The 57,671-nt window shown below is 53.8% G+C and carries 53 protein-coding genes and 1 pseudogene (2 of these 54 cut by a window edge); 20 read left to right on the top strand and 34 right to left on the bottom strand.

Annotated features, from left to right (window positions below; translation table 11 throughout):
- The 5 genes from JWF83_RS19840 to JWF83_RS19820 all read right to left on the bottom strand — a co-directional run.
- Positions 1 to 545, bottom strand: the 5' portion of a protein-coding gene (locus JWF83_RS19840; protein ID WP_413652132.1) for a Gfo/Idh/MocA family protein. Its footprint begins 421 nt before the window's first position; 545 of the gene's 966 nt are visible here — the first part of the coding sequence; its start codon is at positions 543 to 545; its stop codon lies off the left edge, out of view.
- Positions 546 to 609: 64 nt separating this feature from the next.
- Positions 610 to 2,010 (bottom strand): glycoside hydrolase family 1 protein, encoded by a 1,401-nt coding sequence (locus JWF83_RS19835; RefSeq protein ID WP_413652131.1) that lies wholly within the window; start codon positions 2,008 to 2,010, stop codon positions 610 to 612.
- Positions 2,011 to 2,032: 22 nt separating this feature from the next.
- Positions 2,033 to 2,341: a PTS lactose/cellobiose transporter subunit IIA gene (locus tag JWF83_RS19830; protein ID WP_413652130.1), complete on the bottom strand. Its 309-nt coding sequence runs from the start codon at positions 2,339 to 2,341 to the stop codon at positions 2,033 to 2,035.
- Positions 2,342 to 2,381: 40 nt separating this feature from the next.
- On the bottom strand, positions 2,382 to 3,674 hold the full coding sequence (locus tag JWF83_RS19825) for a PTS sugar transporter subunit IIC (RefSeq protein ID WP_413652129.1): 1,293 nt from the start codon (positions 3,672 to 3,674) through the stop codon (positions 2,382 to 2,384).
- A gap of 17 nt (positions 3,675 to 3,691) precedes the next feature.
- Complete coding sequence (locus JWF83_RS19820) at positions 3,692 to 4,021, bottom strand: PTS sugar transporter subunit IIB (protein ID WP_413652128.1); 330 nt, start codon at positions 4,019 to 4,021, stop codon at positions 3,692 to 3,694.
- A 459-nt stretch (positions 4,022 to 4,480) separates the two neighbouring features.
- Here JWF83_RS19820 and JWF83_RS19815 point away from each other — a divergent pair, with 459 nt between their 5' ends.
- The gene (locus JWF83_RS19815; protein WP_413652127.1) at positions 4,481 to 5,254 is read left to right on the top strand and encodes a DeoR/GlpR family DNA-binding transcription regulator; all 774 of its coding nucleotides are present in this window, start codon (positions 4,481 to 4,483) and stop codon (positions 5,252 to 5,254) included.
- Between the two features lie 231 nt (positions 5,255 to 5,485).
- On the opposite strand, the gene JWF83_RS19810 is transcribed toward JWF83_RS19815, so the two are convergent.
- Positions 5,486 to 5,881 (bottom strand): DUF6434 domain-containing protein, encoded by a 396-nt coding sequence (locus JWF83_RS19810; RefSeq protein ID WP_413652126.1) that lies wholly within the window; start codon positions 5,879 to 5,881, stop codon positions 5,486 to 5,488.
- Between JWF83_RS19810 and nikA the strand changes: the two genes are divergently transcribed.
- Genes nikA through nikR form a run of 6 tightly spaced genes read left to right on the top strand, consistent with a single transcriptional unit; the run spans position 5,791 to position 11,083 of the window.
- Entirely contained in the window at positions 5,791 to 7,362 is a 1,572-nt protein-coding gene (nikA, locus tag JWF83_RS19805; RefSeq protein ID WP_413652125.1) for a nickel ABC transporter substrate-binding protein, read from the top strand. The two genes, JWF83_RS19810 and nikA, sit on opposite strands and share 91 nt — an antisense overlap.
- On the top strand, positions 7,362 to 8,306 hold the full coding sequence (gene nikB / locus JWF83_RS19800; protein ID WP_413652124.1) for a nickel ABC transporter permease subunit NikB: 945 nt from the start codon (positions 7,362 to 7,364) through the stop codon (positions 8,304 to 8,306). Before nikA ends, nikB begins: the two co-directional genes overlap by 1 nt.
- A complete protein-coding gene (gene nikC, locus JWF83_RS19795; protein ID WP_413652123.1) occupies positions 8,303 to 9,136 on the top strand; it encodes a nickel ABC transporter permease subunit NikC in 834 nt (277 codons plus the stop codon). The genes nikB and nikC overlap by 4 nt, the downstream gene beginning before the upstream one ends.
- Positions 9,136 to 9,900 (top strand): nickel import ATP-binding protein NikD, encoded by a 765-nt coding sequence (gene nikD / locus JWF83_RS19790; RefSeq protein WP_413652122.1) that lies wholly within the window; start codon positions 9,136 to 9,138, stop codon positions 9,898 to 9,900. The genes nikC and nikD overlap by 1 nt, the downstream gene beginning before the upstream one ends.
- Positions 9,897 to 10,676: a nickel import ATP-binding protein NikE gene (gene nikE, locus JWF83_RS19785; RefSeq protein WP_413652121.1), complete on the top strand. Its 780-nt coding sequence runs from the start codon at positions 9,897 to 9,899 to the stop codon at positions 10,674 to 10,676. Before nikD ends, nikE begins: the two co-directional genes overlap by 4 nt.
- Positions 10,677 to 10,681: 5 nt before the next feature.
- Positions 10,682 to 11,083, top strand: a complete 402-nt coding sequence (nikR, locus tag JWF83_RS19780) for a nickel-responsive transcriptional regulator NikR (protein WP_413652120.1) — start codon at positions 10,682 to 10,684, stop codon at positions 11,081 to 11,083.
- 168 nt (positions 11,084 to 11,251) lie between these two features.
- Here the strand turns inward: nikR and JWF83_RS19775 are convergent, their stop codons facing one another.
- On the bottom strand, positions 11,252 to 11,644 hold the full coding sequence (locus JWF83_RS19775) for a nuclear transport factor 2 family protein (protein WP_413652119.1): 393 nt from the start codon (positions 11,642 to 11,644) through the stop codon (positions 11,252 to 11,254).
- 98 nt (positions 11,645 to 11,742) lie between these two features.
- Between JWF83_RS19775 and JWF83_RS19770 the strand changes: the two are divergent.
- Together JWF83_RS19770 and JWF83_RS19765 are read left to right on the top strand one after the other, a co-directional pair.
- A pseudogene (locus JWF83_RS19770) lies at positions 11,743 to 11,976 on the top strand (AraC family transcriptional regulator); the annotation flags it as partial.
- An 84-nt stretch (positions 11,977 to 12,060) separates the two neighbouring features.
- Entirely contained in the window at positions 12,061 to 12,513 is a 453-nt protein-coding gene (locus JWF83_RS19765; RefSeq protein ID WP_413652142.1) for a helix-turn-helix domain-containing protein, read from the top strand.
- 69 nt (positions 12,514 to 12,582) lie between these two features.
- Here the strand turns inward: JWF83_RS19765 and JWF83_RS19760 are convergent, their stop codons facing one another.
- Both JWF83_RS19760 and JWF83_RS19755 read right to left on the bottom strand, forming a co-directional pair.
- A complete protein-coding gene (locus tag JWF83_RS19760; protein ID WP_413652118.1) occupies positions 12,583 to 14,169 on the bottom strand; it encodes a carbohydrate porin in 1,587 nt (528 codons plus the stop codon).
- 196 nt (positions 14,170 to 14,365) lie between these two features.
- Positions 14,366 to 16,267: a beta-glucoside-specific PTS transporter subunit IIABC gene (locus JWF83_RS19755; protein ID WP_413652117.1), complete on the bottom strand. Its 1,902-nt coding sequence runs from the start codon at positions 16,265 to 16,267 to the stop codon at positions 14,366 to 14,368.
- Between the two features lie 452 nt (positions 16,268 to 16,719).
- Between JWF83_RS19755 and JWF83_RS19750 the strand changes: the two genes are divergently transcribed.
- Positions 16,720 to 18,129 carry a nucleoside hydrolase-like domain-containing protein gene (locus tag JWF83_RS19750; RefSeq protein WP_413652116.1) on the top strand — a complete coding sequence of 470 codons (1,410 nt, stop codon included), beginning with the start codon at positions 16,720 to 16,722 and terminating at the stop codon, positions 18,127 to 18,129.
- 52 nt (positions 18,130 to 18,181) lie between these two features.
- Here the strand turns inward: JWF83_RS19750 and JWF83_RS19745 are convergent, their stop codons facing one another.
- Both JWF83_RS19745 and licT read right to left on the bottom strand, forming a co-directional pair.
- Positions 18,182 to 19,585 (bottom strand): glycoside hydrolase family 1 protein, encoded by a 1,404-nt coding sequence (locus JWF83_RS19745; RefSeq protein WP_413652115.1) that lies wholly within the window; start codon positions 19,583 to 19,585, stop codon positions 18,182 to 18,184.
- Between the two features lie 157 nt (positions 19,586 to 19,742).
- Entirely contained in the window at positions 19,743 to 20,573 is an 831-nt protein-coding gene (gene licT, locus JWF83_RS19740; protein ID WP_413652114.1) for a BglG family transcription antiterminator LicT, read from the bottom strand.
- Between the two features lie 1,148 nt (positions 20,574 to 21,721).
- Between licT and JWF83_RS19735 the strand changes: the two genes are divergently transcribed.
- From JWF83_RS19735 to JWF83_RS19725, 3 genes are all read left to right on the top strand, one after another.
- Positions 21,722 to 22,015, top strand: a complete 294-nt coding sequence (locus JWF83_RS19735; protein WP_413652113.1) for a hypothetical protein — start codon at positions 21,722 to 21,724, stop codon at positions 22,013 to 22,015.
- A gap of 89 nt (positions 22,016 to 22,104) precedes the next feature.
- Positions 22,105 to 23,508: a sugar porter family MFS transporter gene (locus JWF83_RS19730; RefSeq protein WP_413652112.1), complete on the top strand. Its 1,404-nt coding sequence runs from the start codon at positions 22,105 to 22,107 to the stop codon at positions 23,506 to 23,508.
- A 55-nt stretch (positions 23,509 to 23,563) separates the two neighbouring features.
- Positions 23,564 to 23,995 (top strand): PTS sugar transporter subunit IIA, encoded by a 432-nt coding sequence (locus tag JWF83_RS19725; RefSeq protein ID WP_413652111.1) that lies wholly within the window; start codon positions 23,564 to 23,566, stop codon positions 23,993 to 23,995.
- A 119-nt stretch (positions 23,996 to 24,114) separates the two neighbouring features.
- On the opposite strand, the gene JWF83_RS19720 is transcribed toward JWF83_RS19725, so the two are convergent.
- The 6 genes from JWF83_RS19720 to cecR form a co-directional block, all read right to left on the bottom strand.
- The gene (locus JWF83_RS19720) at positions 24,115 to 25,467 is read right to left on the bottom strand and encodes an EAL domain-containing protein (protein ID WP_413652110.1); all 1,353 of its coding nucleotides are present in this window, start codon (positions 25,465 to 25,467) and stop codon (positions 24,115 to 24,117) included.
- Positions 25,468 to 25,696: 229 nt separating this feature from the next.
- Positions 25,697 to 26,803 (bottom strand): ABC transporter permease, encoded by a 1,107-nt coding sequence (locus JWF83_RS19715; protein ID WP_413652109.1) that lies wholly within the window; start codon positions 26,801 to 26,803, stop codon positions 25,697 to 25,699.
- Positions 26,804 to 26,812: 9 nt separating this feature from the next.
- Complete coding sequence (locus tag JWF83_RS19710) at positions 26,813 to 27,946, bottom strand: ABC transporter permease (protein ID WP_413652108.1); 1,134 nt, start codon at positions 27,944 to 27,946, stop codon at positions 26,813 to 26,815.
- Positions 27,936 to 29,678, bottom strand: a complete 1,743-nt coding sequence (locus tag JWF83_RS19705; RefSeq protein ID WP_413652107.1) for an ATP-binding cassette domain-containing protein — start codon at positions 29,676 to 29,678, stop codon at positions 27,936 to 27,938. Before JWF83_RS19705 ends, JWF83_RS19710 begins: the two co-directional genes overlap by 11 nt.
- Positions 29,671 to 30,666 (bottom strand): secretion protein HlyD, encoded by a 996-nt coding sequence (gene hlyD / locus JWF83_RS19700; protein ID WP_413652106.1) that lies wholly within the window; start codon positions 30,664 to 30,666, stop codon positions 29,671 to 29,673. The genes JWF83_RS19705 and hlyD overlap by 8 nt, the downstream gene beginning before the upstream one ends.
- Entirely contained in the window at positions 30,666 to 31,340 is a 675-nt protein-coding gene (gene cecR / locus JWF83_RS19695; protein WP_413652105.1) for a transcriptional regulator CecR, read from the bottom strand. The genes hlyD and cecR overlap by 1 nt, the downstream gene beginning before the upstream one ends.
- Positions 31,341 to 31,512: 172 nt before the next feature.
- On the opposite strand from cecR, the gene JWF83_RS19690 reads away from it, so the two are divergent.
- The gene (locus tag JWF83_RS19690) at positions 31,513 to 31,713 is read left to right on the top strand and encodes a metallophosphoesterase (RefSeq protein WP_413652104.1); all 201 of its coding nucleotides are present in this window, start codon (positions 31,513 to 31,515) and stop codon (positions 31,711 to 31,713) included.
- 3 nt (positions 31,714 to 31,716) lie between these two features.
- Here the strand turns inward: JWF83_RS19690 and JWF83_RS19685 are convergent, their stop codons facing one another.
- The 8 genes from JWF83_RS19685 to JWF83_RS19650 form a co-directional block, all read right to left on the bottom strand.
- A complete protein-coding gene (locus JWF83_RS19685) occupies positions 31,717 to 33,174 on the bottom strand; it encodes an N-acyl-D-amino-acid deacylase family protein (RefSeq protein ID WP_413652103.1) in 1,458 nt (485 codons plus the stop codon).
- 2 nt (positions 33,175 to 33,176) lie between these two features.
- Positions 33,177 to 34,817, bottom strand: coding sequence for an ABC transporter ATP-binding protein (locus JWF83_RS19680; protein ID WP_413652102.1), 1,641 nt, complete (start codon positions 34,815 to 34,817; stop codon positions 33,177 to 33,179).
- Positions 34,814 to 35,695: an ABC transporter permease gene (locus JWF83_RS19675; protein WP_413652101.1), complete on the bottom strand. Its 882-nt coding sequence runs from the start codon at positions 35,693 to 35,695 to the stop codon at positions 34,814 to 34,816. Before JWF83_RS19675 ends, JWF83_RS19680 begins: the two co-directional genes overlap by 4 nt.
- A 9-nt stretch (positions 35,696 to 35,704) precedes the next feature.
- Complete coding sequence (locus JWF83_RS19670; RefSeq protein ID WP_413652100.1) at positions 35,705 to 36,646, bottom strand: ABC transporter permease; 942 nt, start codon at positions 36,644 to 36,646, stop codon at positions 35,705 to 35,707.
- A 32-nt stretch (positions 36,647 to 36,678) separates the two neighbouring features.
- Positions 36,679 to 38,274: an ABC transporter substrate-binding protein gene (locus JWF83_RS19665; RefSeq protein ID WP_413652099.1), complete on the bottom strand. Its 1,596-nt coding sequence runs from the start codon at positions 38,272 to 38,274 to the stop codon at positions 36,679 to 36,681.
- 98 nt (positions 38,275 to 38,372) lie between these two features.
- The gene (locus tag JWF83_RS19660) at positions 38,373 to 39,227 is read right to left on the bottom strand and encodes a D-amino-acid transaminase (RefSeq protein WP_413652098.1); all 855 of its coding nucleotides are present in this window, start codon (positions 39,225 to 39,227) and stop codon (positions 38,373 to 38,375) included.
- A gap of 17 nt (positions 39,228 to 39,244) precedes the next feature.
- Complete coding sequence (locus JWF83_RS19655; protein ID WP_413652097.1) at positions 39,245 to 40,168, bottom strand: N-carbamoyl-D-amino-acid hydrolase; 924 nt, start codon at positions 40,166 to 40,168, stop codon at positions 39,245 to 39,247.
- A gap of 120 nt (positions 40,169 to 40,288) precedes the next feature.
- Complete coding sequence (locus JWF83_RS19650; RefSeq protein ID WP_413652096.1) at positions 40,289 to 41,209, bottom strand: LysR family transcriptional regulator; 921 nt, start codon at positions 41,207 to 41,209, stop codon at positions 40,289 to 40,291.
- Between the two features lie 175 nt (positions 41,210 to 41,384).
- Here JWF83_RS19650 and JWF83_RS19645 point away from each other — a divergent pair, with 175 nt between their 5' ends.
- Positions 41,385 to 42,284, top strand: coding sequence for an AEC family transporter (locus JWF83_RS19645; RefSeq protein WP_413652095.1), 900 nt, complete (start codon positions 41,385 to 41,387; stop codon positions 42,282 to 42,284).
- A 425-nt stretch (positions 42,285 to 42,709) separates the two neighbouring features.
- Here JWF83_RS19645 and JWF83_RS19640 read toward each other — a convergent pair whose 3' ends face one another.
- The 5 genes from JWF83_RS19640 to JWF83_RS19620 form a co-directional block, all read right to left on the bottom strand.
- Complete coding sequence (locus JWF83_RS19640; protein WP_413652094.1) at positions 42,710 to 43,426, bottom strand: ABC transporter ATP-binding protein; 717 nt, start codon at positions 43,424 to 43,426, stop codon at positions 42,710 to 42,712.
- Positions 43,423 to 44,298, bottom strand: a complete 876-nt coding sequence (locus tag JWF83_RS19635; RefSeq protein WP_413652093.1) for an ABC transporter ATP-binding protein — start codon at positions 44,296 to 44,298, stop codon at positions 43,423 to 43,425. Before JWF83_RS19635 ends, JWF83_RS19640 begins: the two co-directional genes overlap by 4 nt.
- Positions 44,295 to 45,581 (bottom strand): high-affinity branched-chain amino acid ABC transporter permease LivM, encoded by a 1,287-nt coding sequence (livM, locus tag JWF83_RS19630; RefSeq protein ID WP_413652092.1) that lies wholly within the window; start codon positions 45,579 to 45,581, stop codon positions 44,295 to 44,297. The genes JWF83_RS19635 and livM overlap by 4 nt, the downstream gene beginning before the upstream one ends.
- A 10-nt stretch (positions 45,582 to 45,591) precedes the next feature.
- The gene (locus tag JWF83_RS19625) at positions 45,592 to 46,506 is read right to left on the bottom strand and encodes an ABC transporter permease subunit (RefSeq protein ID WP_413652091.1); all 915 of its coding nucleotides are present in this window, start codon (positions 46,504 to 46,506) and stop codon (positions 45,592 to 45,594) included.
- Positions 46,507 to 46,619: 113 nt separating this feature from the next.
- Complete coding sequence (locus JWF83_RS19620) at positions 46,620 to 47,735, bottom strand: branched-chain amino acid ABC transporter substrate-binding protein (protein ID WP_413652090.1); 1,116 nt, start codon at positions 47,733 to 47,735, stop codon at positions 46,620 to 46,622.
- A 515-nt stretch (positions 47,736 to 48,250) separates the two neighbouring features.
- Here JWF83_RS19620 and JWF83_RS19615 point away from each other — a divergent pair.
- Genes JWF83_RS19615 through JWF83_RS19595 form a run of 5 tightly spaced genes read left to right on the top strand, consistent with a single transcriptional unit; the run spans position 48,251 to position 54,826 of the window.
- Positions 48,251 to 50,074, top strand: a complete 1,824-nt coding sequence (locus JWF83_RS19615; RefSeq protein WP_413652089.1) for an ABC transporter permease — start codon at positions 48,251 to 48,253, stop codon at positions 50,072 to 50,074.
- Position 50,075: 1 nt separating this feature from the next.
- Positions 50,076 to 51,158 (top strand): ABC transporter ATP-binding protein, encoded by a 1,083-nt coding sequence (locus JWF83_RS19610; protein WP_413652088.1) that lies wholly within the window; start codon positions 50,076 to 50,078, stop codon positions 51,156 to 51,158.
- Positions 51,155 to 52,312, top strand: a complete 1,158-nt coding sequence (locus tag JWF83_RS19605; RefSeq protein WP_413652087.1) for an ABC transporter substrate-binding protein — start codon at positions 51,155 to 51,157, stop codon at positions 52,310 to 52,312. Before JWF83_RS19610 ends, JWF83_RS19605 begins: the two co-directional genes overlap by 4 nt.
- Before the next feature lie 60 nt (positions 52,313 to 52,372).
- On the top strand, positions 52,373 to 53,812 hold the full coding sequence (locus tag JWF83_RS19600; protein ID WP_413652086.1) for an inositol monophosphatase family protein: 1,440 nt from the start codon (positions 52,373 to 52,375) through the stop codon (positions 53,810 to 53,812).
- A gap of 24 nt (positions 53,813 to 53,836) precedes the next feature.
- The gene (locus JWF83_RS19595; protein ID WP_413652085.1) at positions 53,837 to 54,826 is read left to right on the top strand and encodes a LacI family DNA-binding transcriptional regulator; all 990 of its coding nucleotides are present in this window, start codon (positions 53,837 to 53,839) and stop codon (positions 54,824 to 54,826) included.
- 165 nt (positions 54,827 to 54,991) lie between these two features.
- On the opposite strand, the gene JWF83_RS19590 is transcribed toward JWF83_RS19595, so the two are convergent.
- The 4 genes from JWF83_RS19590 to JWF83_RS19575 form a co-directional block, all read right to left on the bottom strand.
- Complete coding sequence (locus JWF83_RS19590; protein WP_413652084.1) at positions 54,992 to 55,369, bottom strand: hypothetical protein; 378 nt, start codon at positions 55,367 to 55,369, stop codon at positions 54,992 to 54,994.
- Positions 55,360 to 55,602 (bottom strand): hypothetical protein, encoded by a 243-nt coding sequence (locus JWF83_RS19585; RefSeq protein WP_413652083.1) that lies wholly within the window; start codon positions 55,600 to 55,602, stop codon positions 55,360 to 55,362. The genes JWF83_RS19590 and JWF83_RS19585 overlap by 10 nt, the downstream gene beginning before the upstream one ends.
- 2 nt (positions 55,603 to 55,604) lie before the next feature.
- On the bottom strand, positions 55,605 to 56,789 hold the full coding sequence (locus tag JWF83_RS19580) for an AAA family ATPase (protein WP_413652082.1): 1,185 nt from the start codon (positions 56,787 to 56,789) through the stop codon (positions 55,605 to 55,607).
- Between the two features lie 137 nt (positions 56,790 to 56,926).
- Positions 56,927 to 57,671, bottom strand: the 3' portion of a protein-coding gene (locus JWF83_RS19575; RefSeq protein WP_413652081.1) for an LLM class flavin-dependent oxidoreductase. It continues 278 nt past the right edge of the window; the window shows 745 of its 1,023 coding nt (coding positions 279-1,023); its start codon lies off the right edge, out of view; the stop codon is at positions 56,927 to 56,929.

Below are 57,671 nucleotides of genomic sequence, written 5' to 3'. Positions count from 1 at the left end.
TAGACATTAATGTCCATCAGCGCCCCACCGCCTTTTTTGACATCAAAAGCCGGGTGCACAATGCCCGCCATAAAGTCATCATAACGCGATGAGTATTGGCTGTAGTTCAGAGTCACCAGCTTGATTTTTCCAATACGGGACAGCTGCGACTGAAGCGATAAATAGGCCGGAAGGTAATGAATATTCATTGCTTCCAGCATGATAACGTTTTGTCCTGTTGCCAGATTCTTCAGCGTGTTCAGTTCTTCCACGCTGGTGGTAATCGGCTTTTCAATAATAACGTGCTTACCTTTTTGCAGTGCCTGGCTGGCAAACGGGAAATGCAAATGGTTTGGTAATGCCACGTAAATTGTGTCGACGTCGCTGTCCAGCATGGCCTGATAATCAAAATAAATATCATCGATGTGGTAACGGGCTGCCAGCTCGCGCGTTTCCTCTTCCGTTTGTGGCGTGCCTAAAATCGCCAGACCGCTAAAAGGCAGTTTATGAACCGTCGAAAGCAAATCTTTAACGATCATGCCGGTGCCAAGAATGCCTAATTTCATGTTCCACCTCGTCGTGCCACCCGCCGCAATGCAGGTGGCATTGTTTTAAATCACACCTGAATACTTACAGCTCTGCGCCATTGGAATGGATAACGTTCTGATACCAGTAAAACGATTTTTTCTTGTAGCGAGCCAGTGAACCTTTACCATCGTCATTGCGATCGACGTAAATAAACCCGTAGCGTTTAGAAAGTTGCGCGGTGGACGCGCTAACCAGATCGATACAGCCCCAGGTGGTATATCCCATCACCGGCACACCGTCCTTAATGGCTTCATGCACCTGTTCCAGATGTTCACGCAAATACTGGATGCGGTAATCGTCATTGACCGTAGGTTCGCCCACGCCGTCGGTAATTAATACATCTTTCGCGCCCAGACCGTTCTCCACAATAAACAGTGGGAGCTGATAGCGGTCATAGTATTTGTTTAAGATGTAGCGCAACCCCTGTGGGTCAATTTGCCAGCCCCACTCACTGGCGGCTAAATGCGGATTTTTCACCCCCCCCATCAAATTGCCGGTAGCACCATCCACGTTAGTTTGCTCAGTTTCGCAGGTGCTGAAGTAATAACTGAATGAGAGGAAATCGACGGTATGCGTCAACGTCTGCGCATCATCTTCTTCCATCTGCAGGTTAATACCATGCTCGCGGAAATAACGCTGCATATAGCCGGGGTAATAGCCACGTACGTGAACATCGGCAAAGAAATCATTCATATGATCGGCATGCATGCAGGCAATCACGTCATCAGGATTTGGTGTTAACGGGTAAATCGGCAGGCTTAATACCATGCAGCCAAATTTCGCCTGCGGCATGATCTGCCGGCCAATTTTGGTGGCGAGTGCGCTGGCCACCAATTCGTGATGCACCGCCTGATATAAATCCTGCTGACTCAGTTCATTCTTAGGCGTGAAGATGCCGCCGCTCATCAGGGGATGATGCAGCACGGAGTTAATTTCATTAAAAGTGAGCCAGTATTTCACCTTGTGCTGATAACGGGTAAATACCGTCGTGGCATAGCGAGCATAAAAGTCAATCAGTGCCCGGTTTGCCCAGCCGTTATATTCTTTGGTCAAATGCAGCGGCGTTTCGTAATGCGATAGCGTAACCAGTGGCTCAATGCCGTATTTATGACACTCATCAAAGAGGGCGTCATAAAAGGCAAGACCCGCTTCATTCGGGGTTTGTTCGTCGCCATGAGGAAAGATGCGTGACCAGGCAATGGAAGTACGAAAAACCTTAAAACCCATCTCAGCAAAGAGCTTAATATCCTCTTTATAACGGTGATAAAAATCGATCCCTGCAAGCTTCAGGTTATTGTCGGTTGGTTGCGCCGTCATCGGCCCCATTACCCCTTGCGGAGTAACATCCTGAATACTCGGCCCTTTACCGTCTATATTCCAGGCACCTTCGCATTGGTTAGCCGCAACCGCGCCGCCCCACAAAAAATCACGAGGAAATGTCATTATTTACTCCAGTAAAAGAGGGTTAGCGCTGTAGCTGGCGCTGTAAGTCGATGATTTCCGCAATCAATTCGCGGGCCAGCATTGAGGTCATGATGTGGTCCTGCGCGTGCACCAGCACCAGATTGACCTGCACTTTGCCGCAGCCTTCGTCCAGACCGATCAGCATAGTCTGGACATCGTGGGCGCGTTTCGACGCCTCAGTGGAAGCAGCAAGTTTTGCATCAACCAGCTCCCACTCACCGCGTTTGGCGGCACGCAGGGCTTCCATCGCATAGCTGCGCGATTCCCCGGCGTTGATAATCAACTCCATGACCGTTGATTCCATATCCATGTTTTGTCTCCACTCAATAAAAGAAGGCGGAACAGACGGCTTATGCCGTGGCCATTTCCTGCTCACGTTCTTGCTCAAGAAGCTGCTTTTCATAAATTTTGAAGAAAGGCAGGTAGATGAAGATGTCGATAACAATCAGCGCGATAACCAGCAACGTATTGTTCATGGCCCAGCCTGCACCCCATGCGGCGCCAACCGGTGCGGGCGTGGTCCAGGGAACCAGAGAGATGACATTGGCAATCAGACCGCTGGTGGTGGCAAACCAGGCAATGATTGCATTCACCACCGGGGCGATGATGAAAGGAATAAATAGCACCGGGTTCATCACCACCGGGCTACCAAAGATGACCGGCTCGTTGATGTTGAAGCAGACCGGTACCACCGACAGCTTGCCGATGGCTCTGAGGTGTACCGCTTTACTGCGCATGTAGAGGATAACCAGCGCCAGCGTGGCACCCGATCCGCCGAGGTTGATAAAGAAGGCCCAAAACGCCTCCGCAAAGATATGTGGGATGGGCAAACCGTTGGCCAGCGCCGTCTGGTTTAGTCCGAGATTAATCAGGTAGAATGGTTGCAGGATGCCGCCGACAATCGCCCCGCCGTTGATGCCAGAGAACCACAAAACCTGGCAGAGTAAGACCGCAATCAGCACCGCTGGCAGAGAGTCCGCCGCAGAAATCAGCGGGGTAAAGGCGGTCATGATTATTTCAGGTAACAGCATGCCGAACTGGTGTTGTAACACCACGTTCAACGGGTAGATGGTGCAGATAATGACAATCGCCGGGATCAAAAGGTTGAATGAGTGGCGAATTTTATCCGGCACTTGTTCTGGCAGCTTGATACCAATGTTGTATAGCTTCAGAATGCGGACCAACTCAACACAGAAAATCCCCACCAGAATCGCGGTAAAAATACCCGATCCGCCGAGGAAGGCCGCCGGCAGCGAACCCTCTTTGTAGGGCGAAGTGATCAGGAGGAAGGTCATCAGCGACAGCATGGCGCAGGAGAACGCATCCAGCTTGTACGTTTGTGCCAGGTTGTAAGCTATCCCCGCACTGATATAGCAGGCCATAATCCCCATCGTCATATGAAAGGGGGTCATGATTTCGTTGAAATACTGCTGGGAAACGGATAACCAAAGTTTGCCAATAAAGAAGGTGGTATCCGGTGCAAAAGGCGGAAAAGCAAAAATAAGTAAAAAAGAGCCCACGATCATAAAAGGCATCGCGCCAATAAAACCGTCGCGAACCGCCATAATATGACGCTGGGTTCCGGCAACGGCGGCAACGGGCGTAATTTTATTTTCGATAAAATTAAAAAAAGCGTTCGACATGATATTACCCTGTAAAATTATTGCACTGGGTTAGTTTGAGAATCCTGAATCATCTTCAGAGCATCATTAAGGATTTTCTCACCTTTAAGCATGCCGTAATCCATATTACTGATGATGGCTATCGGCTTTCCTTCACGTTGAGCAATCGCCTTAAACTCTTCGAATTTATATTTGATTTGCGGCCCCATCAGACAGCAATCAAAATGCGAGATGGTCGATTCAAACTCTTCCATCGCCACAGCAATAATTTCAGCCTCAATACCTTTGGCACTGGCAGCCTGTTTCATTTTATTCACCACAATGCTGGTTGACATACCGGCAGCGCAGCAGAGAAAAATTTTGTTCATTTTCAGCCCTCTTTATAAAAATAGTGTGTAACTCTGGTCCGGCATTTCATTCGGTCACGTACCATGGACTGGTGGCTATCGTTCGCCTGGTCATTTCGTTCCTGGAATGAAATCTGCCAGAAAGTGTTCTTTTCATTTGACGGGTGCATGCTCTCAGTACTGGTCACAGGATTCCGTGACCCGAATCTCAAAAAGAATCAAATCACTTACAAATCATTATATTTATGTGATATGCATCACTTAATTTTAAGTATATAGATTGCTTTTTATACACAAAATGGATGTTAATGCATTTTAACAAACAATTCAGTAAGTGTTTTTAAGCGATTAAAAGTTAACAATAAGGAGTAAGTTCTCCTTCCATGGGGACGTACCCGGTCGGTCATGAAGCCGTGTACGCAAGCTACGTTTTCAGCTAACATGGCCTGGTTATCCTTACTCAGAAGACTGGAAGACGTAATGACGCAAGAAGAACGCTTGATCGAGTTAGAGGAATTAATAAAAAATCAGGGTAAAGTAACTCTCGATTACATCTGTCAGCAGTATAATATTTCATCGGATTCTGCACGTCGGGATTTAGTCAAACTGACACAACTTCCGCATATATTGCGTATTCGCGGTGGAGCTATTCTGGCAGAAAAGCGTATCGAATTGCCTTATGTTCAGCGTGCACAATACAGTGCGGAAAAAACATTACTTTCTGCCTGTGCGGCGAAAACCATTAATGAAAAAGAGATCCTGTTTATTGATGCCGGTACGACATCTGCCGCCCTCGCCCGCCAGCTTCCGTCACCGGTTAGTGTCATTACCAACTCCATTGAAGTGTTGGGCGAGATCATTGGAAATAAAGGGATTAGTATTTCAGTACTGGGTGGTAATTTTGATGACTATTCGCACGCAATATTAGGTAATACCGCACTGGAGCAAATTAATCGCTATTATGCGGACAAAGCATTTATTGGCGTTAGTGCATTATCGGAAAGTGGTATCACCACAGATACAGAACTCGATGCACTGCAAAAAGTCGCCATGGCGAAACAGTCAAAAAAAGTGATTTGTATTGCAACCTTCGCCAAATTTAATCTACAACTGATGTATCAATCCTGTAGCTGGTCGGATATCGACCATATCATCACGGATAAAACGCCACCAAAAAACATCCTCAAGCTGATCGAAGAGAACGATGTTGAATTGGTAGTAGTGGATACCAAGAGAATAGATGCTGATGCGTAAGGCTGAGATTTTTGGTAGTGAGTCTGCTCGTTGCAGACGTCCGGGCTTATGAGATAGTGCAGTTCGGCGGTAAGCTTCGTCAGCATCCGGGAAAACTGGTTAAGATCAGCTTCGGTTTTAAGGCCTTTAGCCAGTTCTGCCGCATGGGCTTTGAGTGTCTTTTCGTCCATCATTTGCCTGTCTCCATTGCTGGAATGAACATATCAAAAACAGGCAGATACACAATTTAAATTACAGCCTCATTATAGCCTCTGCCAGGTTCGCACTGGCACTGCCAAATTGAAACGTATCGCCGCTCTCCTTCATCATGAAACGACCCACGTTCTGTGTGTTTTTATAGTAAGGGTCAACGACAGTGTAACGGATTAACAACGCGCTGTGCTCAACGGTAAAACCTGGGCTCAGTATGTATTCATTATTTTTCCTCTGGCTATCAGATCTTAATGCTATTTGATCTCCATCAACTGATAAGTATGATGAATTAATAAAATCATCATACTCATTTGGTTGTATCTCTCTTCTATAAGGTCGCTGTTTTGTCCAGACTACGCCGTTCGTTTTGGTTGCTGTTTTCTCTTGCCTCTTTTTTTGCAAATGCCCATCCACTGGATGAAATAACCACCGCATGGCCTGTTAACGTGGGTCCACTCAACCCTCATCTTTACACGCCAAACCAAATGTTCGCCCAGAGCATGGTCTATGAGCCGCTGGTGAAATACCAGGCGGACGGCTCGGTGAAACCCTGGCTGGCGAAAAGCTGGACCCACTCGGCGGATGGCAAAACCTGGACCTTTACCCTGCGCGATGATGTGAAATTTTCCAACGGCGAAGCGTTTGACGCTCATGCCGCGGCAGAGAACTTCCGCGTGGTGCTGGATAATCGCCAGCGCCACGCCTGGCTGGAGCTGGTCAATCAGCTAGTCGATGCCAAAGCGCTCGACCAAAATCAGCTGCAAATCACCCTGAAAAGCGCCTACTACCCGTTCCTGCAAGAGCTGGCGCTGCCGCGTCCTTTCCGCTTTATCGCCCCATCGCAGTTTAAAGACAATGAGACCATGCATGGTATTAAAGCGCCGATTGGCACCGGTCCGTGGATATTAAAAGAATCTAAGCTCAATCAATACGATGTGCTGGTACGTAACGATCACTACTGGGGTGAAAAACCGCAGATTCAAAAGATTACGGTCAAGGTGATCCCGGACGCGACCACCCGCGCCGTCGCTTTTGAAACCGGCGACATCAACCTGCTGTATGGCAATGAAGGGCTGCTGCCGCTCGACACCTTTGCCCGTTTCAGCCACAACCCGGCATACCGTACCCAGCTTTCCCGGCCGATAGAGACGGTAATGCTGGCGCTCAACTCCGCAAAAGCGCCAACCAACGAGTTAGCCGTACGTGAAGCGCTGAACTATGCGGTGAACAAAAAAACGCTTATCGATACTGCCCTGTACGGCACCCAGCAGCTCGCCGATACGTTGTTCGCCCCCACCGTCCCTTACGCCAATATTGGCCTGAAGCCGCGCCAGTATGACCCGCAGCAGGCAAAAACATTGCTGGAAAAGGCAGGCTGGACGCTGCCTGCCGGGAAAGATATCCGTGAGAAAAACGGTCAGCCGCTGCGCATTGAACTGTCGTTTATTGGTACCGACGCGCTGAGCAAATCGATGGCGGAAATCATCCAGGCGGATATGCGTCAGACTGGCGTGGATGTGGCGTTAGTCGGCGAAGAAGAGAGCAGCATTTATGCCCGCCAGCGCGACGGTCGATTTGGCATGATTTTCAACCGCACCTGGGGCGCGCCGTACGATCCGCACGCCTTTATGAGTTCGATGCGCGTCCCGTCGCACGCCGATTTTCAGGCGCAGCAAGGTCTGGCTGACAAACCGTTGATTGATAAAGAAATTGGTGAAGTGCTGGAAACCACTGACGAAACGCAGCGTCAGGCGTTGTACCGCGACATTCTGACGCGACTGCACAATGACGCGGTCTACCTGCCCATCAGCTATGTCTCCATGATGGTGGTTGCCAGACCGGAGCTGGGCGTAATCCCTTACGCGCCAATTGCGTCTGACATTCCGTTTGAACAGATTAAGCCGGTGAAACCCTGATGTTGCGTTACGCGTTGCGGCGCATGGCGCTGCTGGTGCCGATGATTTTCGCCGCCTCGGTGATTATCTTCCTGATGCTGCGCCACGGGACCGGCGACCCGGCGCTCGACTATTTACGCTTGTCGAACCTGCCGCCGACGACGGAGATGGTGGCTTCCACCCGTGTGATGCTGGGGCTGGATCAGCCGCTTGTCATGCAATACGGCACCTGGCTGTGGAAGGCGCTGCATCTGGACTTTGGCATCTCGTTCGCCACCCAGCGCCCGGTGCTGGATGACGTGCTGAACTTCCTGCCCGCCACGCTACTGCTGGCGGGCGCCGCGCTGGTGCTGATCCTGCTCACCTCCGTGCCGCTGGGTATCTGGGCGGCGCGCCATCGCGATCGTCTGCCGGATTTCGCCGTGCGGGTTATCGCCTTCCTCGGCGTGTCGATGCCCAACTTCTGGCTCGCGTTTCTGCTGGTGATGTTTTTCTCGGTCTACCTGCAATGGCTACCTGCGATGGGCTATGGTGGCTGGCAACACATCATTCTGCCCGCAGTGTCGATAGCCTTTATGTCGCTGGCGATTAACGCCCGTCTGCTGCGCGCCAGCATGCTGGACGTTGCCGGGCAACGTCATGTGACCTGGGCGCGACTGCGCGGCCTGAACGAGAAGCAAACCGAACGCCGTCATATTTTACGTAACGCCTCGCTGCCGATGATCACCGCCGTGGGGATGCATATCGGCGAACTGATCGGCGGAACCATGATTATCGAGAATATCTTTGCCTGGCCAGGCGTCGGTCGTTATGCCGTTTCGGCGATATTTAACCGCGATTACCCGGTTATTCAGTGCTTTACCCTGATGATGGTGATTGTTTTTGTGGTCTGTAACCTGATTGTTGACCTGTTAAACGCCGCCCTGGATCCGCGTATTCGCCGCTATGAAGGAGCGCATTCGTGAACTTTTTCCTCTCTTCACGCTGGTCTGTTCGCTTAGCGTTGGTCATCATCGCCCTGCTGGCGGTGATTGCGCTCACCAGCCAGTGGTGGCTGCCGTATGACCCACAGACCATTGATTTACCGTCGCGCCTGCTGGCCCCTGACAGCCAGCACTGGCTGGGCACCGACCATTTGGGCCGCGACATTTTCTCGCGCCTGCTGGCGGCAACCCGCGTTTCGCTTGGTTCGGTGATGGCCTGCCTGCTGCTGGTACTGGCGCTGGGACTCATCGTCGGCGGCAGCGCGGGTCTTATCGGCGGTCGTGTCGATCAGGTCACCATGCGCGTCGCGGATATGTTTATGACCTTTCCGACGTCGATCCTCTCTTTTTTTATGGTCGGCGTATTGGGAACCGGGCTGACTAACGTGATTATCGCCATCGCCCTGTCGCACTGGGCATGGTATGCGCGGATGGTGAGAAGCCTGGTGATCTCCCTGCGCCAGCGCGAGTTTGTGCTTGCCTCCCGGCTTTCCGGCGCGGGTCATATTCGGGTGTTTATCGACCATCTGGCCGGCGCGGCGATCCCGTCGCTGCTGGTGCTGGCGACGCTGGATATTGGTCATATGATGCTGCACGTCGCCGGGATGTCGTTCCTCGGTCTGGGCGTCACCGCGCCAACCGCCGAATGGGGCGTGATGATTAACGACGCGCGCCAATATATCTGGACCCAGCCGCTGCAAATGTTCTGGCCGGGGCTGGCGCTGTTTATCACCGTCATGGCCTTCAATATGGTGGGTGACGCGCTGCGCGATCACCTCGATCCTCATCTGGTCACGGAGCATGCCCACTGATGCCGCAACAGATTGAACTGCAAAACATTGCCCTGCGCGCCGAGCGCCCGTTGGTGCATGGCGTCTCTTTGACGCTTAAACGTGGACGCGTGCTGGCGCTGGTTGGTGGCAGCGGCAGCGGCAAATCGCTGACCTGCGCGGCGGCGCTGGGCATTCTGCCCTCAGGCGTACACCAGACGGCGGGAGCCATTCTTGCGGATGGCAAACCGGTTTCACCGTGCTCTCTGCGCGGCGTGAAAATCGCCACCATCATGCAGAATCCGCGCAGCGCCTTTAATCCGCTGCGGACAATGGCCGATCATGCGCGGGAAACCTGCCGCGCATTAGGTAAACCGTCTGACGACGCCACGCTCATCGCCACGCTCGAAGCCGTTGGACTGGAGCAGGCGCAGCGCGTTTTGCAGCTTTATCCGTTCGAGATGAGCGGTGGCATGCTGCAACGCATGATGATTGCCATGGCATTGCTGTGCGATGCGCCGTTTATCGTCGCCGATGAACCCACCACCGATCTGGACGTGGTGGCCCAGGCGCGGATTCTCGACCTGCTGGAAAATATTATGCAAAACCGTGCGCCGGGAATGCTGCTGGTGACGCACGATATGGGCGTGGTCGCGCGGCTGGCGGATGATGTGGCGGTGATGGTTCACGGTAGCATTGTGGAACAGGGCGACGTCGAAACGTTGTTTCGCGCACCACTGCACACCGTCACCCGTAATCTGGTGGCGGCGCATCTCGCCCTGTACGGTATGGAGCTGGCATCATGACATTACTCAGCGTCTCTGAGATCACCCACCAATATACGGGTTCAGAGGTATTAAAAGCCGTCTCTTTTGTGCTGAAAAGCGGTGAAACCGTCGCCCTGCTGGGACGTAGCGGCTGTGGAAAAAGCACGCTGGCGCGCCTGCTCGTCGGGCTGGAATCGCCAACGGAAGGCAGCGTTTGCTGGCGGGGCGAGCCGCTCTCACGACTGAACCGCGCAAAACGAAAGGCGTTTCGCCGGGATATTCAGATGATGTTTCAGGACTCCATCAGCGCGGTTAACCCGCGTAAAACCGTGCGAGAAATTCTACGCGAGCCGATGCACCATCTGCTGTCGCTGACCAAATCAGAGCAACTGACGCGGGCCAGCGAAATGCTCCATGCCGTGGATCTCGACGACAGCATACTCGACAAGCGCCCGCCACAGTTGAGCGGCGGGCAGCTCCAACGTGTTTGCCTGGCGCGAGCGCTGGCGGTAGAACCGAAACTTCTGATCCTCGATGAAGCGGTCTCAAACCTTGACCTTGTCCTCCAGGCAGGCGTGATCCGTCTGCTCAAAAAACTGCAGCAGCAGTTTGGCACCGCTTGTCTGTTTATCACTCACGATTTACGCCTGGTCGAGCGCTTTTGTCACCGGGTGATGGTCATGGATGAGGGACAGATCGTCGAGACGCAAACCGTGGGCGATACATTAACCTTTTCCTCTGACGCCGGACGTATGTTACAAAATGCGGTACTTCCCGCATTCCCTGTGCGCCGTAGCGCGACAAAAAAGGTTTAAATCAGATGCAACGTGTCACTATCACTCTCGATGACGATTTACTGGAAACGCTGGACAGCCTGAGCCAGCGCCGTGGCTACAATAACCGTTCCGAAGCAATCCGCGATATTCTGCGCGGTGCGCTGGCTCAGGAAACCACGCAGGAACACGGCACTCAGGGCTTTGCGGTGCTCTCGTATGTTTACGAGCATGAGAAACGCGATCTGGCCAGCCGGATCGTCTCCACCCAGCATCATCATCACGATTTATCCGTCGCCACGCTGCACGTACATATCAACCATGACGACTGTCTGGAAATTGCCGTGCTGAAAGGCGATATGGGTAATGTTCAGCATTTTGCCGATAATGTGATTTCCCAGCGCGGCGTGCGCCACGGTCATTTACAGTGTTTGCCTGAAATAAAATGAACATTACATCGCCGCATCATAGCTTCTGTGAATGAACCCGCCACCAACGATATTTTATGTAGAAAGCTGCCAGGACACCTCTCAAAATACTTGCGGTTCATAACGTCCGTTTCGGGCGGTGAGTTCAACCGATGGATGCAACACACTGATTGAACCGCGCGGTATATTTCATTTGGCGCCGCCTAAATCGCGATCGCTCTCTGTACCTTTCAGCATTAGCGTAGTTTCTTCAACGCGCAGGAAGCGTCCGGAATCCTCTATTTCTGCGAACATATACACCTCCATAACAACCTCTGCTCCGTCGCGCTTGCTACACTGAACGCGGTGCCGGGTGGCGTAGAGATTCCCACTGCGCAGTTCGTCGAGCACTTCGATTCTCGCGAAAGTACAGATTTCCCGAAGTTTACGTGCGTGATGAGCAAACCCTTCGCGATCTTCCCAGCAGCCATTGGTGCGCTGCCGATAATTGGGACTAAAGTAGCGATCAAGTGTCTTTTCCAGTGACAGTTCCTGCTGATTGATCACCTCATCCAAAACGATATCGATACTGATGGTTTGCATATGTTGTTCTCACTGAATGAATGTTGTGAGCATTTTACATTCGACTGAATGGCGTCGGTACGGTATAAACGACAATCAATACTCTTTAAACGCCAAATATGATTGACCCCCTGATTCCATTATCGCTGGCCTCCTCTGCTGAAGAACCGGGTTTATTGGTCGTGATACGTCAGTCAGATGTGATACGGGAAACGCCCCGTCATCATCATGCTCGTGGACAGTTGCTCGGAGCCGAACGTGGACTGCTGACGGTCGATGCCGGGAATTGTCGTTGGGTGGTGCCTGCGACACATGCAGTCTGGATACCACCTGCTATACCGCACGGTTTATGTTCGCATGGCCCTTACTCTGGTTGGAGTGTTTATGTCGCCGCCTCAGCCTGCGATGAATTACCCAACAAACCCTGTATTCTCCCGATTACCGGTCTGCTGCGCGAGGCTGTAACCCGAGCGGCAACCTGGAAAGAGGCGCTTCTTACTGCATCGCAGACACGCCTGGCTGGCGTCATCCTCGACGAGATCCGGTCGCTTCCCGAGGCGAACCTCGGCCTGTCAATGCCGCGGGATGACAGACTCCTCAGGATCGCGCGAGCGCTATCAGAACGACCAGACGATGGCCGCAGACTGGAGGCCTGGGCAGCCTGGGTCGGGATATCACCACGCACGCTCACGCGGCGATTCAGTGCTGAAACCGGGTTTAGCTTCACCGAATGGCGACAGCGCGTGCGGTTGCTCAGGGCGCTGGAACTTCTGGCTGCAGGCAAGTCAGTGACGACAATTGCGCTGGATCTGGGTTACGAAAATGTAAGCGCTTTCATTGCCTTATTTCGCCGTGTATTTGGCTCGACGCCGGGACGGTATAAATTTTGAGGCGCGGCAATACGCCGGTGCCTGATAATCTCATCGTCGCTGCTCATTGTGACATTCGCCAGCGGAAAATCAGAACACCACTTCCGCCTGTACGCCGAAGCTAATCTGATAGTCTTTACCATCATTAAAGGTGGTAGTGTCGATCTGGTTTTCCAGCGCTCTCAGATACGTAGTATATAAACGGATTTCCGGACGTGAATTGAGAATGCTGGTATCTACCTTAAATACCTGCGCCAGCGTCACTTTATAACCGGATTCATCAAAGCTGAGATTATTTGCGCGGTTCTGCTGGTTAAAGTAACCCAGTTCCAGCGCGGTCTGCATATTACGGTTCCAGATCCACGACGGGCGGATCGCCGCACGTGCGGTTTCAAAATCGGTGTGCGCGCCAGTATAGGTGGAATAGAGATCGTAGCCACGACCGTACACCAGGGCATGCGCCATAATGATCTTATCGCTCAGGTAAAACTCTCCCTGGCTCACCAACCGCCAGCCGACGCCGCCGCTGTGAATTCCGTAATACGAACTGTTGTAATCGAAGTCCGGATTGGCGCTGGAGATATTCATAAACTGGCTGGCCAGCGAATTATCGGCCACCTGCAGCGTCAGTTCATTGGTCCCGTTGAGCAGCGGATTACGCAAAATCGCCTGGCCCAGCCAGGAGGATTTTACCTGGTAGTAATCGTTATCCGCCTGCGCTTGTTTTTGTTCGTCGGTCTGATTGGCGAAGGCATATTTCGCCCCCAGCTCCAGCGTAACATCGTCAGTTATTGGCAGATTTTTGTAGCGAACCTCGGCGATATTAACGTTGACTTGGGTCGTATCGCTGCAGCCTGAAGAACCAGCCGCGCACACCGTGCTGTAGTTATCAATGTCGTTGCGCGTCAGCGCCATACTCAGTGAGCCCAGCGGCAGCGTCCAGTTTTCTATCCCGATGCCAGCGCCGGAGAGCGTGCGGTTGCTTTTCCAATCCAGCTGCTGAATTTCATACTGCGGCAGCGTGTGTTTACCGATCCACACCGATGCTTCCGGCGCAAATGGCAGCAGGCCGTTGCCTTCCACATACAGTTTGCTGAGTTTCCCCATTCCGCCACCGGACATCCCCTTCTCAAAGGATTCATTACTCTGGGTCAGACCTAAGTCACCTTCAAACTGCACGTTGGCCCAGATTGATTTATCGCCTTCACGCCATGCGCGTTTTTTTAGCGACAAATTATACCAGCCGTCATATTCATTACCGAAACGCCCCAGTGAACCCACCCCCCAGGATTTCGGCCCGCCGTTGGTTGTGCTGGCCCAGCCGGAACGGAAATAGCCGGAATATTTAAACCCGCTATCATCCTGCACATATTTGCTGATTTTTTTCAACGTGTCGGGCGACAGCTCCGGCTGCGCAGCCGGGGCGACAGAGGCAGACAGCGCCGCAGGCGAGGCGGATGCGGTCGGAGCCGCAGCGGCGATAGTTTGCTGCTGCGCCAGCTCTTTATCCTCATAGGCCTGCAGTTTCTGCTGGGTAGCGCGTAGTTGAGCTTCCAGCATTTCCATACGCTGTTCCAGCGTTAACTTTTGCGCCAAAACTTCACCACTGACGGCATAACAAGATAATAATGCCGCCGCGATAATAGTTTTTTTATAATTTTGTTTGTTCGCTTTCATCATTCCTCCTGGATATTGCATCCCCGCAAAAAAAAGACCCGCAGCCAGCGAAATATAACTTTCGCTGGTTGCAGGTCTCGCCTGAATTAAATCAGTCACGTCCTGAAGGGATAGATCAATTAAACTATCAACGTCGTTTTATTTACTGCAACGATAACCACGCTCGCCGCAACTGACTTTATTTATACAGCTTTATTTACAGAGACAGCGCCATCACCGGTTCGCCAAAGCGAGAATGCGGTTTATCGCTGATATGCAGTTCACGCCACGCTTCGCTATTGGTAACAATCACCGGCGTCACCGTGTCATAACCTGCATTCTTAATCTCGTCGAGATCAAACGTTAACAAGAGCTGCCCCTTTTTCACCGCCTCACCCTCTTTCACCTGCATATGGAAATACTGCCCCTCCAGCTGAACGGTATTAATGCCCACGTGGATCAATATTTCCGCACCGCCGGTGGAACTGATGCCGATGGCATGACCGCTGGCGAAGGTGCTGGCGATATGACCATCAACCGGCGCATAAACCCGTCCTTCATCCGGCACAATGGCGAAGCCCTGTCCGACAATTCCCGATGAAAAAACGTTGTCATCTACCGCCGTCAGCGGGATCACCGTGCCGGAAATCGGCGCGACAATCTGCTCGTCCCCCACCTGCGCGGCGTTTGCCGCCGTCGTTTCGCCGGTCAGGGTGCGTTTTTCCCCTGGTGTGGGCGCAGAAGGTGTGGACCGGGGGGCGGACTGCAGCGCGGGGTCATCAAATCCAACCAGCAGCGTCAGTGCCAGACTGGCGACAAATGCCACGATGCAGCCGATAATAAAGCCGATAAAGCCTTCGCCGTAGAAGATAGGCAGGGTCAGCAGCCCCGGCATGCCCATTGAAATCGCCGAACTTTTGGCATAGCCGGCAATGGCCCCGCCAAACCCGGCGGCGATTACCGCACAGATAAACGGTTTTTTCAGTTTCAGCGTCACGCCGTAAACGCCCGGCTCGGTGATGCCGAATAACGAGGCAATAAAGCTACTTCCCGCCAGCGCTTTCAGCTTTTTATCTTTTGTGCGCAGCATCACGGCCAGCAGGGCACCGGACTGAGCAAATACCGACGGACTGGACGCCGCCTTCAGGTAGCTATGGCCCATCACCGAGATGTCGTTGATAAATACCGTCACGAAGCCCCAGTGTACGCCGAAAATCACCAACACCTGCCAGGCTGCAGCCATCAGCGCACTGGCAATAATCGGGTTGACGCTATAAATGGTGACAAACAGCGAAGCAATAAACTCACTGACCGAGACACCAATCGGCCCAATGGTCATTAACGTCAGCGGCACCATCAGCGTTAACAGGAAGAACGGCGTCAGAATATTACGCACGCTTTCGTGAATATGACGGTTAAGGAAGCGTTCAAATATCGACATCAGCCAGACGCTGAAAATAATCGGGATCACCGTACCGGTATATTTCATCATCATCACCGGCAGGCCGAAGAAGGTTACCGGATTACCCGCAGTAAATAACTGCTGAATGCTGGGATAAATCAACGCCCCGGCGACCGAGACCGCGACAAAAATATTGGTTTCAAATTTACGTGCCGAAGTAATTGCCAGCAGCATCGGCAGAAAATAGAACAGACTATCTGATGCCGCATGTAAAATAATATAGGTACTTTCGACGTTGGTCATCCAGCCTGCCGCCAGCACAATTGCCAGCGCGCCTTTTAATACCCCGGCGGCGGCCATCGCCCCCAGCAGCGGGGTGAATATCCCCGCCACCAGATCGATCAGTCGCCCCAGTAGCAAAGCACTGTTTTTCTGCCCGGGCGCCACTTGTTTGGCTTTATTATCGTCCAGCAGCCCGGAAATCGCGCCAATAGCGCGAAAGACGTCCGGCACCCGGTTACCAATCACCACTTGCAGCTGGCCGGAACCTTTGACCACGGTAATAACGCCGTCCAGCGCTTCCAGTTCCGCCTGGTTGACCTTGCTGTTGTCGATAATTTTAAAGCGCAGCCGGGTGGCGCAATGCACCAGTGCGGCAACGTTGTTCTCCCCACCCACCAGCTTAAGAATATTTCCTGCCAGCACTTCAGTATTCATGATGATAATTCCCGTTTTACATACAGCAGTAATTGCCAGTGCATTATGCGATCGTTGCCTGTATCCGCTGGCCAGCAGGAAAAAAAGCAAAAAAAAACCTGGATAAAGCAGTGTGAGAAAACACACTGCTTTATCCAGGTTTCGCCCAGATAATTCTGGTCACGTCCTGACGAACGCCTCTTTTTTAACAATACTGATGGGGAAACGCCACCGAAATATTCATTTTTGTGAAAATCATCACTAAATTTTAATTTCGCAGCGGGAATAAAACCGCTAAATACTGTGCCTGCGTCACATTTATCAAGAATACTGATTGCTCCTGCTCCCCCCTGTTCTTATAACTACCCCCACAGGACGTTACATGATTTATTGGCGAAACCTGCTTTCTGTTGCTACCCGGCAACGGAAAGCAGGTTTTTTTGTTTTTGGCGATCCCCATCAGAGAAAATATTATGGTCCGGTTAAACCCATTACTCAGCGCGCTGCTCGCGTGTACCCTTACCAGCGCCTGCGCCCTCGCCGCCCCGGCACAGCCGGAGCAGGAGAAAACGCGGATTCTGATTTTGTCCGACATTGGCAATGAGCCTGACGACTCGCAGTCGCTGGTACGCTTCCTGGTATACAGCAATGAGTTCAACGTTGAGGGGCTGATTGCCACGACCTCAACCTGGTTGCGGGATCGGGTTAACCCGGAAATGATGCTCAGACGAATTGACGCCTATGAACTGGCGCTCCCCAATCTGCGCCAGCACGCGGCGGGCTACCCGAGTGCCGCCGCGCTAAGGGCGGTAGTGCGGGCCGGCCGCGCCGGTTACGGCATGGATTATGTCGGCGCGGGGAAATCCACCGCCGCCTCGGCGCTGATTATTCAGTCTGTAGATAAACCCGATGCGCGCCCACTGTGGATCGATGTCTGGGGCGGCGCAGTGGACCTGGCGCAGGCGTTATATGACGTGCGCGCCACGCGCAGTGCTGAAGAGGTTGACGCCTTTGTCAGTAAAATCCGCGTCTATGCGATTTCCGATCAGGATAATACCGGCGAGTGGATCCGCGCTCAGTTCCCCACGCTGCGCTATATCACCAGTATTCACGCCTGGAATGACTACTTTATCGCTACCTGGAGCGGTATGTCGTCGCGCTTTGCCGAGGGCGGCGATATGAGCCAGGTAAACAATAGCTGGCTTGATCGGTACATCCGCAATCAGGGCCCGCTGGGCGCGGCTTATCCGGCAATTGAATACACTATGGAAGGCGATACGCCTTCGTTTCTCTATTTGCTGCAGAACGGGCTGAACGCCCCGGAACATCCGGAATATGGCGGCTGGGGCGGGCGCTATGCTGCGGTTACCCCCGACAGCCGCAGCGGGCTACGCACCAGCACTTCCGATACGGTGATGGGAGTTGATGGCAAAAATCACCGCACCGCCAGCGCAACTATCTGGCGCTGGCGCGAAGCTTATCAGAATGATTTTGCCGCGCGCATGCAGTGGAGCGTCACCCCCGACGTAAAGCATACCAATCACAATCCGCAGCTGGTTCTTAACGGACAGCCGGGACGGGGGATCGTCACACTGCAGGTGAAGGCGGGCGAGGTGGTTAAACTGACAGCCCAGGGTTCGCGCGATGTCGACAACAATCACCTTAGCTACCGCTGGTGGCAGTATAAAGAGCCAACGGCCACCGCCATGAATATCCACTTCGCTCCGGAACTGAAACTGGAAAAGAACGACAGCGAGGCACTGAGTTTTACCGCACCGGCGGTGAAAACGCCAACGCCGTTCCATATCATTCTGCAGGTACAGGACGACGGCACGCCGTCACTGTTCTCTTATCGCCGCGCTATTGTCACGGTAACCCCATAGCAGCAACACTGCCCGGGCGCGCATGGTGCCCGGGCGTGCTACCCGGTGGTGATCAGAACGGATCGTTCAGACTGGCGCCGTTGCTGCCAATCACATCGCGATACCAGAAGAAGCTCTTTTTACGGCGGCGCTCCAGCGTGCCGCTCCCCTCATCATCACGGTCAACGTAGATAAAACCATAACGCTTGGACATCTGAGCGGTGCCGGCGCTAACCAGATCGATCGGCCCCCAGCTGGCGTAACCCAGCAGCTCGACGCCATCTTCGATGGCTTCTCTGACCTGTACCAGATGCGCCTGCAGATACTGGATGCGGTAATCATCCTGAATCGAGCCATCTTCCGCCGGAACATCTTTCGCGCCAAGGCCGTTTTCGACAATAAACAGCGGCTTCAGGTAACGATCATGCAGCTCGTTAAGCAGGAAGCGCAGCCCCTGCGGGTCAATCTGCCAGCCCCATTCTGAGCTTTGCAGATGCGGGTTGGGGATCATGCGCATGATATTGGTGCGTGAACTTTGATACAGCTCCGGCTGCGCGGCCGCACAGCCGCTCATATAGTAGCTGAAAGAGATAAAATCCACGGTTTCTTGCAGGTCGGCCGCATCCTGTGCGGTAATATTCAGCGCGATGCCGTTTTCGCGAAAGAAACGCTGGATCCACGCCGGATAGGCGCCACGGGCCTGAACGTCACCAAAGAACAGCCAGTCGCGATTAACGTTCTGCGCCTTCAGTACATCCTCCGGTTTGCAGGTAATGGGATAGCGAATGCCTCCCAGCAACATACTGCCGATTTTGGCATCCGGGATAATCTCATGGCAGGCCTTAACCGCGCGGGCGCTGGCTACCAGCTGATGATGAATCGCCTGGTAAATCTCCTGCTTGCTTCGGTCACCTGCCAGCCCGACGCCGGTGAACGGCGCATGCAGCGCCATATTGATCTCGTTGAACGTCAGCCAGTACTTCACTTTATCGCGATAGCGGGTAAACACCGTACGCGCATAGCGCTCAAACAGCGCAATGACTTCGCGTCCGCCCCAGCCGTCGTATTTTTTTACTAAGCCGTAGGGCATTTCATAGTGGGACAGGGTGATCAGCGGCTGAATACCGTAGCGCGCCATTTCATCGAACAGGCGGTCGTAAAACGCCAGCCCAGCTTCATTCGGCTGGGTTTCATCTCCCTCGGGATAGATACGCGTCCAGGCAATGGAAGTACGCAGCACTTTGAACCCCATTTCGGCAAACAGCTGCACATCTTCCGGATAACGGTGGTAAAAATCGATCGCCACATCTTTCACCCCGCAGCTGACCCCGTCGCGCTCCACGACCTTACCGTGGATGCCCTGCGGCTGCAGATCGGAGGTGGAAATCCCCTTCCCCGCTTCGTTCCACGCGCCCTCTACCTGGTTGGCCGCAACCGAACCTCCCCACAAAAATCCTTCAGGGAATGCCATATTCATCGTTATGTTCTCCTTTATCTTCAATTCACCTGCCCGTTTTCAGAGGGAGGCCTAAAAACAAAAAAACCTGCTCCGCACCGGCAGATTTGAATGCCGGTGCGGAGCAGGTTTCGCCTGATTGGTTCAGTTACGCCCTGGATAGTGACCTGATATAGCATTAACCACCGTTAAGGCGATTGATATGGATAGTCAGAAACATCACCTCATCGGTGGTGAGCTGGCAGCCATAATTTTTATCCACGTAGTGATAGATCTTCTTCGCGCAGGCGTAGGCAACCGGCATCATTTCGGTGATCCCTTGATATATGCTGTCATCGCCGTGCATCACGGTTTTTCGATTCAGCAGGCGCAGGGCGAAAAATTTCAGATGAGTGACAAAACGCTGGTAGTCCAGTGACTCCTCATCATAGGTGATCTTCAGGTCATACTGCAGGATGCTCAGGACATCCTTAATGATGGTCGCGCTGTGCATTGTGCTTTGCATATCACTGTTATTTTTAGCATTAGCCAGATGCAAAGCAATAAATCCGGCTTCATCCTGCGGCAACGTGATATTCAGCGCCTGCTCGATCAGCGTCAGCGCTTCCAGCCCGACAGCAAATTCCTCGGCGTAAAAGCGTTTAATGTCCCACAGCAAAAAGTTCTTTATCACCACCCCGTTGGTTAGGCGCTGAATGGCAAAATTGATATGGTCGCTGAGCGCCAGAAACAGCGTGTCATGTACCGTAATCGCCAGCCGCTGTTGCGCCAGGTTGATGATGCGCTGCGTGACGGCCAGATGCGCCGGAGGGATCTCAGCCAGCAGTTGGGAAAAGACATCAGCCAGACCCGCGGATTTTTTCACAAACTGGCTCTCAATCTCGCTGGCATCCACGCTATCGCCCGGCTTTTTGCCAAAGCCAATACCGCATCCGATCGCCACTACCTCTTCGTGCTTCGCATTGGTGAGCAGGACCGCGTTATTGCTGAGTATTTTATCTACTATCATTGCAGCCATCTTCCTGGGTGACCTTTTTAACAAAATTTATCATCTGAATTACTCATTCAGAGCGCATACCCTTTGCCTGTAATCTGCTATCCGGGTACCGCACCAGTCCCGACTTTCCGGCCCAAGGCATCATAAAAAAGACAAAAAAAAACCTGATTGCGTTGAAGCCATAACGGTTTCAACGCAATCAGGTTTCGCTCAGAGCTATCTGATAACGTCCAGAGCGTTGTTATAACCAATCGCACCGGCAGTCACAAGCTCCCACTCAAGGAACTGTGATGATAATCATGAACTACCGCCTAACCGCTTTACCCGCCGTTTAAAAACTGACACCGAAGCGCATAACCCCGGCAGCGACGCATGCCGCCATGGCGCTCATCCCCTTCCCCGACCTTGCTCTGGCTGGGGGGGGAAACTGGCATCTCCCTGCGCCATCTCCTGTGCAGCAGATGTCTGCGCATGCCACGAACATAAAATTATTATTTCATATTGAAATTTTATAGAAAATTCAATCTTTAAAAGAAATACAAAAAATCCACTACAATGAATGCCTATCAGCATCGTTTTACCATTTCACCAATAGTGCTATTTTTTGCTGCGAAAACATAGATAAAACCCCGCTATGCATAGTTATATTTAATACATACAAATCATATCTCTATATTAAAACCCTATGCATTCATCCCAGAGAAAACCGGCTAAACGCAGCGATTTTGGTAAAAAATAACCTTCAATGTATGATCCTCATCCCAAAACAGAACATTTCTTCTGTATTAATATTTTATGGAATATATATTTCCAACAAGATGAAACAAAGTGACTAAGACGTTCTGTTCGCCGCGTTGCCCTTCCCGGTAAGAGTCCCGGGCTACACGGTCGGTCTGAACATCAACCGCTGAAAATCACCTCATACGGGAGAAGCAGGATGGCGCTGAAGCAAGAAGGTCCCGGGGCCACTGGCCACCGTCGTTGTCGCCAGCTATTGCAAGGGACAGCGGTCGTCGCCGTTACGGATAGCGGCCCTAAAAACGCCAGCCGGACCGTGGATTAGTTCGGTCCCGGTGCCATAGCGCTGTCGGACGTCAGGGGTTATTGGTTGCCCGCTATGACGCATTTTTCGGGCAAACTAAAAGTATGGAAAATGATTCATGAAGGAAATCGAAATGGGATTAACTTATCTGTTCAGCGTAAAGAAAAGGTTAATCACCTTTACACAGGAGGGAATGGATGAATTAAAACGTTATCGGCATAACACGCCCGTGGAAAGGCAGGATGTCAAAAGTATTGGAAGCTATTGCCCTGTCAGCGCAACAACGCCAGTGGGCCAGGCGATAAATTTCGACAATGGCGAAGGGGAAAGGGTGCGAAATAAGCCCTGTGACAGCACCACAATCAATCTCACTGCTTGTTCATATTTACATATGTTATATAAATTATATTAATAAAAACCTACCCCCTTCAACACCTTTAATTTAGCAGAAGCTAAAGATATTTTAGCATCTGGTTGTGAATAAAATAAAAAGGTAGAAAAATGTCTCTTATCTCTCATATGGACCTTAATATAGTTCAAAGAAAACGCCTACACCAAATCACGCTGGTTGCCACTTTTGGCGGTTTACTTTTCGGTTATGATACGGGTGTTATTAATGGCGCATTTCCCTCTTTAAAAGAAGGTATGGCGCTTACCCCGACGACCGAAGGCCTCGTCATGAGCGTACTCCTGGTCGGCGCCGCAATTGGCAGTGTCTGCGGTGGTAAACTGGCCGATTATTTTGGACGGCGTCAATATCTCTTATATCTGTCGTTCATTTTCTTTTTCGGTGCCATGGCCTCTGCATTATCCCCTACGATCACCATCCTGTTGATTGCCCGTTTTTTACTCGGTTATGCCGTAGGCGGAGCATCGGTCACCGCGCCAACATTTATATCCGAAGTTGCGCCAACAGAAATGCGCGGAAAACTCACCGGACTGAATGAAGTGGCGATTGTCATCGGCCAGTTAGCCGCCTTTGCGATCAATGCTGTTATTGGCTATGTCTGGGGGCACTTACCTGATGTCTGGCGATATATGTTAGTCGTTCAGGCAATCCCAGCCATGGGCTTGCTGATCGGCATGTGGCGCGCGCCAGAAAGTCCTCGCTGGCTGGTAAGTAAAAATCGCCAAGAAGAGGCTTTAGCCATTTTAAAGCAAATTCGCCCTGCTGAAAGAGCTAAACAAGAATTTGACGATATCGTGACATTGATTAATATTGAAGCAGAGAAAAAATTACACTCAGGAGGATCGCTGTCAACAATTCTTAACACGCCATGGATTCTCAAATTACTGCTGGTTGGCATCGCCTGGGCCGCTTTGCAGCAAACAACCGGGGTGAATGTCATTATGTATTATGGTACGGAAATACTGCGAACCGCAGGTTTTTCCGAAAGAACCTCATTAATATGTAATGTGTTGAATGGCGTCTTTTCTGTCGGTGGTATGGTTATTGGGGTGGCGTTTCTGGTTGACCGGTTTAAACGCAAGACACTGATTATTTCAGGTTTCGCCCTGATGGCAACATTACATCTCATCATAGCAGGCGTCGACTATTACCTTACCGGCGATGTGAAAGCGACGGCTATTTGGTTACTGGGTGCATTATTTGTCGGCGTTATGCAGGGTACCATGGGCTTCCTGACATGGGTGGTATTGGCTGAACTTTTCCCTCTGAAGTTTCGCGGATTATCCATGGGCATTTCGGTGTTTTTTATGTGGATCATGAATGCCATCGTTAGCTATTTATTCCCGGTACTTCAGGCTAAACTCGGGTTGGGACCGGTATTCCTGATTTTTGCCGTGATCAACTATCTGGTTATTTTGTTTGTCATATTTGCATTACCAGAAACATCAAATAAATCACTGGAGCAGTTAGAGGAAGAGTTATCTGCCGGTAAGTAGTAACAAGATGTTCTACAGGGAATTAATGCAAATTATATCGTAATGGAGACAAATTATGATAGATTATATTTCAATCAACAACCTTCATTTAGGTTGTCAGGCTAAAAATAAAGCGGAAGTCCTGGAGATGGTCGCTAAGGATTTCACGGAAAAGGGATATGTCAATCAGGACTGTTGTGTTTTTCTTAATGAAAGAGAGCGGCAAGTATCGACGTTCCTTGGAAATGGGATTACCCTTCCTCATCTGCCAAAATCGGCCAACGATATCATTATCAAAAAAGGCGTGGAGATTTTTCAATTTCCAGATGGCGTCATCTGGGATCGAAATAATGTCATGTTTATTACGATTGGTGTTATCGCTAAAGAAAAGGAACATATCGATGTGTTAAAACAAATCGCATCGATTTTTAGTGATGAAATCATTGCAAATGCACTTTCACTTATCTCCAATAAAGAGGATTTCCTGCGTATTCTTAATCGGGGATAAATATATTTTTATCTAATCAGCAGACTCATAGATACCGACCTGTATCCCGGTATCTATGAGTAGTTATTTTTATTACAAGTATTATTCACCCGTAAATACCGAGAGAATCCATCACTGGCCTATAGATTATGTTCAAGAAATGCCTCAAGACTCTTTTTAGGCAAGGGCTTAGAAAAGTGAAAGCCCTGAAATATTTCACACCCCATGTCTTTTAATATGGAGTACTGAACTTCGTTTTCGACCCCCTCCGCCAGAGGCGTTATGCCAAGTTCTTTGCAGAGATCGATGATGGTTTTAATTAAAATAATATTGGAGTCACTTTTTTCCAGACTCATGATTAATGACTTATCAATCTTCACATCATCCACCGGAATATCCAGCAATAATTTAAGCGAAGAATAACCCGACCCAAAATCATCGATAGACCACTTTATGCCGTAAGTATTTAACTCCAGAATAATATCTCTTATTTTATTGTAGTCATAAATTAAAGTACTTTCCGTTATTTCAAACTTTAACTTTCCCGCAGGGATCTGGTAGCGTGAGATTAATTCACAAACCTTATTTTTAAATGATACCTCAAGGAGTTGCAGTGGACTGATATTGACGGAGACAACGGCATCTTTGAGTTTGGGGACGTGATGCCAGTTTGATATTTGTTTCATCGAATTTTCCATAACCCACCACCCCAGCGTAATCATCATGCCATATTTTTCAGCAATGGGTATAAATACATCCGGGGAAATATAACCACGCTGTCGATGTTTCCAGCGTAGCAATGACTCCACGCCAATAATCTCCCTGTGTTTATTTACTTGCGGTTGATAATAAATCTCAAGCATATTGTCATTTATTGCGGCTTGCAGATCTTTTCTAAGTAGCGCCTGGCTTGAATAGTCACTGCGATAAACAAAGGTCGTTAGCAATAAGATCAGTGAATAAAAAGACATATTAAATATATAAAGGGAGCGTTCAAAAGATTTTGGCAGATTTAGTTCAGAATGAGAGAATGTTATGCCGCTCATCATCAGGAACAAAAAAGACACAAAACAAATCAAGGGAAAGACAATGCGCAGATATATTTTCTCTTGCCGAAATACCAGCGAAGCGCCAACCGTTAAAACTATAAGATAGTTAAATTCCGAGTGAAACGCATCACCGGTCGTTTTGTCCGCCAGTGATGCTACAATTAATATAAACAGCAATATATGCGCTATAATAAAAAGGCATGTTCTTGTTACTTTCTTGAAAGATAAATATAAAGTAGTCGCGCCAAACAAGGTGACAAAAACAAAGAATAGCAGAAGATAATATTTGTTATACAGCATATTGACGATAGCTAAGAACACCCCATCAATCATACAGGTCAACCCTGTAAGCAGCAGAATAAGTCGTAGTCTTAGGTTATGCTTATCATCAGGCGGTGAGCCATAGTGAAATGCATTAACTGTAAAATTTTTCACACGCTGCATAAACTTTTCAATTCCATAGTCAACTACTGGTTTACAAATCACTATCACGACAACCTGACAGATCGCAATTAAAAAAATAATACATTGATGGCACTATCACCCCGTCCGCCCCATCCGCGAACCAGATAAATGCCGCTGGCGGGTGCCGCTGGCAGGCTGCTGATGCACCAAACAGCAGGCGGGCGGTGTCGAGAAGCTCTTCCGGCCGCCAATTTGGCGCGGATGCCACTTAGCTGATTTTACGTCGGAACATGGCATAGGCGGCAGAACTGGTGATGACGGCAATAACCCCAAGCGGCCACAAACTTTGCCAGACAATATCCAGACTGGCGTCCTTCAAATAAATTTGCTTGGTAATATCGGTAAAATGCCGGATGGGATTAATCCAGGTGAGATTTTGCAACCATATCGGCATATTCTCTACCGGCGACACATAACCTGACAGCAAAATCGCCGGCATCATAAAGACAAACACCCCGATAAATGCCTGCTGCTGGGTGGAACACAACGACGAAATTAATAAACCAAAACCCACCAGCGACAGACCATAAATCAGCATGGTGAAGTAAAACAGCAGCAGCGAACCGGCAAACGGGATGTGATACGCCCAGATCCCCACCCCGAGGACAATTGTCGCCTGGAATGTCGCTACGATCAGCGCCGGGATGGCTTTGCCGATAAAGATTTGCCATGTGGTCAGCGGAGAGACCAGAAGCTGATCCAGCGTGCCCTGCTCCCGTTCACGAGCCACCGAAAGCGAAGTGACAATCATCACGCCAATGGTGGTGATCATGGCGATCAGCGACGGCACCACAAACCATTTATAATCCAGATTAGGGTTATACCAGTTGCGGATCACCAGTTCGCTGTTGTTGGTTTTCGCTTTCCCCTTTAGCAATTGCTGTTGGTAATCATTAACAATCTGCTGCAAATAGTTGGCGGCGATTTGCGCGCTATTGGAATTGCGCCCGTCGAGGATTAATTGCATCTTAGCCTGCTGCAAGGTATCGATATTGCGTGAGAAATCCGCCGGAAAGCGCACCAGCAGCAGCACCTTTTGCCGATCAATCGCTGGCTGGATTTCCTGCGGGCTGTTGAGCAGGATCAACTGGCTGAAGGCCTTCGCCTGAGCAAAACGCTGCGTCAGTTCCATCGCATGCTGGCCGTTATCCTCATTATAAATAGCGATGGTGGCATGGGTCACTTCCAGCGTCGCGGCGAACGGAAACAACAGAACCTGCAGCACCACCGGCAGCACTAAAATCGCCCGGGTTTGCGGCTCGCGCAGCAGTGACTGCAGTTCCTTACGAATCAAAGTCAGGAGGCGGTAAAACATTATGGTTCCTTACTCTAAACGTCGTTTGGTTTTCAGCCATGTCAGGCCAATAAACATCACCGCCGAGGCGATCAGAAACAGTACGTTAGTCAGCAGTACCGCCGGAATATTTCCGGCGAGAAACAGGCTTTGCAAGATGCTGACGAAGTAACGCGCCGGAATGATATACGTCACCGCGCGGATCACCGCAGGCATGCTATCTATCTGGAAAATAAACCCGGACAGCATAACCGATGGCAGAAAGGCGGCGTTCAGCGCCACCTGAGCGGCATTAAACTGATTGCGCGTCATCGTGGAAATCAGCAGCCCCATGCCAAGGGTATTCAGCAGAAACAGGCTGGTTGTCAGCCATAAAATCAGCAGTGAACCGCGATACGGCACCGCCAGAATAAATACCGATACCAGCATACACAGCACCATCGCCAGCATGCCGAGGAAGTAATAGGGAATCAGCTTACACAGCAGCAGTTCGACGCGCGTCACTTCCGTGGAAAGCAGCGCCTCCATGGTGCCCCGCTCCCACTCGCGCGCAACCACCAGTGAGGTCAGTATTGCCCCGATAACCGTCATGATAATGGTGATCGCGCCGGGAATAATAAAGTGCTGACTGACCGCCGCCGGGTTAAACCAGTAACGCATCCGGACATCAATCAGCGGTGCAAAAGTCTCACCGCGATCCTCAGCCCGCTGCTGCTGCCAGAGTTGCCAGATACCTTTGATATAACCCTGCACAAAATTGGCGGTATTTGGTTCACTGCCGTCGGTGATCACCTGCAATGGCGCCGTATCGCCCTCACGTGCCATCCGTGCGGCAAAATCGACCGGGATCACCACCAGACCGCGAATACGACCAGCCTGCATCATTTCAGTTAATTGCTGGCGATTATCACTGACAGAGGCGTCAATATAAGGCGAACCGGTGATCACATGGGTAAAATCCAGCGCCTCTTTGCTCTGCTGTTCCAGTAAAATACCGACGCGCAGTTTACTGGAGTCAAGGTTGATGCCGTAGCCAAAGATAAATAGCAACAATAGCGGAATCACTACCGCAATCAGCCAGCTACTGGGATCGCGGACAATCTGTCGCGTCTCTTTGACACAGAGTGCGCGTAGTCGTCGCCAGGATAACGTCCTACGGTTCATGGTGATGTTCCTGATCCCACTGGTGAATTAGCCGGATAAACGCCTGCTCCATGGTGGGATCCGGACACTGATCATCTGCGGTGCGGGCTTTCAGATCGTCCGGCGTACCACAGACAATCAGTTTGCCCTGATAGACCAGACCGATGCGGTCGCAATACTCCGCCTCATCCATAAAATGCGTGGTGACCATCACGGTGACGCCCTTTTCCACCATGCTGTTAATATGCAGCCAGAACTCGCGACGCGTCAGCGGATCTACGCCGGAGGTTGGTTCATCAAGAAACAAAATATCCGGTTCATGCATCAGTGAGCAGGCCAGCGCCAGTCGCTGTTTAAAACCCAGCGGTAACTTATCGGTGGTTTGGGCGGCGATATTTGTCAGACCAAAAGCCTGGCTCATGCGGGCGATTTTCTCATCCTGCGCCCGACCACGCAGGCCATAAACCCCGGAGAAAAAACGCAGGTTCTGCTGCACCGTCAGGTTGCCGTAGAGGGAAAACTTTTGCGCCATATAGCCCAGGTGCTGGCGCGCCTTGCCGGAACTGACTTTTAAATCCATATTCAGCACCAGCGCATTACCGGAGGTCGGTACCAGCAGGCCGCACATCATTTTAAAGGTGGTGGATTTCCCTGCGCCATTCGGCCCCAGCAGGCCAAAGATCTCGCCGCGCCTGACGGCAAAACTGACATGGTCGGTAGCGACGAAATCACCAAATGTTCTGGTCAGCGCTTTAGCTTCAATCACCGTTTCGTCAGCGCTAGCGTCAACGGTATGCAGAATCGCTCCCAGCGGCGATTCCGCCGCGCCTGCGCCGCCCAGCAGATCGATAAACGCATCTTCAAAACGCGGCGCCGTAGCGTTGATTGCAATTTCAGGCATCGCGCTGGCATCAAGGATATCCTGCGCGCAGCTCTGTTTTTTCAGGATCAACCGTACCGATTTCCCCTGAATCACCCCATCGCTGACCTGCGGCAGTTTCAATGCGCGTTGTAGCAGGCGGCGGTTATTCTCCTGCGGACTGCTGATCAGAAAGCTTCGCCCGGACATCGTTTGGGTGAGAGCCGTTGGCTCGCCCTGATACAGCAGCTCCCCTTCATTCATCAGCAGTACTTCGCGACACTGCTCCGCCTCATCCAGATACGAGGTGCTCCACAAAATCAGCATGCCGTCGCCAGCCAGCTCATGCACCATTTGCCACAGTTCGCGGCGCGATATCGGATCAACCCCGACCCCGGGTTCATCGAGCAGCAGCACTTTCGGCGCGCCAACCAGCGTACAGGCCAGACCCAGTTTTTGCTTCATCCCGCCGGAGAGTTTACCGGCCAGCCGTTCGGTAAACGGCCCGAGTGCGGTAAATGTCAGCAGACGGGCAAAGGTCTTCTGCCGCGTTTCTCCGGTGACGCTGCGCAGGTCGGCATACAACCTGAGGTTTTCCATTACCGTCAGGTCTTCGTACAGACCAAATTTCTGCGGCATATAGCCAAGCAGCGCATGCAATGCGCTGTCATCGTTAATCGGATCGAAACCCAGTACCTGCGCCCGGCCTTCGTCGGGCTTAAGCAGACCCGCCAGCATACGCATCAGCGTGGTTTTGCCTGCCCCGTCCGGCCCCACCAGCCCGGTGACATAGCCGCTCTGGATAGTGCAATCCAGACGCGCTACTGCAGGTTTATCCATCCCGGGGAAGCGTTTAACCAGCCCGTTGAGATGAATCGTGCTCTGCTCACTCATGCGGCTGTCCGTTGCTGAATTTCAGCGTGACCGGCATCCCCTGGCGCAGCGCTTCATCAGCGTCGGTAACGATAATGCGCAGGCGATAGACCAGGCTGGTACGCAGATCCGGTGTTTCAACGGTTTTCGGTGTAAATTCTGCCGCCGGCGAAACAAAACCAATTTTGCCGTGGTAAGGCTTATCGGGGCGTCCGTCGGTGTACAGCAGAATCCCGCGTCCCGGTTGCGCTTCGCTTAAATTCCCTTCATCGACATAAGCGCGCACCCATACCGGTTTGGTCAGAGAGAGGGTCAGTACCGTGCTGCCAGCGCTCAGCATACTGCCGGGTTCAACGGCGCGCGTCAGCAATACGCCATCGGACGGCGCGACCAGGGTAGTATCATGTAAATCCAGCGACGCCTGGGCGAGTTGCGCCTGCGCCTGTTCCAGTGTGGCTTTCGCCTCAGCAATTTCTTGCGGGCGATTACCGGCGCGGTACTGACTTAATTTGTCCTGCGCCGATTTCAGACTGGCCTGCGTCTGATTGCGCGCAGATCGGGCATTCTCAAGGTCATTAGCCGATACGACATTTTTTTGCCATAGGCCCTGCTGGCGCTGATAGAAGTTCTGCGCATAGTCATACGCCGCCTGCGCCTGGTTAACCGCCGCCACCGCCTGGGCAATCTCTTCAGCGCGATACCCCGCCATCACCAGATCATATTTTGCCCGGGCGGTGTCGGCATTAGCTTGTGCCTGCATCAGGGCATTTTGATAGGGCGCATGATCCAGTTCGCCCAGCGTCTGTCCGGCTTTAATCGCATCACCCTCATCGACGTTCAGCAGCTGTAACCGCCCGCCAACGCGAAAGCTGATATTAACGGTACGAATATCAACGTTGCCGTACAGGGTCAGTTGCTGATCCTGACGGTTGTAATACCACATTCCGCCGCCTGCGCAGAGAGCAAGCAACAGCAGAACAACCAGTATGATGACGAGGTTTCTTTTCATTACTGCTGATCCCTTTGAGTGAGTCCTTGCAAAATAAGATCGAGGTGGCAGCAGATCACCTGCTGGATCTCTCTGACGTTATCTTCATCGAATCCTGTCCAGCCGGTGCGCAGCAAAATCGTTTCGCGCCCGAAGCGGAATGCAAGAATTTGCCCGAGCAGAGCATGGGTATGCAGAATAGTTTGCGTATCGCTGGCATCACGTCCGGTACAGGCAGCAATCAGGCGGGTGAGAGTGCAGTGTAGCGGCGCAATCACCTGGTCGTGAATTAGCTGGTAAGCCCGGCTGGGAGAGAGCTGTTCACGGGAGATAAACTTGCTCAGGTTCAGTGTCTCGTCCCGCGTTAACAACATAATCATATTTTTACAGGCTCGCAGGATCAGCTGACGTATCGCCGCTTTATCCGCTGACGGCTGCGCGAGCAGTTGTTCTGCCGCCTGCGTATGAGGGCGAAAGTTGTCGCCAATAAAGTCCGCAATCGATTGGGCACAGGCGATATAGAGATCCTCTTTTGAGCCAAAATAATAGGTGATGGCGGCAATATTTTGCCCTGCCATTTTGGCGATATCACGTGTGGTGGCATGCAGTCCGTATTCGCCGAATTGTGCCAGCGCCGCCGCAATTAACTGCTTTTTTGCCTGTTCCCCGCGCGGGGTGATGGGGATAGTTTTCATGCTGGCGTCACAGAGTTAATCAATCGATTGATTAACTTTAGGGCGGATTATTATTATTGTCCAGCAGCGGAAGACAGAAACGCGTGCCCGGTCTCCCTCAAATAGCTATCAGAAACCACATCCTGCCGATAAAGTCTCTCTGTTCAGCTATCGGCAGAGAGGGCAACATAAGATGAAACTGGCGGTTATTTCGCATATCCATGGCAATATTACCGCGCTGGATGCGGTTCTGGACGACAGAAAACAGCAAGGGATCGATCTGATCGTTAATCCTGGCGATATTCTTTCCGGCAGAGATGAATCGGCGTACCGACTGGATTGTGCCATGGCAAACCGGGTTTATGGCATAACCCGCCGGGGTGTTAACCCCTGATAATCAGCCGGGCAGAGGGTTGCTGGCGACCGGCTGGCGCTTTAACAAACGCCCCTGCCGTCCGGAAACTTGCCCATTTTCATAACTCACAGCCCCGTTAACCACCACCAGATCGATGCCTGGCGCTTGTCGGCAGGGATCGCTATAAGTGGCGACGTCCTCAATCCGCGTCATATCCACCAGGGTTAAATCGGCAAACGCTCCCACACGCACCACGCCACGATCTTGCAGGCGAAAACGGGCGGCGGGCATGCCGGTCATCTTACGTACCGCTTCAGCGAGGGTGAATAATTGCAGATCGCGGCAGTAATGTGCCAGCACGCGGGGGAAAGTGCCCCATAGCCGCGGGTGAGGATTCGGGTCGGCAGGCAAACCGTCGGAGCCAATCATCGACAGCGGATGCGCCAGGATCGTGCGCACGTCATCTTCACTCATCATAGAGTAAATCGCCCCGGCCGGACGCAGGCGCTCAGTCGCCTGCCACTGATCCACGCCCCATTGTGCAGCGATCTCCTTCAGAGTCTGTCTGGCCATCTGCGGATATGGATCCGACCAGGTAATATAGATCTCCATGGTTCCGTCGACACGCCAGGCGTCTAGCGTGGTGGAACTACAGGCGTACGGATAGCAATCGCAGTTGCAGGCCTGCTCGCCGGCGGCTTTTTCCAGCGCGGCCAGCACCAGCGGCGCACGGCCCCAATTGCCTGCGCCGGCACACTTAAGGTGTGAGATCACCAGATCCGCTCCGGCAAGGCGGGCGGTACTGAATGATTCTGCCAGCGACTCCAGCACACCGTCATGCTCATTGCGCATATGGGTGGTGTACAACGAACCATACGCCCCGACGATATCCACCAGTGGCTGCAGCTCCGACACCGGAGCTTGTTTAGCGTTGGTATAGGCCAGTCCGGAGCTAAGGCCGATAGCGCCAGCCTCAAGGGCCCCCTGCAAAGCCGTACACATTTGCACCAGCTCTTCCGCCGCCGCCGGGCGATCAAACTGCGTCATCACGTTGGCCCGCAGCGCGGTATGGCCGATTAACGCCGCCACGTTAACACTCGGACATGCGCGTTCAACCGCATCGACATAATGCTGAAAGGTCGGATAGACAAATGCCTCCTGCGTTCCCAGCAGGTTCAGCGGATCCGGTGGTATGCCCGGCAAACTTACCGGCGAGGCGCTGATGCCGCAATTGCCGACGATCACCGTGGTAACCCCCTGTGAAATCTTGGCGAGCATCTGCGGGTTATCTATCACATTGGTGTCATCGTGGGTGTGGACGTCAATAAAACCAGGCATCAGGTAGCGTCCGTTACCGTGGATCACCCGCTGAGCAGCCTGGCCCGCGAGATTGCCGATGGCGCGGATGCGATCGCCACCGACCGCGACGTCAGCGATATACGGCCCGGCTCCGCTGCCATCGACAACCGTGACTGCGCGCAACAGTAAATCATACGCCATGTTCAAATCCCCCGACCGGCGGCGAAATCCCAGCCTTTGCCGGGAACCGCGTCCATTAGCTGTTGGGTATAGGGATGCTGCGGCGACACCAGCACCTCAGTTGCCGCTCCGTACTCAATCACCTCGCCATGCTGCATCACCAACACGTCGTCACACAGCTGGGCCGCCACCCGCAAATCGTGGGTAATAAATAAAATGGCGACCCCCAGCCGGCGCTGGATATCATTGAGCAGTTGCAGTACCTGCGCCTGTACTGAGACATCGAGCGCCGACACCGCTTCATCAGCGACGATTACGTCCGGCTCCATCGCCAGCGCACGGGCGATAGCGATGCGTTGCCGTTGCCCCCCGGAAAACTGGTGCGGGAAACGATCAATGGCGTCGGCCGGTAGCCCGACCAGCTCCAGCAGTTGTTGACCGCGCGCCCAGGCCTCGGCAAAAGAGACGCCGTAGTTCATCGGGCCTTCCACCAGGCTCTTGCCAATGCTGATGCGCGGATTGAGCGAACGATTCGGGTCCTGGAAAATCATCTGGATACGTTTGCGATGCGGTTTCAGTCCGGCGGTAGAGAGTTCGGAAATATCGTTGCCGGTGATGCGTATCGCCCCCTCGTCCGGCGTCAGCAGGCGCATTACACAACGCGCCATCGTCGACTTGCCGGAACCACTTTCACCAACAATGCCCAACGTGCGGCCACGCTTCAGGCTGAAGGTCACATCATGCAGCGCACGCGTGCCTTGCCGCCGTTTACCAAACCAGCCCCATGCGCCACCTTTGGGCGGGTAGATTTTACCCAGTTCTACCACATCAAGGACTACCTGGGCGCTAATCGCCTTGCGCGCGGGCCGCGGCGCCAGGCCCGGCACCGCTGCCAGCAGAGCTTTGGTATAATCTTCGCGCGGTTGCGACAGTACCTGTTGCAGGGCGCCGGATTCAACGATATTTCCCTGACGCATCACGCAAACCCGGTCGGCGATATCCACCACCACCCCCATATCGTGGGTGATAAATAACACCGCAGTGCCATGCTTTTGCTGTAGTTCACGGATCAGTTTAAGGATCTGTTGCTGGGTGGTCACGTCCAGCGCAGTAGTCGGCTCATCGGCAATCAGCAGACGCGGTTCAAGCACCAGCGCCATTGCGATCATAATGCGCTGGCGCTGGCCGCCGCTAAGCTGATGCGGATACGCAGCGTAAACACGACGAATATCCGGCAGATGCACCTGCGTCAGAGCGTCCATCACCCGCACATGGCGTTCTGCGGCGCTTAGACCAGTGTGGATTTGCAGTACCTCATCGATCTGCCGCCCCACCGTCAGCACCGGGTTAAGGGCGGTCATCGGCTCCTGGAAAATCATCGCCATCCGGCTGCCGCGCAGTGCCTTCAGTCGCCCATTGCTGACCCGCAGAACATCTTCGCCATCCAGTAAAATGCGCCCACCCACCACCCGGAGCGCGCCTTTCGGCAGCAGGCCAAGGGTCGCCAGCGAGGTCACAGACTTACCCGACCCGCTTTCACCGACCAGGCACAATGTCTCGCCGGCGCGGATGCTGAAGGAGATATCCTGCAAAATCGGCACCCCTTGCGCGGTGTTTACCGACAGGCGATCCACCTGCAGGATATCGTTTTGCTGTGCGCTCATTGGCTTCCCCTTTTCTTCAGCCGCGGATCGAGGGCATCGCTCACCACATCGCCCAGCAGGTTAATCGATAAAATACACAGTGAGAGAACCAGACCCGGCCATAGCACCAGCGCGGGTTTAAGCTGGAAGTAGACGCGGCCCTCGGAAATAATGTTGCCCCAGGTCGGAATTTCAGTGCCAATCCCGGCGCCGAGAAAGGACAGAATCGCTTCGGTCAGGATCGCCGAGGCGCAGATGTAGGTGCTCTGTACGATCAATGGCGCCAGCGTATTGGGCATCAGATGGCGGGTGAGCACCCTGAAGGTAGAAGTCCCGGTTAACACTGCGGCCTCTACGTAAGGTTCCTCACGCGCCGATAACACCCGGGAGCGCACCAGACGTACTACCTGCGGTATCTCCGGCACCATAATCGCCACCATCACCGTCCCGATCCCGGCGCTGCTCAACGAAACGATAGCAATCGCCAACAGGATGCCGGGGATCGCCATCAGACCATCCATCACCCGCATCAACACCGCATCCAGCCGGCGGAAGTACCCGGCCAGTAATCCCAGCGGCAACCCGATCAGCACGCTCATCGCCGTGACGCCGAGGCCGACAACCAGCGAGATACGCGCACCATAGACAATGCGTGAAAACAGATCGCGACCATAGGCGTCGGTGCCCAGCCAAAACTCCTCACCGGGCGGCCGGAGGCGAAACGCTGGCGACAGCGCCAGCGGATCGTGACTGGCGATCCACGGCGCCAATATGGCCATCGCGACAATCAGTGTCAGGAGCACCAGCGCAATGGCTGACATCAGCGGCATGCGCGGCAGTTTTACCAGACGACGCCGGGGTGTCGGCAAGCTAAGAGAAACAGGTTTACTTATGCTCATGCCATCCCCTTAATAACGAATGCGCGGATCGCTCAGCGCGTAGGACAGGTCGATCAGCAGATTGATGATGACGTACACCCCGCTGGTCAATAGGATCATCCCCTGGATCACCGGGTAGTCGCGAGCCAGTACCGCATCGACAATCAACCGCCCCAGCCCCGGAATATTAAATACGCTTTCGGTCACCACCACGCCGGAAATCATCAGTGCGAAACCGGTACCGATCACCGTCAGGATCGGGATCATCGAGTTACGCAGCGCATGGCGAAACAGCACATGGATCTCCGACAATCCCTTCGCGCGAGCGGTGCGGATATAGTCTTCACCCAACACGTCCAGCACGCTGGCGCGGGTCATCCGCGCTACCAGGGCGATATACACGGAGGACAAGGTTAATGCCGGCAGGATAATACGCTGTGCGAACGGCCAGACCCCATGGGTGATGCTGCTAAATCCCTGTACCGGCAACCATTTCAGCTCAATGGCAAACAGAGTGCTTAACAGGTAACCAATCACAAACACCGGCACCGAGAACCCTACCACCGACGAGGACATCACCAGATTGTCGATCCAGCTACCGTGTTGCCACGCCGCCAGAACTCCCAGCGGTACCGAGATCAGAATAGTGAAGGTAATGGCTACCAGCGCCAGACTCAGGGTCGGTTCCAGACGCTGACCAATCATGGTCAGCACCGGTGTGTGCGCCATCAGGGAGGTGCTGAAGTCGCCATGCAACAGCTGCGAGAGCCAGACAAAAAATTGCTGGTACAATGGCTGATTCAATCCCAGACTTTCACGGATCGCTGCCAGCTGTTGCGGGGTCGCCATATCGCCGGCAATAATTGCCGCTGGATCGCCCGGCGACAACCGCAACAACAGGAAGACAAACAGCGCCACCACCAACATCACCGGGATGGCCGCCAGCACGCGACGAATAAAGTAACCAGACACAGGAACCTCCGAAAGTAGTATTTACCCGACAATCAGTCGCTTTTCTCGACGTTCCAGAACACCGTAGACGGGCCGGTCATTAAATGGCTGATATGGCTGCTCCACGCCGCCACATCATAGAACTGCCCCAGCGGAATGTAGCTGACCTGGTCCATGGCGCGCTTCTGGATCGCCACGGCGATCTCTTTCTGCTTCGCCGGATCGGTGGCGGTGGCGAAATCCACTTTCAGCTGATCCATCTGCGGATCGGTCGGCCAGCCAAACCATGCTCCCTTGCGTCCGCCGCCATCAAGCATCGGATTAACCACCGGGTTCCAGATGGTTTCCGCATTCCAGTAGGTGAAGAACAGATTCCAGCCGCCCTGCGACGGCGGATTCGGATTGGCGCGACGCGACACCAGGGTCTGCCAGTCCATCGGTTGCAAATCGACTTTGAACCCGGCCTTGCGCAATGCCTGAGCCGCGATCACCGGTTGTGACGCCTGACTCGGCACGTCGGTCGGCTGCATAATCACCACCGGCGTACCGTCATAACCGGCCTTCTGCAGCAGCGCTTTGGCCGCTTCAGGATTACCGCCATTAAGCAGCGACTCGCCGCCGGCCTGAGTTTCCAGCGCGGTGCCACAGCCGAATACCGACGCACAGAGCCTGAAGTACTGCGGATTACCCACCAACGCCTCGAGCACATCTTTCTGGTTCATCGCCAGCAAAGCGGCGCGCCGGATATCAGGGTTGTCAAATGGCGGGTAGAGGAAGTTCATCCGGCCGCCGGTCATCGAACCCAATTTGCTCAGGGTGCCGGATTTGAGGTTTGGATCAGCCTGCACCATTGGCAGCAGATCAATCGGCAACTGTTCGATAAAGTCGATATCGCCGGATGATAACGCATTGATTGCCGTCATCCGGTCCGGCATATTGACCCATTCGACACGGTCAACCTTCACGACTTTGCCGCCGGCAGTGCCGCTGGCCGGTTCTTTGCGCGGCACGTATTGCTGGAATTTTTCGTAAACGACGCGATTACCGGGATCAAATTCACTGGTGACAAACTTAAACGGACCGGAACCCGTGTAGTCGGTGATCATTTTGCCTTCAGGCGTATTCGCCACTCGCTCAGGCATCATAAATGCCGCTACCGACGAAGGCTTCGCCAGCAGTTGCAGTACATAGCCGAAGGGTTTCGCCAGCTTTAGCGTGATGGTTTTGTCATCGCTGGCGGTAATACTGTCTGTGTACTTCATCATCAGCTGGCCGCCGACATCGTAACGCGCCCAGCGTTTGAGAGAGGCGACACAATCGGTAGCGGTCACCGGTTTGCCGTCATGCCATAGCAGACCGTCGCGCAGGGTAAAGGTGAAGGTCAGACCATCCGCTGATACGGTCCAGTCAGCCATTTGCGGTTGAGGCGTCAGGTTTTCGTCCATGCCAATCAGGGTGTCGTAAATCATGTAACCATGATTACGGGTGATCTGCGCCGTCGTCGCAATCGGATCCAGCACACGCAAAGAAGACGACATTACCGCATGCAGGGTTTTCTCCGCCGCCATGGCGGACGGGACATTTATGGCTGTGCTCAGGCAGATCGACAACAGGCAGGCGATCAAGGAACGGGAAGGATATAGTTTCACTCTCAACACTCCAATAAATAGCAACCCCTGGTGTCGGGACTCGCTGTGTGTAATGTAATGAGACAACGCTGGACGCCTGAAACTGCGGCCTGCCGCCGTCAGGTAGTTAGCGCCAGCGCATGATCGATATACAGCTGGCGTAAACGCCGGGTCAGTGGGCCAGGTTTACCATCGCCGACAGGTTGACCGTCGATGCTCACCACCGGATAAACAAACGAGGTGGATGAAGTAATAAAGGCTTCTGCGGCCTCCCTGGCTTCATCCAGCGTGCAGGCACGCTCTTCGAGACGCAGGCCGTGCTGGCTGAGCAGGGCAATCAGCGTACCCCGGGTGATACCGGGTAACAGAAACCGTGAAAGCTCACGCGTGACCACTGCACCATCGCCGGTAACGATAAACACATTGTTGGATGTGCCTTCGGTGATCCAGCCGTCCTTCATCAGCCAGGCGTCGTCAGCGCCGCGTTGTCTGGCCTGTTCTTTCGCCAGACAGGCGTACAACAGTTGCGTAGTCTTGATATCACAGCGCCCCCAGCGCAAATCCGGCAGGCTGATAATGTTTATCCCCTGCTCTGCCAGCGGGCTGGCAAGTATATTTTTGCTCTGGGTATAGAGCACCAGCGTCGGCGGGGTACCGGCGGGCGGAAAAGCAAAGTTGCGGTCTTCAACGCCACGGCTCACCTGCAGGTAGATTAGTCCCTCCTGCAAGTGGTTATGGGCAATCAGCGCGCGATGGATCGCCAGTAACTCAGCGTTATCAAGCGGCAACGCCAGCGCCATCTCGTCCAGCGAACGGCGCAGACGGGCGAGATGCAGATCGAAATCCACCAGCTTGCCTTGCAGTACGGCGGTCACCTCATAGATGGCGTCGGCGAAGGTGAAACCGCGGTCGAAGATCGAAATCTTCGCTTCATTTTCCGCAATAAACTCACCATTCAGATAGACGGTACGCATGGCGTGTTATCTCCGGGTTAGGGGCGTTCAACGCCGGTCTGGCGGGTGATAATGTCGTAGTGTTCGATACGTCTGTGACGGGCAAAGTTGAAAATAGTGTTTTTACCAAACTGGCACAGGTCCAGATCGCAACGGTGGGCGATCAACTCATCGCCCTGCCCGCTGGCCCTGGCCACCACAAAACCATTGGGATCCACGATCACACTACCGCCCATCAAGGGAAAACCATCCTCTACCCCGGCCTTCGCCACCCCCACTACCCAGCTCGCATTCTGATAAGCGCCAGCCTGCATACAGAGTTCGGAATGGAACAGTCGTTGCTTTTCACCTTCGGCACGGTCCAGTGAATTGACTGAAGGTGTGTTGTAGCCCAGCGTGATCAGTTCCACACCTTGCAACCCCATAACCCGATAGGTTTCCGGCCAGCGGCGATCATTGCAGATGCACATACCCACCACCGCGCCCAGGTTTTCCCAGGTCGGGAAACCGAGATCGCCCGGTTCGAAATAGCGTTTTTCCAGATGCTGGAAATCACGATGAGGGTCGAATTCAACATGCCCCGGCAGATGCACTTTGCGGTATTTACCCACGATATTGCCTTGCCGGTCGGTCACGATTGAGGTGTTGTAATGGTGGCCATCAGGGGTCAGTTCAGCGTAACCAAAGGTAATAGCAATACCGTGCGCGCGGGAAAAATCGAACAAAGGACGCGTCACTTCACCCGGCATTTCACGCTCAAACCAGCTATCGACTTCACACTGATCTTCCATATACCAACGGGGGAAAAACGTTGTCAAAGCCAGTTCAGGGAACACCACCAGTTCGCATCCCTGCCGCCGCGCCTGCTCCAGTAACGCCAGCATCCGCTGAACCACACTCTCTCTTGAGTCGCTTTTTTGAATCGCTCCCAACTGAGCACCGCCAATTACCATTTCGCGCATGCACTATTCCTCCACAAGACCGACCCGGTGTCGGTAACCCTTTTGCGTTGCTTAGGATCATTGTGGGAGGTTCAGGACCGTATGTCGTATACCAATATGTGGTGCTTACTTAACCTGAAGTTAATCCATATTGAACAGGTGGAATCCGCCCCCGGCCAGCGCGCTGCGCAGATGTTCGACAAACACCTGAGCAAACTGCGCCAGCGGTTCATGCCGCAGGTGCACCAGGCTGATGGTCAGGCGCTCTTCATTGAGTATCGGCAGTACCGCCATACGATCGGCGCCCGAGGCACGGAAGGATATTTCATCAACGACAGAAAAACCGGTGCCGTTTTTCACCAGCGCACAGGCATGGTGCGGAGAATCGACATCAATACTCGGCCGGTATGGCAATCCTACGCGTTCGAAGGCCTGTTTCATAAAGCTATGGAAGGGGGTATCGGCGGAATAACCGATAAACGGCATCTCCGCCAGCGCATCAGGTAATTCATTGAGCGCTACCCGGGTTAACGGATGATCCGCCGGGCACACTACCATCACCCGGATATAACTTAGCGGGACAGCACGCAGGTTCGGATGATCAATTGGAAATAGCGAAATGCCGAGGTCTGCCTGCTGATCAAGCAGCCGATCGCGTAACAGGACATGGCGCAAGCACTCCAGACTGACGAGGATATCTTCATTGCACTGCCGGAAAGCACCGATGGCATCTGGCACCAATTGGTGCCCCAGACTGGGGCTGCTGGCAATACGCAGCACGCCGTGGCGCTGCTGAACCAGGTTATGCAGCGTGGTGTTCACCCGCTGAATATCGCGATACACCGACTCAACATCATTGAACAGACAGCGCGCCTCCGGTGAAGGATAGAGCCTTCCCTTCACTCGCTCGAACAGTCGGAAGCCAATGCGCGCCTCGGTGTGGGAGAGCATCCTGCTGACTGCTGGTTGGGACACATACAGCAGTTGTGCGGCACCGTTGATCGAACCGGTGATCATTACCGCCCGAAATACTTCAATCTGACGCAGATTGAGCGACTGCATTCGATTTACCTCTGAGGAATGAACGGTGTGCGCATAACCGCATACGCTTAACACCAGGTTATAGGGTGTTAGCAATTAGTATGCCAGGGAGAGCAGCAGCACGAAAATTGCACTGACAGCGGGGAAAGGCTGCGGTAAAAATATTCTTTATCTACTTTTACCGGGGCCATTTATTATGAGCGTGCCGCAAACCATCCTGCCGGTGTTTCTGTTGATCATTCTGGGTTACGTTCTGGCCCACCGCGGGGCGCTCGATCCCCATGCCAACAAAGTGCTGGGTGGCCTGTCCTTTAAGCTGTTTATGCCGATGGTTCTGTTTACCGGAATGGTTAACGCGCCGCTGCACGATGGCCTGGATATCAGGCTGCTGGCCGCATATTTCGTTCCGGCATTATTTATTTTCGCCCTCGTCAATCTGTTCAGCCATCGTGCTGTCGGGCACCCGACGCCATTTGGCCTGACCGCTTCCTTTTCCAATAATGCCCTCATCGGCCTGGCAATGGTGGCCGGACTGTATGGCAGCGCCGGTCTGGTATTACTGTTCACCGTGCTCGCCGTACACAGCCTGCTACTGTTCAGCTTTCAGAGCCTGTACAGCTGCCTCGCTGGTAACGAACCATTTAAACCCGCGGTTCTGGTCGCCAGTCTCGCCAACCCGATGATCGTTGGACTGCTATTGGGGACGGCGGTTAATCTGTCGGGATTGATGCTGCCGGGGTGGAGTATGAAACTGGCGACCTGGCTGGCGCAGGCGGCGTTGCCCTGCGCGCTGATCGTGCTCGGGGCCAACCTCTCCGGCTACCGGCTACGTCCCAATGCCGGGGTGCTCGGTATTACCGTCGCCAAACTGGCCGCCATGCCATTGTTGGTGCTGCTGGTATGTATGCTGCTTGATATCAGTGGCATGCCACGTGGGGTACTGGTGCTGATGGCCGCCAATCCTTCCGGCGTCAACGTACTGGGATTTTCGCGCTCGCAACAAGACAGCCAGATAACCAGTTCGGCCATTTGTCTGACGACATTACTCTCGATGGCAACCCTGCCGCTGTGGATGTGGATCAATAGCCTGCTGTAATTCGCTGTGCCAGCGAGGCTATGGCCTTATTGCCGCCCGCCTGATGAAACAGCCCGTTTAGCTTTTCCCTGCCACAATGCTGACGCCAATCCGATCCGCGAGGTCGGACACCTGATCCGAGGCTGCTGCATTTTATAAAAGGCTGTGCGAATGACCTTGTTGCCGGAGACTTCCGGCAGAAATGCGATCGCCGAAAAAAAAGCTCGTGCGGAATCATCTTGCCGGGATATCCACGCCAGCCCCTGCGCCGCGGGACACTGGCGATGTATGGCCTCAGCCCATTCCCGCGTAGCCGGATATTGATGCTTTTCGGTATCAAAATAACGCTTATCATCCAGGCATCCAATGTAATACCCGTTCTGGCAATCAGTCTGGCTTTTGATACGGCCCGCCCTGGGAAACCTTAGCGGGCTTTTAGCCTCAGATCAGGTGCCGCCCAGATAGGCCTTTCTGACCTCAGGATTGACCAGCAGCTCCTGCCCGCTACCGCTAAGACGGATCTCGCCATTAACCAGCACATAGGCGCGGTTGGAGAGTTTTAGCGCGTGGTTGGCATTTTGCTCCACTAAAAATAGCGTCATCCCTTCCCGCGTCAGATCGCGCAGTATCTGAAAGATCTGTTTCACCACCAGCGGCGCCAGCCCGAGACTCGGTTCATCCAGCAACAGTAATTTGGGGCGGCTCATCAGTGCGCGGGCAATCGCCAGCATCTGCTGCTCACCGCCTGACAGGGTCATGGCTCGCTGGCTGCGGCGCTCTTCCAGCCGCGGAAAAAGCTGGTACATGCGCGCCTTATCTTCCTTCTGAAAGCGGTTGCCAAGCGGGATGGTGCCCATTAGCAGATTCTCTTCCACCGTCATATCCGGGAAAATGCGCCGCCCTTCCGGCGCCTGTGCGATGCCGTTACTGGCAATAAAATGGGTTGATTTACGGCTAATATCTTCACCGCGGTAAAAGATTTGCCCGGCGGCAATCCGCGGTTGGCCAAAGATCGACATCAGTAAGGTGGATTTTCCGGCGCCATTGGCCCCAATCAGCGAGACGGTTTCCCCTTCATTCACCGTCAGCGAGATCGCTTTTAACGCCTGAATCGGGCCATAAAATACATCGACGTGGCGAAATTCCAGTAAAGGCTGGCTCATCCGGCGATCTCCTCTTCGTCGGTGCCCAGATAGGCGGCAATAACACTGGCATTGCTCTGAATCTCTTGCGGTGCGCCACGGGCGATAACATCCCCATGGTCAAGCACAATGACGTGATCGGAAATCTCCATTACCATGCCCATATCATGTTCAATTAGCAGTACCGTCACGCCCTGTTGCTGGCGCAGTACGCGCACAATGCGACTGAGCGCCTGAGTTTCAACCGGGTTCAGACCGGCAGCGGGCTCGTCAAGACAGATCATTTCCGGCCCGGTACACATGGCGCGGGCAATCTCCAGCCGGCGTTGCTGGCCGTAAGAGAGCGTCCCCGCCAGCCGATTGGCGCAGTCCACCAGTTCCACCACTTCCAGCCAGTAAAAAGCCCGATCCAGCGCCTGATTTTCGGCCTTGCGGTAAGCCGGAGTATTCAGGATCCCGGCAATCAGGTTGCGATTTGCCTGCATATGCTGGGCGACCATCAGATTTTCCACCACCGACATTTCACGAAATAACCGAATATTCTGGAAGGTGCGCGCCAGTCCGGCGCGGTTCACCAGGTGGGTGCCGCCAAACATTTTGTAGTAAATACGCGACCCCAGCCGCGCAGGATGCAGAAAATCCGCCGGACGAATTTTCTGCCCCAGCACCTGAATCACATCCGTCGTGCGCGATTGCGCGTTAAGGACAATCGCGCCGCCGGAGGCCTGGTAAAATCCGGTCAGGCAGTTAAACACCGTGGTTTTCCCGGCGCCGTTCGGCCCAATCAGCGCAGTTATCGAGCCACGTTCAACCTCAAGGTTGACGTCATTCAACGCCCTGATCCCGCCGAAGTGCATCATCAGATGTTCGACGCGTAAAATACTGTCACTCATGGCGCCACTCCTTTACGGATAGCGACACCGGCACGGCTGGTACGCACCAGACCGCGCGGCCGCCAGATCATCATCAGCACCATCAGGACACCAAATAACAGCACCCGATACTCGGCAAAGCTGCGCAGCAGTTCCGGCGCCACCGTTAGCACAAATGCCGCCAGCACCACCCCCAGCGTCGACCCCATGCCGCCCAGCACCACAATGGCAAGGATCAGCGCCGATTCAAAGAAGGTGAAGGAGGTCGGGTTAACAAACCCCTGGTAGCTGGCAAAGAATACCCCAGCCACCCCGGCGGTAGACGCGCCGATCATAAAAGCCGAAAGCTTCACCAGCACATGGTTCAGCCCCAGCGAACGGCAGGCGATCTCATCTTCACGCAGTGCTTCCCAGGCCCGGCCTATCGGCATACGTGTCAGACGGTGTTTGATAAACAGCACCAGCAACACCACCAGAATCAGAACCGCGTAGATAAAGATAAATTTCAGGTTAGGATTGTATGTAGTATGCAGAAATTCATGGATCGGTATCCCGCCCTCCTTTGCGCGGCGGGCGAACTCCAGACCGAACAAGGTGGGAGCAGGAACCGATACGCCGTTCGGCCCGCCGGTGAAGCTCAGCCAGTTATTCAGTACCAGACGAATAATTTCACCAAAGCCCAGGGTCACTATCGCCAGATAGTCGCCATGCATGCGCAGCACCGGAAAACCCAGTAATGCCCCCGCCAGCGCCGCCATCATGGCGCCAAGCGGCAACATCGCCCAGAATCCCAGGCCGAGATACTGGTAGCCAAGCGCCAGACCATAAGCGCCAATGGCATAAAACGCCACATACCCCAGATCCAGCAACCCCGCCAGCCCGACCACAATATTCAGCCCCAGCCCGAGCAGCACATAGATCAGGCCGAGAATAGCAACGGTTAACAAGTATTTGGTCGCGACCAAAGGAAACAGCATCGCCAGTACCAGCAGCAGGGGAATAATCCAGCGCAGGTGCGATTTATGGTCTGCCGGGCGCACATACACACCATCGTCGGCATGTTCAAAACGGCTGGCAAATTTGCGCCCGCGGTTGCTTTGCAGCGTCAGACTTAACAGTAAGCGCCCGGCCATCACTACCCCTACCAGCACCGCCACGCGCAGCGGTGAGAGAGTGAAACTGTACCCCTTTAACACGATCCCGACGATCGGCCCAAACACCACCAGGGCGCACAACCCGGCTAATACCGTATCAATCAGGCATTGCCTGATATCCGGCCCCGACTTCAACGCAGCATCTGTCATCGTTTATCCCTCAAACCTTAGCCACCATTGGACGTCCCAATAGCCCCTGAGGGCGAAAAATCAAAATTACGATCAGCAAGGCAAACGAGAAAACATCTTTGTAATCAGAGTTCACCAGCCCGGCAAACTGCGCCTCAGCAACCCCCAGCAGTAAACCGCCGAGCATCGCGCCGGGCAACGAGCCAATTCCCCCCAGCACCGCTGCCGTAAAAGCTTTGATGCCGATGATAAATCCGGCATAGAAATCAAAAGTGCCGTAGTTCATGGTCACCAGCACTCCCGCCAGCCCGGCCATCGCCGCCCCGATAACAAACACCAGCGAGATAACCCGGTCGGTATTAATGCCCAGAATCGACGCCATGCGGCGATCCTGTTGGGTCGCGCGGCAAATTCGCCCGAGGCGCGTGAACTGAATAATCCAGGTCAGCAGCGCCATCCCCACCATCGCCGCCAGCAGAATAAATACTTTGGTCCAGGTGATTTGCACCACCCCATCGCCAACATCAAAGCGCAATACACCGGTCAGCAATGTCGGGATCCCCTGCTGGTTCGGTCCCTGGCTGATCTGTACGTAGTTTTGCAGGATCAGCGACATACCGATGGCCGAGATCAGCGGCGCAAGCCGTGTGGAGTTGCGTAACGGGCGATAAGCAATACGCTCGATCACCCAGCCGTAGACGCCGGTCACCACTATCGTGAAGATCAGGGTGCCAAAGATCAGTAGCGGAAAGGAGTCAATGCCAAAGAAGGAAAGAAGCCCGAGGCCAATGGCGCAGAGGTAAGCTGAGATCATATAGACTTCGCCATGGGCGAAGTTAATCATGCCGATAATGCCGTAAACCATGGTGTAGCCAATGGCAATCAGGCCATACACAGCGCCCAACGTCAGCCCGTTGACCAGCTGTTGCAGAAAGAAAGCATCCATTATGTACAGTCTCGCCTGTGATAAGGCAGCAAGGCTAAACCACCCTGGCTGCCTTCAGTGTCGCGACGTTCCACCCGGCGGCAGAACGGAGGGTCAGTACCGTTGCAGAAAGATTACAGCTGGTGGTACTGGCCTTTGTCATCCCACTGATAGACCACATAATCCGAGACTTTCAGGTCGCCCTTGCCATCCCAGGATTTCGGTCCCATCACGGTATTGACCGTATGCGATTTCAGCCATTCACTGGCTTTGGTATTGTCTTTTCCCGCGCCATTGTAGGCGGCCGCGATAGCCTGAATCGAGGCATAGGCATACAGCGTGTAGCCTTCCGGCTCAAATCCGCTGGCGCGGAATTTTTCAATCACTGATTTGCCGGCCGGAATGGTGCGCGGGTCATTACCAAAGGTCATCAATACGCCTTTGGTATACTGCGGGCCACCGGCGGCGGTGACCATTTCCGCAGTGACCACACAGTCACCAGAGAAGAATTTTGCCTGAACCCCCTGCTCACGCATCTGGCGCACCAGCGGACCGGCTTCCGGATGGCAGCCGCCGAAGTACACCACATCCGGTTTCAGCGCACCGATTTTGGTGACCAGGGCATTAAAATCTTTTTCACCGCGTGATAAGCCTTCATATAGCACTTCTTTGGTGCCGCGTTTTTCCAGCGCCGCTTTTGTTGCGTCGGCCAGCCCCTGGCCGTAGGTATCTTTGTCATGGATCACCGCAATTTTTTTCGCTTTCAGCACGTCCAGCATGTAGTCAGCGGCTACGACACCCTGCTGGTCGTCACGGCCGCACATACGAAACATGCCTTTCATACCGCGCTCAGTGATTTGCGGATTGGTCGATCCGGGGGTAATAGTCAGCACACCCGCTTCGTCATACACTTCCGAGGCCGGCATGGTTGAAGAGGAACAGAAGTGTCCGACCACGGCAGAGACTTTTGATTCATCCACCATACGGTTAGCCACCGCCACCGCCTGTTTCGGTTCACAGGCGTCATCCCCTTGCACCAGCACAATTTTTTCGCCTTTAATGCCGCCAGCCGCATTAATATCGGCCACAGCTTGTGAGGCGCCTTTCCAGTATTGCGCACCGTAAGTAGCGTTGGGGCCGGTAAAGGGGCCGGCGACGCCGATCATCACATCCGCATGCGCATATAACGCCGTACTTAAACAACCAGCAATGGCTACTTGAAGCGGTAACTTAATCAATTTCAAAGACATTCGGGTATTCCTCAGCACGGTTAATAACCAGGCGCCCATCAGTGGCGCGGGAGAAATCACTTACTTCGTCAATACATTGGGTTACGAGCGGGCCGCGAACGGCTGATATTTATTAAGCAAAAACTCCGCCAGGCAGCCAAAAACAGACAAATTCTTTTTGAAATGCGCCCTCTGCGGGGAACCCCGCGGAGATATCGCCATTCATCAGGCCTGCTTGTTGACTATCTGAGGAGAGAGTAGCCATCAGGTGGCTGGCTGGGATGCGCGGTGTCCTTACCGTCCAGAATCTTAAGCATAGCTGCACGAAAGTGGGGCTGCGCACCCCGATGGTGCAAAAATGCGGTGAACATCACCTGTCGCCGCTTTTTATGCGGCAAAGTAGGTTTGCGGTTTTCAGTGGCGTCACGACTCAGGCCAGAGTGAAAAAAATTGCACATATGTGCAATACGGTCACCGAAGCGTCATAAAGCGCCGATATATTCCTTCCTGTCTGAAACCAGAAAAGGAATATCTCAGTGAGCGCTGAAGCAGTTACCCGGCCAGAACCCTCATGGTGGTGTAAGTTACGACATACGCTGGCCATCGCCCGTCACGAACCGGCAAATCTGATTGGTATCCTGCTGATCGTACTTTTTACGTGGATTATTCTGGCGCCGGTATTATCCATCCTGCTGGATGCCATCGTGGTGCAAAACGGTGACAGCGCGCGCGTCCAGGCTGCCGAAGGCGCCTTTACGCCTTACTATCTGCTGCGTACCCTCGCCTCACGCATGTCCGGACTGCTGCTGTGGACACCGCTCATCAATACCCTTGCCGTCGCGACCAGCACCATGCTGGCGGCGCTGACGATTGGTGTGACCTTAGCCTGGCTGGTTAACCGCACCGATATGGCCGGGCGCAAAGGGTTCGCGACGCTGCTCATTGTGCCATTTATGTTGCCATCCTGGACCTTTGCCCTTGCCTGGACCACGATTTTTAAAAACCATACCGTCGGCGGCCAACCCGGCTGGCTGGAAACGCTTGGTATCCATACCCCGAACTGGCTGGCTTATGGCTATTTCCCGGTCGTGGCGATTATGGTGCTGCACTACTCGCCGCTGGTGATCCTGATCGTCGGCAACGCCCTGAAACGCATGGACACCCAGCTGGAAGATTGCGCCCGGGTACTTGGCGCATCGCGGCGGATTATTGCGCTGAAGATTATTGTGCCGCTGGTACGTCCGGCGTTGCTATCCGCCGCCCTACTCATTTTTGCTGACTGTATCGGCGAGTTCGCCATTCCTTATATTCTCGGCCTGCCCGTCCATTTTGATACGCTGTCCACTGGCTTATACCGCGCGCTGGGATCGCGCCAGAACGGTGTGGCAGCGGTTATTGCGGCGGTGATTATGCTGATGGGCATGATCACGCTGCTACTGGATATGCGTATGCTGCGCGAAGCCAAACGTTTTGTGACGGTCGGCGGCAAAAGCGGCATGGATCGCCGTCGTCATCTTGGCCGCTGGCGTTTTACTACTGCCATTATCCCGCTGATTTTTGTGCTTCCGGGCGTTGCCATTCCGCTGCTTACCCTGTTTTTTTCCACCATTATGAAGGTGCCGGGTCGTTTCAGCGCCGATAACTTTACCTTTGATTTCTGGATTGGGCACAACCTCGATACGGTGGCCCTGCATAACGGGATTTTGCTGACGCCTGAGTTCTGGCGCGCGCTGCTCAATACCGTCGTGATTGTCGGTTCCGCCTCGCTGACCTCTGGCGTGCTGGGTTTACTGGTGGGCTATGCGGTGATCCGCTGCTCCATACGCTGGGTCGGTGGGTTTCTGCGCCAGATCACCTTTCTGCCCTACCTGGTTCCCGGCATTGCCTTTGCCGCCGCCTTCCTGTCGCTGTTTGCCATCGCCCGTGGCCCGCTGCCCGCCCTGTATGGCACGCCGATCATTCTGGTGATGGCCTTAATCGCGGAAAAAATGCCCTATGCCAGCCGTTCGGGGATTGCTGCGATGACACAGCTGGGCAAAGAACCGGAGGAAGCCGCGCGCATTGCTGGCGCCGGATGGTTCACCCGTATCGGGCGGATTGTGATCCCGATACAGGCCGCACCGCTGACCACCGGCATCCTGCTGCCGTTTATTTCGGGTATTAAAGGCGTCAGCCTGTTCATCATTCTGGCGATCCCGGCCACTGACGTGCTTACCACCTATTCCTTGCGCCTGATTGATTATAACTACCAGCAAGCCGCCAACGCCGTCGTATTAATGATCGCGCTAATTTCATGGGCCGGAACGGTACTGATCCAGAAAATATCCGGTACCGGTCTGGCTGAAGGTTTGGAGAACTGAAATGCCTGTGATTACCCTGCATAACCTGACAAAAACCTGGCCCGGCGCCGCACAGCCTGCCGTGGACGCTATCAACCTGACGGTCAACGACGGCGAGTTTATGTGCCTGCTTGGCCCATCCGGCTGCGGTAAAACCACCATTCTGCGCATGATTGCCGGCATTGAACACGCCAGCGGCGGCGAAATCAGCATTGGCGATACACTGATGGATTCCGTCGCCCGGGCCACCTTTGTTCCGCCTGAACAACGTCGCGTCGGCCTGGTGTTTCAGAGCTACGCCCTGTGGCCGCATATGACCGTTGAGCAGAATGTTGATTTCGGTCTGCGGTTGCAAAAAGTGCCGGCCGCTGAACGCATCGCACGTTGTCTGGATGTGATGGAAAAACTGCGCATCGCCGGGTATGCCAGCCGTTATCCGGCCCAGCTGTCGGGTGGCCAGCAGCAGCGTGTGGCGCTGGCGCGGATGCTGGTCGTCAATCCCGGGGTGCTGCTGCTCGACGAGCCATTATCCAATCTGGACGCCACTCTGCGGCTGGAGATGCGTGCCGAACTGCGCCGCCTGCACGAAACCTTTGGCACCACTATCGTCTTTGTCAGTCACGATCAATGGGAAGCCATGACGCTGGCCACCCGCATTGCGGTGATGAGCGCCGGGCATTTACAGCAGGTTGGCACGCCGGATGAGATTTACGCCAGGCCCGCCAACCGCTTTGTCGCAGAGTTTATCGGCACGCCAAAACTGAACATGATCCCGCTTGATCAGCCTGCCAGCGCACTGGCCACACATATCCAGCAGCGCCTTTCCCGGCCCAAAGCGCTGCATATTTGCGGCATTCGCCCCGAAGAGATTGCGCTGTCGGCACAGCCGCACAGCGATAGCGTGCCAATGATTATCGACAATATTATACCCACCGGCGGCAGTTGGGTGATTGAACTGGTCAGCGGTGGCGACCGCCTGTTCCACTCAACGCAATTGCGTCCGCGCTGGCAGGCCAACCAGCAAGTGCACTGTCTGCTGCCGCATGCTTCATTGCACTTTTTCAATCAACAGGGACAACGCCAGGAACTTTGCGCCAGCGAATGACGGCCACAGTAAAACCGGTAACCAAACTCACCACTCAGGGAAATATGATGAACCATAAATTGTTAACCAGCCTGATCCTGGCCACCAGTTGCATCACCCATACAGCCAGTGCCGCAGATGCCGTCGATTTGCAGGCGCTGATCGCCGCCGCCAAAAAAGAAGCGCCGATCACCGTCTACGCCTCAACCGGCAAAATCGTGGCGCAGGCAAAAGACTTCAGCCAGCAATATGGCGTTAACGCCGTGGGCGTTAAAGCCGATGCGCCGCAAATTATCGAAATCATTAGCCGTGAAGCGCAGGCAAACAATGTCAAAGCCGATGTGGCGATCATCGAAGATGCACCAGCCGGTATTGAGCAGTTATTGAATAAAGGTTATGTGCAAAGCTGGGTACCGGATGACATCAAAGCCAATATCCCCACAGACTACCAGCAGCCGCTCACGGTAGTTCTGGCGCCAAACGTTTTTGCCTACAACACGACCCATTACAGCAGCTGCCCGATCACCAATATCTGGCAACTGACCGAAGCGAAGTGGCGCGGTAAAGTCGCCATGCAGGACCCAACCAGTAAGCCAGCCTATACCGACTGGTTCAGCCAGATGGCAACCCACTACGACCAGCAGGTACGTGATGCTTATCAACAGGAGTTTGGCAAACCGCTGCAGAGCGGCGAAAGCTCAGCCACAGCGGCGTTTGTTAAAGCGCTGGCAGCCAACAACCCACTGCTGACGCACTCCGATAACGACGCGGCGGAAGCCATTGGCGCACCAGATGGCAAAGGCGATTTCGTCGGGCTGGTTTCCACCGCTAAATTTCGTGATAACCAACAGGGTATGAAGCTGGGCCTTTGCAGCGGTATGAAGCCGGTTATCGGCTGGAATTACCCCAGCCTCGGGGTCGTGGCCAGCGGCAGCCACAGCCCGCATGCGGCGAAGCTGTTTATCCATTACCTGATGACGGCCGAAGGCATTGCCCCGCAAGGCGTGGATGGCAAAATGTCCACGAACCAGACGATAAAACTGCCGGCAAACGAAGCTTCCGGTATCGAAAAGTATCGTAATGAGCTAATGGTATATCACACCGCAACGGCAAAAACCGACTGGCAAAGCCGTCAGGACTGGCAGGATCTGTGGAATCTGAACTACCAGAAATAACACCGCCAACCGGAGAGCGTCTGTGGCGTTCTCCGCTATTTTGTCATCGGGAGCGACGCTTTGACACAGATTAACCTCGGGCAGCGGGAAGCCGCTTTAAAACGTATTATTCTCGACGCTGGCGCTACCGCCCTGCGTCACTTCCGTAGCCGCCAGCCGGGCGAGTTTTCGCTTAAAGGCCACCAGGACTTCCTCACCGAAGCCGATACCCTGGTGGAACAGCAGATCCGCCAGGCGATCGCCGCGGCATTTCCGCAAGATACCCTGTTGGGTGAGGAAACCGGCAGCGCCAGCTGTTCAGCCGCCAGCCTGTGGGTGGTCGATCCCATCGACGGCACGGCCAATTTTGCCCGCGGTATTGAGCACTTTTGCGTCGCCATCGCCTGGGTCAGCGAGGGTATTACTGAACTGGGGGCGATTTACAACCCGGCGAGCGAGGAGCTGTATCTGGCGCGCCGCGGCCACTACGCAGAGAAAAATGGCCGGCCGTTGCATGTCGCCAGAACCGATAACCCACGTAACGCCACTTTTGAGCTCGGCTGGTCCACCCGCGTCAGGCAGCAGCGCTATCTGGATGTGATGGCCGCGCTGCTGGCTCAGGGCGCGAATGTCAGGCGTGGCGCATCAGGGGCGCTGGCGCTGGCCTGGGTAGCAGAAGGCCGCACTGACGGCTATGCCGAATTACATATGAATGCCTGGGATTGTCTGGCCGGGTTACTGCTGGTGCGAGAGGCGGGTGGCTGCACCGGCGTTATCCCCACCACTGCCGCCGGCATATTCCATGGTTTGCCGGTGCTGGCGGCGGCGCCTGGGGTGGTCAATGCGCTGGCATGCGCTTCAGGGATCCCTGTGGCCGCAGCAGAAGTTAGCCTTACTGCGGCGCCAGCTGGCGCTCCCCATTATACGCGCCCGGCCATCAGCCTGATCGAATCCGACTTTCCCGGCTGGGGAATGGATATCTGGATCGGCGGCGCCGACGGAGTGAGCGACCTGGCGCTGCTGGAGCAGCACGGCATCAAAACCGTCATTAACTGCGCCGTCAATCTGGATATCGACTGGGTTGTCACGCCGGAGGCCGGTCGCAGCGCACACCAGCTTAACCATGGCGCGGCGGCCATTCGCTACTATAAGCTTGGATTAGTTGATGGTGCGGGCAATGCGCCAGCCATGCTGCATGCCGGCTATCAGTTGATGCGTTGCGCACTGCTGCAACAAATCCCGGAGAAACCATCGTACCGCAACCGGGAGCGCGGCAATATTCTGGTCAACTGCCGCGGCGGCCGCAGTCGTTCCGTGGCGCTGGTCGCGCTGTTTATGCATCTCGAATGCCCGCAACGCTATCCAACGTTAGCCGCGGCGATCGCTCATATCCATGCGAAACGTCAGTTACATGCGGATGAATGGCACGAAACGCCGAAGCCGGAACTGGTGGCACTGGCGCAGCATGCGATTGAGATAGAACAGGCTCTGGCGACGGTCCATTCAGGCCTGGCGCGATAACCCCCCACAACAGGTATCGAGATAATGGTTAAAGCGATGGCCAGCGCCGCCGAAGTCGCGCGCCTGGCGGGAGTTTCCCGTTCGGCGGTTTCGCGCACCTTTACCCCCGGCAGCAGCGTGTCGGCTGAAACGCGCCGCAAAGTGCTGGCCGCCGCCGAAGCGCTAAACTATCACGTTAATCATCTGGCGCGCGGCTTATCTAAACAGGCCAGCCGCCCGGTATGTATCCTCGGCGGCAACCTCAGCGCGCCTTATCAGGCGAGCCTGCTTGACCAGATCTCCCGGCGCCTGCATCAGGCACAGCGTGCGGTGATGGTGATCAATACCGATGGTGGAGAGCAGAGTGCCGATGCGGCGCTGCGACAAACCCTCAATTACCGCGCCGCCGCCACTATTGTGCTGTCAGGCACGCCACAGAGTTCGCTGGTGGAAACCTGTCTGCAAAGCGGCCAGCAGGTGATCCTGATTAACCGGATGGGGCAGTTCACCGGCGCGGACAATATTGAGATCGATTACACCTCGGTGATGGCCGATGCTTACCAGATGCTGCTTCAGGCTGGCTGCCAGCGTCTCGCGGTGATCTCTTCTTCCGTCCGCTCGCCGAGCATGGTTATCCGCGAAAACCAGTTTCTTGCGGCGGCCAGTGAGGCTCCTGAACCGTGCCGCTTAGTGCGCGCGGGTCCCACCCGCTATCAGACCGGCGTGGCCGCGGCGCGCGAACTGCTGGCGCAGGGCCTCCGGCCGGACGGGGTATTTTGCGTTACCGATCTGATCGCCTGTGGTTTTATTGACGCGGCGCGCTATGAGTTTGGCTTACGCATTCCCGAAGATATCTGTGTGATTGGTTTTGATGATATCGAACAGGCGGGCTGGGAAGGCTATCAGCTGACCACCTTTGCTCAGCCGCTGGCGGATATGGCCGATGCGATTATCGAACTGTTACTGCCGGCGGCGGCGCCGCGCCAGCGTCTGTTTCAGGCGCAGCCGGTCTGGCGTAATAGCGTGCGCAGATAAAACCGCCAGTGTCCGGGACTGGGTCTATGCCGATATCGCCTCACGGTATGCAACAGCCATATCATGATGAAATTCAGCATAACTGGGCATCTGCTGCGCCAGTTGTGCGCTATCGACTCCGGCGTCCTCCAGATGCCGTACTTGCGCAACCGTTGACTCCTCACCCTACAGCGCCGCCTTTAACTGAGCTTTGGCTGAATCAGGGGAGTCATCATTACCAGATAAGTTTTCCAGCCTGGCGCACTGCTGATAATTATCACGCAGCACGCAGAGCATCCAGGCCTCTGACTTTGGTTTTGGCACCATTGCGACACCGCATCTGCCTAAGCCGGCATCGCGAAAACCCTGACGAATGGAATTCACTTTATCCTGCCATAATCTTGCAGGCTCTGACCGGGTGCCGTCGCAATCGCGAAACAGTACTGCTATTACCCTATCGTCAAACTCCTCAGCCAGCTGTTTTGTCTTTTTCCCCAACATCAGGGCATTACGATAGAAAAGTCCCGTTTCCACACCCGGTCGATTTTTACCGGTCAGCGACATGCTTTTCTGTTTTCACGCAAATGTTGTATCGCGCGAACTAACTCTTGTTTGCTGACGAAGATATAGCGTTCGGGCGTAATATCCAGCAGGGAATAACCGATTGACTGCTCAACTTCCTTGTCCACAAAACAGATCATCGGACCTTGCCGGAACTCAGGCTGCCGGCACCAGCCTTGCTCATTGTCGCAACTACCCAAATCGGAGGGTCCTTCTCCACTTAATACCACTATCATTCTCAATCCTTGTCAGAGGCTGGTGGTTGCTTATCCAGTTCAATATTTTCCAGAGTCAGCTGTTGTAGGTCAGTATCAATAAATGCTTCTCCTGGCCCCATCACAGTCAATTTTTCATCAATGCGTGGTATATCAAAAAACCGTCGAACACGGGTCTGAGCTTGCGGGGATTTATAAACATACTGGACGCCCTTACGGGCGATATCATCATCCAGATAATTAAGGATCATTGGGCTATGGGTGGTGACAATAACCTGTGATTTTGCCTCCACCAGCGTATCGACCAGCAGTTCAATGACTTGTGGATTGACGCCATTTTCAATTTCATCAAGCAGTAGCAAAGAACCCTTCTGCGATTCCACCTGCGCCAGCACAGCCAGAATGCGTAGCAGTCCATCATTCAGTTGACCGGCATCAGTCTCGCAAAAAGTGGGGGCGCCATTTTCATCAAGAAAGCGCTCTTCAACAATCAGACGCTTCCAGCCACCTTTAGTGGTGGAAATACGGAAACTTTCTATTCGTGGATAAAATTTTTGCAAGATAACCAATAGCTGACTTTTGCTGTCGCTGGTTAGCGTATCCAGGTAACCAGAAAGTTTTTCGCCACCAATCCCAACGCCGGAAGGCTCAAAATCAGATCGCGACCGCTTGCGCAGCAGATGCGGGGAAAGCAACTCAAGGGATTTGATATTTCGCAGTGCATCCCGGAACGGGATAATTGCCGCAGGGAAAATGGTCTCTTTCAATACCGATAAGATTGAACCACTGTATTCAAATGGAATGGATTCATAAGGTTTATCCAGCGTGCGATATTTACCATCCTGCACTTCAAGGAACATCTTGTTATCGACATAAATGCTTTCACGTGTCATGCGCATAAAATTTCGATTGAAAGAACCATGCCAGACCAGCGTGCCTTCGCCGAGTTGATAAGTAACTTCCAGAAACAAGGGATGGGATAACGCTTTGCTACTACCGGTACGCGAGTAAAGATCGCGGGATTCCCAGCCACGATCTTCCAGCCAGAGGTACAACCCCCCTTTCATCTGCTGCGAGATAAAATCAATAGCCTGCAACAGGGTGCTTTTACCCGCGCCATTCATGCCAACGAAGCAATTGAACTGTTCCAGATTGATCGAGACGTCAACTAACGATTTAAAGTTGCGTATTGTGATTGTACGGAACATTAAATTTTCCTTGTTTACTCTCGAAACAACACATAAAAGAGCCGAAAGAACAAAGAATAATCGTTAAGAAGATGAGTAGCAACCCGCCGGGCTCGAACCAGAACGACCCCGGGCGAGTGCGTACCGCGATTGAAACCCTAGCGCCAGCCGAGCGCTGGCGCTACGTGCTTCAGGATCGCTTCAATAACATGGACGTTATAGTCAACCCCCAGCTGATTGGGTACCGTCAGCAGTAAGGTATCGGCCTCGGCAATCGCCTCATCCTGCTGTAGCTGTTTAATCAACTGTTCCGGCTCAGCGGCGTAACTACGGCCAAAGATCGCCCGGGTCTTCTCATCAAGAAAACCGATCTTATCGCCATCCTGACCACTGCCGCCGAACCACGCCCGATCGCGATCGTCCATCAGCGCGAAAATACTGCGACTAACCGACACTCGCGGTATACGGGTATGGCCAGCCTCTGCCCATGCCGTGCGATAAGCGCGGATCTGCTGCGCCTGCTGAATATGGAAAGGCTCGCCGGTTTCGTCGTCTTTTAGCGTCGAACTTTGCAGGTTCATCCCCAATTTGGCCGCCCATACCGCCGTGGCATTCGAGCCTGCGCCCCACCAGATACGCTCACGCAGACCCGCCGAAAAGGGCTCAGGGCGCAGCATGCCGGGCGGGTTGGCAAACATCGGCTGCGGATTCGGTTTGGCGAAGCCTTCACCACGCAACACTTCAAGCAGCGCCTCAGTATGGCGCCTGCCCATATCGGCATCGCTCTCCCCCTCGGCGGGCTGATAGCCAAAATAACGCCAGCCATCGATCACCTGTTCAGGAGAACCACGACTGATGCCGAGCTGCAAACGTCCGCCGGCGATCAGGTCAGCGGCACCGGCG

The sequence above is a fragment of the Pantoea sp. B65 genome, assembly GCF_047308185.1.
Lineage (GTDB): Bacteria > Pseudomonadota > Gammaproteobacteria > Enterobacterales > Enterobacteriaceae > Erwinia.
Note: the sequence above shows the minus strand (reverse complement) of the source record. Positions and strands in the feature narration are given on the sequence as shown.

Coding starts and splice junctions, on each gene's coding strand:
- JWF83_RS19660 (WP_413652098.1), bottom strand. CDS start 39,227: ATGCGTACCGTCTATCTGAATGGTGAGTTTATTGCGGAAAATGAAGCG.
- JWF83_RS19635 (WP_413652093.1), bottom strand. CDS start 44,298: ATGAGTGACAGTATTTTACGCGTCGAACATCTGATGATGCACTTCGGC.
- JWF83_RS19690 (WP_413652104.1), top strand. CDS start 31,513: ATGAAACTGGCGGTTATTTCGCATATCCATGGCAATATTACCGCGCTG.
- JWF83_RS19625 (WP_413652091.1), bottom strand. CDS start 46,506: ATGGATGCTTTCTTTCTGCAACAGCTGGTCAACGGGCTGACGTTGGGC.
- nikB (WP_413652124.1), top strand. CDS start 7,362: ATGTTGCGTTACGCGTTGCGGCGCATGGCGCTGCTGGTGCCGATGATT.
- livM (WP_413652092.1), bottom strand. CDS start 45,581: ATGACAGATGCTGCGTTGAAGTCGGGGCCGGATATCAGGCAATGCCTG.
- JWF83_RS19835 (WP_413652131.1), bottom strand. CDS start 2,010: ATGACATTTCCTCGTGATTTTTTGTGGGGCGGCGCGGTTGCGGCTAAC.
- JWF83_RS19650 (WP_413652096.1), bottom strand. CDS start 41,209: ATGCAGTCGCTCAATCTGCGTCAGATTGAAGTATTTCGGGCGGTAATG.
- licT (WP_413652114.1), bottom strand. CDS start 20,573: ATGATAGTAGATAAAATACTCAGCAATAACGCGGTCCTGCTCACCAAT.
- cecR (WP_413652105.1), bottom strand. CDS start 31,340: ATGAAAACTATCCCCATCACCCCGCGCGGGGAACAGGCAAAAAAGCAG.
- JWF83_RS19620 (WP_413652090.1), bottom strand. CDS start 47,735: ATGTCTTTGAAATTGATTAAGTTACCGCTTCAAGTAGCCATTGCTGGT.
- JWF83_RS19685 (WP_413652103.1), bottom strand. CDS start 33,174: ATGGCGTATGATTTACTGTTGCGCGCAGTCACGGTTGTCGATGGCAGC.
- hlyD (WP_413652106.1), bottom strand. CDS start 30,666: ATGAAAAGAAACCTCGTCATCATACTGGTTGTTCTGCTGTTGCTTGCT.
- JWF83_RS19580 (WP_413652082.1), bottom strand. CDS start 56,789: ATGTTCCGTACAATCACAATACGCAACTTTAAATCGTTAGTTGACGTC.
- nikR (WP_413652120.1), top strand. CDS start 10,682: ATGCAACGTGTCACTATCACTCTCGATGACGATTTACTGGAAACGCTG.
- JWF83_RS19750 (WP_413652116.1), top strand. CDS start 16,720: ATGGTCCGGTTAAACCCATTACTCAGCGCGCTGCTCGCGTGTACCCTT.
- JWF83_RS19680 (WP_413652102.1), bottom strand. CDS start 34,817: ATGAGCGCACAGCAAAACGATATCCTGCAGGTGGATCGCCTGTCGGTA.
- nikD (WP_413652122.1), top strand. CDS start 9,136: ATGCCGCAACAGATTGAACTGCAAAACATTGCCCTGCGCGCCGAGCGC.
- JWF83_RS19825 (WP_413652129.1), bottom strand. CDS start 3,674: ATGTCGAACGCTTTTTTTAATTTTATCGAAAATAAAATTACGCCCGTT.
- JWF83_RS19745 (WP_413652115.1), bottom strand. CDS start 19,585: ATGAATATGGCATTCCCTGAAGGATTTTTGTGGGGAGGTTCGGTTGCG.
- JWF83_RS19605 (WP_413652087.1), top strand. CDS start 51,155: ATGACGGCCACAGTAAAACCGGTAACCAAACTCACCACTCAGGGAAAT.
- JWF83_RS19755 (WP_413652117.1), bottom strand. CDS start 16,267: ATGAATACTGAAGTGCTGGCAGGAAATATTCTTAAGCTGGTGGGTGGG.
- JWF83_RS19730 (WP_413652112.1), top strand. CDS start 22,105: ATGTCTCTTATCTCTCATATGGACCTTAATATAGTTCAAAGAAAACGC.
- JWF83_RS19775 (WP_413652119.1), bottom strand. CDS start 11,644: ATGCAAACCATCAGTATCGATATCGTTTTGGATGAGGTGATCAATCAG.
- JWF83_RS19705 (WP_413652107.1), bottom strand. CDS start 29,678: ATGAGTGAGCAGAGCACGATTCATCTCAACGGGCTGGTTAAACGCTTC.
- JWF83_RS19720 (WP_413652110.1), bottom strand. CDS start 25,467: ATGCAGCGTGTGAAAAATTTTACAGTTAATGCATTTCACTATGGCTCA.
- JWF83_RS19725 (WP_413652111.1), top strand. CDS start 23,564: ATGATAGATTATATTTCAATCAACAACCTTCATTTAGGTTGTCAGGCT.
- JWF83_RS19710 (WP_413652108.1), bottom strand. CDS start 27,946: ATGAACCGTAGGACGTTATCCTGGCGACGACTACGCGCACTCTGTGTC.
- JWF83_RS19735 (WP_413652113.1), top strand. CDS start 21,722: ATGAAGGAAATCGAAATGGGATTAACTTATCTGTTCAGCGTAAAGAAA.
- JWF83_RS19645 (WP_413652095.1), top strand. CDS start 41,385: ATGAGCGTGCCGCAAACCATCCTGCCGGTGTTTCTGTTGATCATTCTG.
- JWF83_RS19610 (WP_413652088.1), top strand. CDS start 50,076: ATGCCTGTGATTACCCTGCATAACCTGACAAAAACCTGGCCCGGCGCC.
- JWF83_RS19810 (WP_413652126.1), bottom strand. CDS start 5,881: ATGCGGTGGTTATTTCATCCAGTGGATGGGCATTTGCAAAAAAAGAGG.
- JWF83_RS19830 (WP_413652130.1), bottom strand. CDS start 2,341: ATGGATATGGAATCAACGGTCATGGAGTTGATTATCAACGCCGGGGAA.
- JWF83_RS19590 (WP_413652084.1), bottom strand. CDS start 55,369: ATGTCGCTGACCGGTAAAAATCGACCGGGTGTGGAAACGGGACTTTTC.
- nikE (WP_413652121.1), top strand. CDS start 9,897: ATGACATTACTCAGCGTCTCTGAGATCACCCACCAATATACGGGTTCA.
- JWF83_RS19595 (WP_413652085.1), top strand. CDS start 53,837: ATGGTTAAAGCGATGGCCAGCGCCGCCGAAGTCGCGCGCCTGGCGGGA.
- JWF83_RS19715 (WP_413652109.1), bottom strand. CDS start 26,803: ATGTTTTACCGCCTCCTGACTTTGATTCGTAAGGAACTGCAGTCACTG.
- JWF83_RS19760 (WP_413652118.1), bottom strand. CDS start 14,169: ATGAAAGCGAACAAACAAAATTATAAAAAAACTATTATCGCGGCGGCA.
- JWF83_RS19585 (WP_413652083.1), bottom strand. CDS start 55,602: ATGATAGTGGTATTAAGTGGAGAAGGACCCTCCGATTTGGGTAGTTGC.
- JWF83_RS19640 (WP_413652094.1), bottom strand. CDS start 43,426: ATGAGCCAGCCTTTACTGGAATTTCGCCACGTCGATGTATTTTATGGC.
- JWF83_RS19655 (WP_413652097.1), bottom strand. CDS start 40,168: ATGCGCGAAATGGTAATTGGCGGTGCTCAGTTGGGAGCGATTCAAAAA.
- JWF83_RS19820 (WP_413652128.1), bottom strand. CDS start 4,021: ATGAACAAAATTTTTCTCTGCTGCGCTGCCGGTATGTCAACCAGCATT.
- JWF83_RS19815 (WP_413652127.1), top strand. CDS start 4,481: ATGACGCAAGAAGAACGCTTGATCGAGTTAGAGGAATTAATAAAAAAT.
- JWF83_RS19675 (WP_413652101.1), bottom strand. CDS start 35,695: ATGAGCATAAGTAAACCTGTTTCTCTTAGCTTGCCGACACCCCGGCGT.